We start from the raw sequence: 55,805 nt of genomic DNA on the forward strand, positions 1-55,805 counted from the left end.
ATAACATTACAAAACTCTCCCTACCCTTGCGGTACTTCTTCGTTTGAACTATCGTTAAAATTTCTTGTAAAAGCAAATCGTTTCTATTATTTTTTTTCATCTTAGCAATTTCCGGACGTATTTTTGCTCCAATCATTCATATTTCCGTTTCAAAAACCATTCTCTCCGGCATATCTTTAAACAAAGTTTTTTCTTTATAATTATTTTTTTCAAAAAGTTTTTCACAATAATTTAAAATATAGCCTTTTTTATTAAAGGCAGTAACAATATCAAATCTGTTTGACGCCATATCTTTTTCTCCTACCCATTTAAAATTAATTATACCACATTTTTCCATATTTTGTTAGTCGGCAAACTAAAAAACAATTTTAGATACTTATAAAAAACCGGCAGATGTGATATAATTGGAAAACTATGGAAAAATATAAAATTGCGCATTTTGGAACATTTGATGTATCGGAGTTAGATCCTGAAATAATAGCTATCTACAACAATGATTTAGAAGAATTAAAAAATTTATTGGGAAAAAAAATAAATAAAATTATCCGAATTAAAAATAAGTATGGAGAAGATTTTACAGCCCTCGAAATGGCATTGTACTTAAATAAATTTGAATGGAGAGTGTGAGTAAGTTTTTATACATATTAATTACGGAAGAAATAAAAATGGGAATAAGAGCAAATTATCAATTTTTAAGTGATGAAAACTTAAAAGAACTCAAATCTTTTAATGCAAAAGAAGATGAAATCTTTGAGAATGTAGAAGATTGGAATGAAGATGCAGAGATATTACTCGACATAGATAAGATGTGGGATGCGCTTCATTTTCTGCTTACCGGAGTAGATAGCGGCAAGCCGATAGAAAACGACCCTCTTAGTGAAGCGGTCGTTGGTGTATCTTCTCTTGATGATGTAGAAGAGTTTATAGCTTATACAGAAAAAACAAGAATTGCTGATATTGTTTCAGCTCTCGATAATTTTGATATAGAAAAAGCTTTAGAAAAATTCAGTATGCAAAAATGCAAAAAAGCGGATTTATATCCGAACATCTGGGACTATGAAGAAGAAGCTGATGAAATAAAAGAGGAATTAATCGACTGCTTTCAAAATATGAAAGAGTTTTATAAGCAAGTGCTCGAAGTTAACGGCAATGTATTGGTTACCATTTATTAACCGGATTTGAAGTTTCAAAGGGAAAAGGATGATTTTGAGCAAAACATAGAATTCTTTCTCTCGTCTCCTAGCTACCAAGACGGCAATTTAAAAAAATGTTCCTTCTTTCCCCCAAATCATATTTTCTATCTCTTTTTTCGTTATGTTTTCCAATTTTTTATAAACCGGAGCTCCTCTAATGCAAACTCCAAAAAAATAAAATATTCCGCAAGCCGGACATTGCAAATAAAAGCAGACAGTAAAATGAATCTCTTCATCTATAATTTTAAGCATATCTTTAAACTTACAGTCTCCTGCATAAATTTTCAGCTGTTCATTTTCAATCTTGCTTAACAGAAGTTCATAGATCGGCATAAAACTTTTATGAGGGTCTTCTTGTGCATTTTTAAAAGCTGTATCTATATCATCACAATTTTTACACATAGTTTTTTTTAACTTATCTCTCTGAAAGATATTTTTTTATTTCATCAGCGCTCAATTTTCTCACTTCCGTATGCGGATACTCTTTATAATGTTCTACAATAAAAACAGGCTTCATAGTTTTACAAGTTTTGTCCTTATTTTTATTCAGGTATAACTGTAAGTCTTTGAAGCTTGCAAATATTTTATATAGACGTCTATTGTTTTTATTTTCAATTTCATAAATGCCGCAGGGCTGTTTCACGGTATAATCGGCTGTACGTAAATAGAGCTTTGCAATTTCCAATGATTTAAAAGGAAAATTCCATCGCTGCAATCCGCGCTTAGAATCATGCTCAATACAAATACATCGCCCGCACGTTCCGCACATATATTGGGTATGCTTTTCCAAACAATCCGCCGGGTTTAAAAGCGGAGTTATCCTGTTTTTGTCGATATAACACTCTTTGCACATTTTATTCCTCGTATCGGATTAGAGTGTGCAAAGTATAAGCTCCCCGATATGAATTTTCCAGACACTCTTGCAAGGTGTCGAATTTTGGAATCATTGTGGTTCTGTCGTCATTCCTCGATACACCAATGGACTCAAGCCATGTTTCAATTTTATTTCTAATCGCCGTACTATCGTCACTCAAAACATCGCTTGATACAAGAAAGACCAAAAGCCAATAATGGTCGCCGCCGGCTTTTGCTTCAGCTGAGGCTATTTCGTAATAGTTTTTGTTAAACGGAAAAGAAGCAATATTTTGCTTGATGGTCTCAATAGCTTCGACAGCCTGTTTTTCACCACATTCAGTTGATGAATAATACCAGTTGTGAAAGAAAATCAAATTTATAACAAATCCTCCTCTTTTAGAATATTATATTTGTTTTAAGACGTTTTTTCTAGTGAGGATTTACTGATTCGTTCCATTAATTGGGTACAATTTATTGTCAATGAATCTTCACCATACCTCATAATATACAACTGCTATTCCAAAATTCGGTTCATATAGTTTGACATATTTTCTATAAAATCATCAAAGGCTGCCAAGTCAATGAGCTCTTCATGTTCCATATCATAGCTTGCAATTTTTTTTGTTTTAGGATTCCATACAATATAAATATGGGTGTAATCTCCGAGTGAACGGGAAAGTCTTAATAATTTCTGCCTGCCGAATTTAAAGGGGACGGTATCAATCAGTGTAAAGAACTCAATATATCCAAAATCAGAATTCTCTAAATCAAAGTGTATGTTTTCAGTCTGTAAAAATTCAATCAATGTCTTTGGTAGTTTATACGGTTTTAATTCATACAATTTATTTTGTTTTTGATGAAACTCGGAAGGTTCTAATGATTTAAAATATTCCGCCATTTCATCATCTCCTTTTTCTAAGGCTATGCTATATGGACGCATTCCGTCTTTTTCGGCAATTTTAACATCAGCCCCATGTTCCGTCAAAAATTTGCACATTTCTAAATCGACATATCTTGCAGCTACACAAAGCGGAGTAGGCATAAAAGGATAAACCATATCAGGTGCATTATAGTTAATATCTGCTCCATGCTTAATTAGAAATTCCAAAACTTTATAATTACGGTCGAACACGGCTTGACGCAAAACTTGTCCTCCGTATTTAGTTGCGGTATGTCCAAGCTCTTGTATAAGCGGAAAGTTATCAAAGCGGTTTCCATAATACGCTTCCAGAAAAGCATCCGAACCGGCATTGTTTATTGTATTTATCTTTGCGCCATGAGAAACGAGGAGCCTTATTAACTCATCACTGCAATACCTAACTGCCGACAAAAAACTAGGATGACCTTTTGCATTAAGATCTGCACCATTTTCCGTCAGCCATTTTACAGATTGAAATTTTTCCATCATAAGTGCAAAATCTAAAGGAGAGATATCTGTGTGTTTATTCAAGCTGATTGCTTTATCAATCTTCCATCCGTTTAATAGATTTTCTTCCAATGCAGAAATGTTTTCATTTAGCACATCATTTAAAATTTGCGGCAGCGATTCAAAGGTTCCGATATTTCCGATCTTTATCATACCTAACTCCCTGCTACCGATTTCCGGAAGCGTATTCGCCTGTATTAATATCTATAACTTCTCTTATCGGCTGTATAAGAGAATCTTCATATTGAACCTCCCATTTTATATCGGGATTCATTTTGCCGCCTGTAAGACCTGCGATTGTATTCCCGTCTTCTATCGGATTATCATTATCGTAAATGTAGGATAAAACATTATATGCATGGTTTACAATATCATTCGGATTTAAGCCGTGAAAATGATATTGAATATCCGGTAAAAAGAGTGTACTCATGCCGAGCGAGTCAATCAGCATGTCATTTGTTCCTTGAATATTAAAAAAACGAATATTCACCGCATAATGAATAAAGCGTGTTTCTTCGGGTAAGGTACAGTTTAGAATTTCTTCCCTAGTCAGCATTTTTTTAGATGTTTCAAAAACTACAGCCTTGCAGGACGGATAAATGTTTATTAATGCTTCAACATAATGCACCAGCATTTCCGCTCTTTCTTTATAACCTAAACCGGCAGCCAACATATCCGTTGCCAATACTTGATATTTACATGTCTTCAGAATTTCTTCGCCGTTCGGGCAATTCCATAATTGCGTTGCGGCAATATCATCCATAATCGGTTTTTCAATTTCAGAACAGTTCATAATGATAAGCTGAGGATGAGCATTCAACTTTTCTTTTTCAAAGTATACGGAATATTTTTTTGGAGCAAAGCCTGCCATATTACTGTCATAGCAAAAGCAATCCGTTTCGCCTAAATGCTTGGCCATAATTTTATGCATAAGCTTTTTTTCAGGCGCTTTACATTTTTCTTCCATAAGTAAATGAATCACAAAAACCATACCGGGAAGGTCGGCAATTTGACTCATATCCTGTTTAAGAATCTTGTCATTTTCGTTTAATTTTTTTCTTTCATAACTTGATGTCATACCTTTACCTCCAACAAAAATCTAATTTTGCTGATTTCACTAACTCATCATATCATTAAATTTTTATAAAGAAAACAAAAGCGGTTTTTTTCGAAACACAAAATCTATATTACTCTCTTAAGTTTTTTAGGATATATTCCATAGCGTTTTGAAAATAATCACTTTGGGACATAAAATCATCTCCACAATTTCTATTTTATGTTCTTGATAAAAAATAATTGCATTATCATCACATAGGCTAAGCGGAATTGATGTTTCAGCAATATAAAGACATTTTTTACTCATAATTTGTGTTTTGAATAATTATTTTCTCTATTCTCAGCTTTCCCATGCAATGTCAATTATTTTTGCACCTTCGTCGAATTTCACGCACAATATCTCGTCGCTTAAATCCGGATCAATCATAAAATCCATTGTGATGTGCGGAGTATTATCTATCCACAAACCCAGATTCGTTATGCTCATTTGATTTGCGAAATCGGTTATATCGCTTGGTAAGTCATCTAACTCCAACTCTTCGATATGAAAGTCAATATAGTGCCTGTCATTGTTTAAGTATTCGATAATAGCACGGCGGCCTTCCTTGATTTTCTTGTCTAAATCGACAAGAAATTGTGCGTAGCTATCCAGCAAAACATCCGGTACTTCTCCATTCTTACTATACCACAGCAAAACTTCAATTCCATTAATTTCTTTCTCCCAAATCACCGATACATCGTCATCGGTTTCAAGGTTTAAAATACCGAAATACTTATGTTGAATTTCTTTCATATTTTTTCCTCCATATATTAGTTACTAAAGACATATCGACAAACAAATGTCAATAATTAGTGTTTTCTTCTCGTTTATAAAAGTTGTATATAATCATACTACTTACAGATGTTTTTCTATTCTGTCAGTCTATCAATTTCTTCTTTATACTCCGCTTCCGATAGAAATAAATCCAGAAAGTCGGAGAAATGCCCCAAGTCTTCAATCTCTCTAAAATATACTTCATGATCCGTGGTATATACCTTTGGATTGCTAAAATCTTTATCGCTTAGACATATAAAGTAATAATTGGGATAAGAGTTGGAATCGCCAATGATTAAAAACTCTAATTCACTGCAAGGAATTACAGAGCTTACATATTCTTTATCTATACAATTGGAGTATTCGTCATAATCGGTTGTTCCTTTCGTGAAAGGAGTGAATTTCTCGGTTCGGTATTGTATTCTTGGGTATGGAATTTCCTCTTCCGGTATTATTCCCTCTGCTTTAATTCTATGGAGTAAATCATCTTCTAAGTAATCGCTAAAATCTTTCATAAGAAAGCTTTTAGGGAAGCTAATGCTCCTCATATTGCTCAGCAAGTTCTCTCCTTCGAAGGCACATTTGCCGCCCAATTTAGCAATTCTATCAGTTATTATTTTATTCATAAATTCTCCTTATAAGCTAATTTTTTGGCATATTAAATTTATAGGTATCTTCTTCATTATCACATTTTGTCAAGTTATCGTTTACCGCATTTTCATTCTTTTTGAATATGAAGGCATAGCCGTAGTTTTTACTTTCCCTCTCAGTCTTCTTTATTTTTTCCAAGCCTATAAGATCAAACTCATACCTGCCTGTGGGTATATCAAAACATAAACGATAATTATAAGGCTCAATAATTTCCTCAGGGCCGGTTTTAATATATTCCGTGCGCTCGGTAATATGCTTTTTAATATTTTCAAAATCATAGTTCAAATCATCGAAGCATGAAAAGCAAATTTTATTTAATTCTCCAACTTCCAAATAAAGTTTTTCAAATCTGCACACTTCTTTAAATCCTTCGGGTATGACAGCTTCTTCATTTATTGAAGCGAATATATGATATTCAAAAGCATTGATACGGTAAAAAGGAATCAGTTTAGCCTTTTCTACAAGTTCCTGAAAAAGATCGAAATTCTTCTGTAGGTAGCTTAAAAGCTTTTTCGCCTTGCATTTTTTTAAAGTTAAATATTCCGAAAGTAAATCGGTAGGAATAATCGCCATTCCATAACCGTCTGTTGTTAATTCTCCGATATAGTTCATTACATGTGTTCCTTTCTTTCTTTAATAAAATCAATCACATCCGACCATCCGCCGTTTATTGCCTCATATCCCCAGCGTTTATCCGTCAATGATTCAAGGTAGTCAATGTTTTTATGCAAAGTCTCGGACATTTCTTTTCTTCTATCTGCGGGAATTGAGTTTAAATATACATCGCGTATTTTGAATCTGACATTTTGAAGAAAATTGACCGTATCGACATAGACAGCCGAATCTTCAAAGATCGTATTTTCAGGAAAACATTTTATAACGTTTTCAAAGGCGGTTTTCATATCGGATAATTTTAATGCCGCCAGTGTGTCGGGTACATAGCGGATAAGCTGCGGATAATTGCAGATAAATTCCCACCAACCGTCGCCCTTCCAATTTCCTATGATGTTAACGGCAATATGAAAAAGAAATAAATCCTCATCGGTTTGATTTTTAATTTCTTCTACTCCTCCGATTTCCCATAGTTTATCCGATACTTCCGCAAAGAAGTCTTCCGTAAAATCTTTTTGATTTTTAATTAATTCTTTCAGTGTAAGCATTTTATCCTCCTTTTAACATAAGTTTACCTATTTAACCTCGATACAATTTGTTCATACATATTAACACCGCCATATTTTTACCTTAACGTTTTTTGCATTTAATTCCGTGCCGTTGTAATTCTTCTATTAATTTCATTGTTGTAAGTTCAATATCGTTTTCGTAATTTTGAATCTTAAATTTTTTATAATAGGAGCAGCTGTCAAACAGGAATGGGCGGCTTTTAGAACCGCCTTTTTTTATTATTCTCATAATTCCTAAAAAGTTCGTCTTCAGTTGAATTTTTGAAAAAGTAATTTCTTCTATAATATCAATATCATAACATGCCGGTATGATAGTAAGGACGGCCAGCCTATTGTCAAAAAAGGCAAAAACATCATAACGATTGTTTCTTTTAATTATAATTAAAAGAAACACTATGCCGATAACCAATACTATCACATTTAATATCATCATGTTATATATCATACATAAATTCCTCAAATAAAATAGAACTTTATCTTATCATTCTTAAAAGATATTCCGTTGTGTCTTCTTCGAATTTCTTTTCTCCCGTAAGATTAAAACCGTGTTTTTTATAAAAAGAAATACCCCTTGTATTTTTTTCCAGTACCCATAAATTATTTGCTCCCAATTCTTGAACAGCATATTCAATTAACTTATTGCCGAAACCTTCATTTTGAAAAAAAGAATCCACATAAATTTTGCAAATTTCCGTTTTATTTATTTGAATAAAACCGCGTATTAATCCGTCATCAAAAACATATAGGTTATTTTGTATTTCCGGTTTACTGAAGCAGTTTTCAATCAGGGATACTACTTGCAGCTCTCCGAAAGAAAATTTTTCATCTTTAAAAATCGGAAAATAATTTAGTCTGTTATTAAAAACATATATCTCTGCAATTCTGGATAAGTCTTGTATTTTTGCTTTTCTAATCATGTTTCTCCCCTATCACTTTTATATTTTGAAACATCAAAACCCATCTTCTTTAAATTAATGATTTGTTTTTGCCTGTGTTCCGCAGTGCCGCCGCCTATTAGAACATCGCTGTAAATTTCACTTTCGGGCCAATCATCATAATAATTGTTTAGGAACTGCGGGATTTTTTCGTACATGGGTTGAATGATTGAAATAAAGCCCTGTTTAAGACATTCAATATACGTTTTTTTATCAAGGAGTTCCGTATGGCCGTATCGGTCAAAGGCGTCAAGACGGCTAAGAGCTCCCTCGATATCCCAAGGTGTGAACACAACTAAATGCTTAGGGCAACTCCAGCGCTCAATATCCGTTTTATCGGGCGAGGGAAAAAGTTTTTCCCAAAAGCCTCTTTTCACGGCATAACTGCCGGTAGAAATATACAGCCGGTACGGCGTATTTTCAAATACTTTTTCAGATAATTCGCCGGTGATGGGCTCAAATATTCCGTATACATCGCAATTTAATAGACGGGCATAATAGGATTTTTCGCCTGCCTCTATTTTGTAAATTGCACCTATTTCATATCGTGCCATTTTATATCTCTTTTAAGTTCCGAATAGATTTCGCTGTCTAAAAATTCTTTTAAAGTATTTATTTCTTTTGCCATGTAAAAAGTCCTTTTAACAAATTATACCACTTTTAGCCGATTTCTTCTATTGTGTAAAAATGATTGTTTTTAGTTTTTTCAATGGATAGAAAAATACTGAAAAATCATGTATAATTGAAAAATGAAAAAAATAATATTATCTATCGTTTTGCTTATAGTGCAGTTATTTTTACAGTCCGCAGCGGTAAATGCTGAAGACAGTCAAATAACAGAAAAAAATAAAAACCGAAATTCGGGAGAAGATACTATGAATTTGATTTTACTATGTCATGAAGAAATTTGTGCCGAATCGGAAGGCCGCCTTATGAATTCCGAAACGGACGATTTAAGTCCCGAGGGAATAGAGGCGGCAAAACTGGCCGGCAAAAATTTAAAAGAGAACGGATACTCTTTTGATATGATATATACATCACATTTAAAACGTGCGCATACCGTTGCCGCTTATATACTAAAGGAAGTAGACAAAACACAAATACCGCAGCATGAATCTTCCGTATTGTATACAAAAATCGATAACAATACGGAAGAAAAAAATATTTTTGCTATCCCCGAACTGCGCCCCGTCATAGAAAAAATCAACTTTTATTTGAAACACGATATTTTACAGAATATAAAAGCGGGCAAAAATATTTTGGTAGTAACCGATAAAAATACCATAAGAGTTTTTCTAAAGTATTTACTGAATATGTCTGATGAAGAAATAATGCAAACATATATACCGGCGGATAATTCATTTTTATTTATAATGGATAAAAACTTGAATATAGAAACTGCGGGGTTTCCCATATGGCCGTTTCCGCCGGAAAAAATAGATTGGTTTTAGAAAAGGGAAAGACGTATGAATAAAAAGGGGAATACTATTGCATGAAAAATAATTCTTATATTCACAACTTAAAAATAGATGATGTTCCTTGGCACCGCCTTCCTACAACTTATGCAAGAGCAACTCTGTTTCCTCAATATTTTGAAGTATTGGAAACCATGCAGGAAACGGATAAGATAGAAGAAGCATTAAATGAAATTGCAATAAATATTGAACATCAAAGTACTCTATGGTATGCAACTCCATTTGCTCTTGTATTTCTTGCAAGGATTTTTATTAAAGCATTAAATCAAACAGAGATAAACATAAATGCAGATTATATAGTGAAAAGACTTCTCGAAATTTTTGCTGTAATAGCTGAATGCTGTTGCGATGGGGAAGTACTGGAGCATCCTGAACCCTTGCCTCTTTTTGAGGATATGTTAAAAGAAGAATATCTATGGTCTGAAATTTATAATGAAGAAGATGATTTACTTAGATATGAAGAAGAAAATGTTTTTCCCGGTAATCTATTTTATAGTTTTTATTATTATTCTTTTGAGGTATTAAAAACATATCGGGAGGAATTTGTTAAATTAGAAGATACAAAATTCGCAGAAATTGCAAAAATACTTTCTTCACGGCTTGAAGGGAAAAATTAATATCAAGGAGGGACATATAAATAAGGAAGACGTGATGAAATTGCATTGTATATCGATCGCAAACAAAACAAGGTATTTCAAAAATTTAACTGAACATCCTTTTGAAACGACATAAAATATAGGGAAATTAGTATGTGGAAAGAAAAACTTGAAATTATAAAAAAAGAAATGGAGCTATATCAGGAGAAAACAAATTCAGGCATACTTGATAAAGAAATACTTAAATTTCAAAGAGCTGTAAGAAAAGAATTCGGATATGAATTACCGCCTGATTATTTGAAGCTTCTTAAATATATTAATGGATTTGAGTACAATGGTTTTATATTGTATCAAGTAGATGAATATTTAACAGAGGTCACTTCTTTTAATCAACATGTCAGTGAATTTATCGATACAAATAAAATTTGGTACGAAATAGAAGAAAACAAAGAATATATATTTATTGGAGACAGTGATATCAGCTTTTGGGTTTATTCTTTACATGAAAAAATCTATTATGAATTAGACAAGCCTGTAACCGATAACATAATTAAAAAATTCAAAACCTTAGATGAACTGTTAGAGAAGTTTTTTTCCGATGTTTTACCGGAACACAGGATCGATATGTAATTCAAAAAACTTAAGCACAAGGATAAACAGGATGGAGAACAAAATAATAATTAACGATAAAATATTTATTTTCAATGAGCATCACGGCTGTTATGAAGGCTGCTGTAAAATTTGGGGCATTTAGCCTTTATGACAGTGGATGAAAAATATAATATCAAAAATGACAGTATAAACGGTTAAAATATAAATGAATAGAACTGAATTGAAAAATAAAATATAGGAAACCGGACATGAACGAAATTTATAAAATTAACGATTTATCGGAATTGGAAACTTTTTTAAATTCTCAAACCTCTATTGAAAAACTGCGCGAAAAACTTTTTGCAGAGTTTTTAAAATATGCGGATTATAAAAGCGTATCCGAGTGGAACAAGGCGGTGCGTCTTTGTGAATGTCTTGCGGTAATCGGCTGGGGAAATCACGAACCGGTGGAAGCGCTCAGAGGTGTATTTTTTAACGGTAATCCTCGCACTTTTTTTTGCAACAGATTCGGAGAACTGCGTTTTGTCGAAGCAATATGGTCAAAAAAAAAGACCGGATTTACTATGGAGCAGGGCAGAACTTCCTATTATCTCGGGCCTGAATGTAAAGACAAAAAACAGCCCGTGTATTGGGATTACCCCGTAACCGAAAAGATAGAAGACATAAAAATTGAAAGTCAACGCAATTGGATTCCCAAAAATCCTATTTGGATTGTGCGTACGATATCCAACTGTTATGAAAATTCAAAACCGGTTATAGAAAGTATTAAGGAAAAACTTCAGGACGAATTGAACAAAAAGATGCGCCCGGAAAAATACGGAAAAGCCGTGAATTGTATTTTCTTGAATTGTTCTTTCAGTTATTATGATAATGCTCATTGTAAAACAAATTATATTATCGATGAAACCGGCCGCAAATTATCAAATCAAGAAGCGGCGAAAGAATTACAAAAATTATACACAAAAAAAGAAATTTCCGAAAACGGATATTACTTGCGTCCTCGATTTCAATACGGCCCGTTTAAAACAGACACAGGCAAGATAAATGCAGACATACATTTTGAAAAAGAATTCAGTCAATTAACACATCAACAGCAAAAAGAAAAACTGGCAGAGTATTTTTTAGTTGCTCTTAAAACCATTGCAGAAAAACAAAAAAAGAAAATACCCGGTTATGATTTCAATTTAATGATTGCCGATTTTACCGAAATAATAAATAAGTGGAAAGCTTAAAAGGAGCGTCAGTAAAAAGAACAATGTCAAAGTTACAGGATAAAAAAGATTATAAGAAAGAAAATGACAGATATTATATTTGTGCATTGAAAGCCTTAAAACAATTATTTACCAAAACATCCTGCGCTTGGAAAAAATGGATTGAAACCGATATTGAAGAATACCTAAGCACAGGCAGTGTTCAACATCATCTTATGGCTTATGGAGGAATGGGCAGCATAAATGATATTTGGATTTGCAAGGTAAATAATCATACTATAAACGATGACGCTGAACCGTGGGCAAATGAGTTGATGGAATGCCTGAAATGCCTTTCTTACGGAATTGCACATATGATAAAGGAAGACAAAAAAATAAATATTGAAAAAATATTTGCGGAAAGCCGTACACGGAAAATATTAACAAGCATTCAATGTAAGTCTTGCGGGTTTTCGGAAATACGGAAAAGAGAAACGGATTCGTATCTGGCTTCACTTCTTTTACCCAAGATGCTGGAAGAGGCTGTTTTACAAAACAAAATGGAAGAATTAATTTCTGTCTGTCTTGTACCGGATATTCCGAACTTGAGTGAAGAAAGAGAGCGGATTATAAAACTTGCAGAACAAAGCGGAATCGGTTTTTCGGAATCTAAAAATTCTTCTTGCAAAAAATGCGGCAGCGATACAAGAATTAAATATTGGAAATTGGACGGCAATATTTTTAAACCGTATTAAGGTCATAAAAGAATGGTTCGATAAATATGGGCGTATGGAGGTGTAAATATGATACCGATTCAAGGTTTGGGGCTTCTGTATGTTATTGTAATTTATATAGGCGGAATGTCTTTAATATCGAAAGTGCCTTTTAAGCCTCATATTTTTGTTTGTAATAGCTCTTATGATATACGGAGAATTTTTTAAGGGCTAGGAAACGGCAAAATCTTATTTACGACGGAACAACTAAATTTTCCTCTCCCCATTTTTGCATAGACTTTAAAACTTTCATAAAACTCTTTCCCATCTCGGTTAGAGAGTATTCTACACGAGGCGGGATTTCTTTATAGTCATACCTTAAAAGAAAACCGTCGGCTTCAAGTTCGCGTAGCTGTTTCGTCAATGAAGACTCGTTAATTTCGCCGATACTGCGGCGCAGTTTACCGAAGCGGTTAATGTTTTCAATTCCGATATAGTAGAGAATTTCAATCTTCCACTTTCCGCCCAGTATTTTTTGAATTGCCGAAACCGTTTCACATCTTTTTATAGCTTTTTCAGTTTTCTTCATATTACGATAATTTTATCACTAAAACGACATAAAAACAAGTACGCTAAAAATAAGGGTACGACTTTGATAGCTATACCCTTCTGTCTGCTAAAATCGGGTTTTCTTTTAAAATATTTTTAAGTTTTGAGCCGGCAAGTAAGGGTTCATTAGAATTGAACAGCTGAACAAAATATCAATTTTTGAAGCTGTTCAATTCCGCCATTTTTAGAAAAAACGGCATAAAATGAATCGATGCTTCAGCAAACAGGTATCACACCTTACTCATTTACGCCATTTTTTATTTCTTTCAATGCGTTTTTTGTCATGCGGATAGCTCCTGCACTGTGAATACGGACAACAGGGTGCACATCATTTTCCGCAAACCATTGTAATTTTTCCAAGTAGGGTTTTACAGAGTGCGGTTTTCTTTTTCCCATTACCCGAAATATTTCCGGGGCTTCTATCCGTACTCTTGTTCCTGTATCTTGCATCAATTCACAAAACAAATCCAGTTTTTCACAAAACAGTTCCGGAGCATTGGTTGCAATATTTTCACAAGCCCAAACAAACGCAAGTCTGACATCTTCTACAGTATCTTTGCTCATTTTCATTATGTTATCCATATAGGGACGAACTATGTTCTTATCGGATCTGCCTATTCTTCCTAAGGCATTAACTGCCCGCTCCCGTAATTTCGGATGCTCATCATCTAAATAATGGGCAATTTTTTCAATGTATACTTCTATTTGCATAGGATACTGTAACCCCATTTCCCCAAGAAGCCATAAAATCTTTGCTTTTACTGCGACCGAATACTTTTCATTCAGTTTATTTGCAACATAATCAATACTTGCTTCCCAATTTTCCTTATTTTTTGTTATCTCTCTTAATTCCTTTAGGACTTCTTTATCATTTATGGTATCTGCCATTTTTTACCGTTCCTTATAAATTTGAGTTTTACAAAGAAATTCCAACGCTTTTTCTTCGCCCTCTTCTATTGCGAGCTCTACACTTTTAACTGCCCTATCTAATAATTCTTTTGATTTTTCTCTTAGCCTTTTACTTTCTTCAACAAGTTCACTGATTTGCTGTTGTTTATCCATATCAAGAATAGGAATTTTAACTTGTTCAATCTCCGATTTTTTCCAGTGATTGATAATGGAGCCTCCAGCGTCCCGCTCCGCCTGCATTTTTACAATGAATGAATTTAATACAAGCGTTAGATACTCCGGTATAATCTTTTTACTCTTTGTAGTCAGATGTAAAATAGCGGACGAAGTAATACAGTCTTCATCTTTATCGGTTTTGTATGCAATGCCTACGGTACCGTCTTTTGAAAGCAAGACAGTATCTTTCTTGGGTTTTATAGTATTCTTGAACAATGTAGATGACAAATATATTTTAGGGCTTATTATTCCGAATTTCGTGAAGTCCTGCACTCGAACAAAAGGTATTCCGCTTTCTTCGTAATTATCACTGCCCGGTTCAACAGATTTTTCTATTACTGCCAACTGAGCCAAACTTTCAAACGTACTTTTCCCGATTTCTTTAAACAGACTGTCATATTTTTTATCATAATATTCACTGTCCAGTCGCCCCGTTTTTCCAAAAGATTCACTTAAATTTTTGACAGTATAATTAACCGGTTTTAACTCATCAAAAAGTCCAAGTTCTTCATACAATCTGAATTCCGCAAGCCGAATAAAATAAACTGCTCTTTCTTCATAGTATTCTACCGTCTGTCTGTCTGTCTGTCTGTCTGTCTAAGAAATTGTGTGCCGCCTGTTCGTCTTTGTCAATAGCTATTTCAACAGATTTTGTAGAAATTTTCAGTAGTTCTTTTGCTTTTTTTGAGTATTCCATACTCTGTTTGATATAACCTGCTATTTCGTCTTGAACTTCTTTCTTTACCATCGGGATTGGCATGTTTTTTATAGTTGGTAAATCCGTATTTTGCCTGACACTCGCCTGAGCAATATTTCTATATAAATAATATTCTTTTGCAACATTTTGAATATATGCTCCTACAAAAAACGGATTAAATCTATCGTCATCTAATCTTGCCCGTATTGTAAATGAAGCAAACAAATAATTTTCTTGTTCTTTTGTTACGATGCCTACATCTCCGACTGTCCCCATTTGAGAAATGATAATATCATTTTCTTTAGTAAAAAACTTATCTTGTAAATTATCTGTATTTTCTATTTCATCTAATTCACCAACAACAAAACAGTTTTTTAAATTCATGCCTTTGATATAAGGTACACTATTATTATTTTTTACATACGGACTCGTTGGAACTGTTCCGTAATTTATTAAACTACAAATACTTTCTAATTTTTCAACGCCTATTTTATCTAATTTTTTCTCCATTACTTCATACTTAGGCTGATAATATTCACTGTCAAGCCTGCCTGTTTTAAGAAAGCTTTCTTTTAAACTTTTAATAGAAACTTTCTCATTTGACGGATTAAAGTTTTCAAGTCCAAGTTCACAAAGGAGCAAATTTTCCGCTTGGGAGTAAAGTTTTTTTTCTTGCTGTAATTTTTGGTATGCAAGTTGTACCATAGTTTCAATTTTTTGCTGAAATTTCAAAGGAATTCTAGGAATAGGAAAAGTTCTGACTTTCTCCAATGATAAACCTTGTTGAACCATTCCTGTTTGATTTCTTATCATCCAATCATACCCAAATTTAGAATTTAAATATGCAATTAAAAATTCAGGTTTAAAATCATTTGTCTCTAATTTAATTCTTGCAATATCTTGGTCTATATTTGCAGGCAAAATTTCTTGAACAACAAGAGCACAACAACCAACGGTACCTCTTGTGCTCAAAATAATATCTTTATCCTGTAATGATGAGCGTTTATTTTTATCATCTACCCATTTTGCCAAAGGCTCGGCACCTTCTAAATTTGCAAACCAAGTTTTAGCATTTTTTGCAGTGAGCATATGAATATTTGAATTTTCATCTATTTCATGGTATCCATGTTGTCCATCAGTTATAAAGGACAGTTCTCCCAATTTAAAGATTCTGTATTTATGTAAAATTATATCATCAATCAAATATTCTTTCTTAAAATACTCACTATCAAATCTAAAACTTTTATTTTCATTTTTTACTTCACTCAATAATACTTCACTCACTTCCAGCCCGTTCAATAGCTTTTCGTACTTTTCGCTATCAAACGGGCTATTTAGAAAAAACTTAAATCCTCCTTTTTGGCAAATTCTATAAAGGCTTCCGCGATGCCGTCTTCCGTTACTCCGTCATGATTAAATAAATCGTGTTTTACAACTAAATGTCCGTGTGTATCAAGAAGCGGTAAGCTCATCTCATCTTTTACAAATATTTTATCGCCTGAATTATCCTTGCTCGGCTCCTGCATCGTTGCAAAAAATATCGGATAATCTTCCTTTTTGGGGCATAGTTCATCGTCCCACTTTTGCACAAAGAGCACGCTGGTTTTTGTTCCGGTGTGCGGCTTAAACACATTACCGTGAAGCCCGACAACTGCAAGTATTCTGCAATGCTCGGTGATAAAATCTCGAATGTATTTATCCGATGAATTATTAAATCTGCCTTGCGGAAGGACAATCGCCATTCTTCCGCCGGGCTTTAAAAAATTAAGATTCCGCTCAATGAATAGAATATCCCTGCCTACTTTTAACTGATATTTACCTTTTGCATTTTTCCCCAGTTCATATTTAGAAATAATTCTTGATTCCTTAATTTCTCCGGCAAAGGGAGGATTTGCCATTAAAATATCAAAAGAAAAAGAGTAATTGCTGTTTTTTTCCGAACGTAATTTTTTTAATTTTTTCCACCCTGCACCGTAAGTATCAATCCACTCTTCGGTCTTTGTTGTGTCTTCCCACCGCTCATAATCTAATGTATTAAGATGGAGTACATTTGTTTGTCCGTCTCCGGCAATAAGATTAAGCGTTCTTGCAACTCTGACCGCTTTTTCGTCAAAATCTATTGCAAATACTTTTTCATTTACATAATCGGTACATTCAGCCGGTTTTTCTTCACTTGTAAACAAGTGGCTTTGCTCTATTCCTTTTTCTTTTAATATTTCTTTCCATACATAAAAAATGGTATGAACGGGAAAGCCGCAACTTCCGCTTGCCGGATCAATCATTGTTTCCGTTTGCTTTGGATTGAGCATTTTTACACACATATCAATCACATAACGAGGAGTAAAATACTGCCCTTTTTCTCCTTTTGACGACTTACTCATCAAATATTCAAAAGCGTCATCTACCACATCAAGATTGGAATTAAAGAGCTTCACGTCTTGTAAAGAAGATACACAAACGGAAAGATGCGACGGGGTAAGCGTAATTTTGGAATCTTCGCTAAACACTCCGTCCCATTTTGCTTTTGCTTTATCGAATAGGTTTTGTATTTTATTTTTGAGTTCACTTTCCGTATCTCCATAGTTTCTGAATTCTAAATGTCGTGTGGTATTTCTTCCGCTTTCCATTTCATCATAGAGTTTTGTAAAAATGAGTTTAAATACTTCTTCAAACACATCGACACCGGCATTGGCTAAGACTTCATCTTCCATTTCCAAGATGAGGTCTTTTAAACTTTTCTTTTCGGTAACAAGTTTATCTTTTTTTATTAAGTCTTCTATTGTCCACCGTTCACTTAAAATGTCGGAGAGTTTTTCATTAAATGTTGGGATATTGGGAATGTCCTCAAAAAAATTAGGGTCTTTTCTGTGATAAAATGAAATTTGCCCGCCGTTTGTCCACACTCCAATGGGAGCACCTGTTGCATTACAATAACTCTTTAGCTGCTCTTTGCCGTCTTTTAATTTCGGTTTTTTCAGTTCGACAATGATATACGGAGTTGTTACCGCATTTTTATCAAATATGACAATATCCGCCCGTTTCTTTTCTCTTCCGAAAGAAACGTTATATTCAAGCTCCATCTTATCTTTGGGATAGCTATAGATATGTATGAGTTTATAAATGTATAACTGACGGACAAGCTCCTCATCAGTTAGCCGTATTTCCTTATCTCTAATTTGGCAGTGAACATACAGGACATCTTCGCCTTTTTTGTTCGGCTTACGGATTATCATTTTTTCTACTGCTTCTATCTCGGTATCTGAAAATTGTTCCAGCTTATAATTTGAATCCGAAATAATTTTTGATAGTATGTTGCTCATTTTTCTTTTTCCTCCAAAAAACTCTAAAAATTATATCATCATATTTTATATCAATCAAGAAAGTTTATTCACGAAGCTGATAAACTACCGGACATTTTTTCACTATTTGAAATAAAAAACACTAAGCAATATAAAAACAAGTACGCTAAAAAATAATAGTACTTGTTTTATCGCAGACTATATCATAAATTTAAATATATATTTGTAGTTTTAATAAATCATTCACCAATTTTTATGGAGGAAGTTATGCATTTTACGGGAACTATTTGGAGGCCGCCTTATGAGGCTTCATCGTCTTTATTACAGGTTACAGCCGGCTGCACACATCATAAGTGCAAGTTCTGCTCTCTTTATTCGGACTTACCCTTTACATTCCGTCTTTCGCCGGATTATGAAATAGAAGCCGATTTGAAGGAACTCAGTATTTACTATCCGCAGGGTAAACGGATCTTTTTGACCGGTGCAAATCCTTTTGCCCTATCGGTAGAAAAATTAAAAACTCTTGCAGAAAAGATTCATAGGTACCTACCCATGATTAAAACGATAGGTTGTTTTTCGCGGGTAACGGATATAAGCCCGAAAAGTTTAGATGAGCTTAGAGAGCTTAAAAAATTAGGTTATGATGAAATTATTATCGGAACCGAAACCGGTGATGATAAAACGCTTTTATTTATGCGCAAGGGCTACGAAGCTCAAGATATAGTGTATGAATTGAATAAATTAGACGAAGCGGGAATACGCTATCATATTTCATATTTGAACGGACTTTCGGGAGAAGGAAACGGAAGGCGGGCTGCCCTTAATACAGCTGCAATTTATAATCGAATAAATCCGGTAAGTATCAGTATCGTTGCTCTTACCGTATTCCCCGAATCGGAACTGTATACCGAAATACAAAATGGGTTTTTTATCGAAACTTCTGAAATAGAAAAATTAAAAGAGCAAAAAACATTAATTGAAAATCTGAATATTAAAACGATGATTTATGCAAATACCGTTTCAAATACCGCTCCTATTTCCGGAAAACTTCCTCAAGACAAGGGCAAGATGTTGAAACATTTACAGAATGCGATAGATACCATTGATGAAAATACGCTGCGCTACTACCGGAACGGAATAGTGCATTTATGAGCAGTCAACGTATCGGCAGCAAGCGGAATCGGTTTATGCGCAATAAATCAATCAACTGATGTTAATACAAAAGTTTACATGCGGCGTGCAGTAAGTTTTTAGTTGCTTCATTGGTAACTTCAGAATTTAATTTAGTCAAATCAGAAGTGCCGATAACGATTATTGTAAATGCGTCCACAAACAAAAGAAAGTCTTCAAGCGTTTTTGACGTTGCAAGTTTTTCCATCATAAATTTTCCGTTTTCCTTTGTTTGTTCATTCCTATTATCAAGTAAGCCGTATTTTTTTTGCAGCTTATTATACTCGGCTTGAGAAAGTAATCGGTAAAGATTGAAGTGCGAAATAGTATCAAGCAAATATTGTTCCATAGCTTCAAAGGGTATGCCCTTCGGGTATTTTTCCGCCAGCAATAAAAACCGATTAAAAGCTTCCTCTTTTCTTTTTTTGATGAGCCAAATGATAAAGTCATCCTTACTTTTGAAAAAATGATAAAACGTTCCGGTTCCGATACCGATGGCTGCGGCAATATCGGAAACTTTTAATTTTTTGTATCCATGAGTTTTGAGTAAAATATATCCTTGTTCATAAAATTTCCGTATTAAAATTTCCCGTTCTTCTTTTGTAAAATTAGCAGGCATTTTCCCCCCATAAAAACTTTTTGCAGTGTCCATTATAGCAATTATTTTAAAAAAAATCAATCAATGAATAAAAAGTCGTAAAAATTCATTGACTTATTATTTAAAATATGCTATATATGGATTCAATGAATTTATATTATATAATATTCATTGGAAAAAGAAATAAAAACCGTTTTTAAATTTTAAAAGGAGATAGTTATGATTGAATTAAAACAGGTAACAAAGCGGTATAAAAAATTCCTTGCGCTTACGGATTTTTCATATCGGTTTTTAAATGGAAGTGCTTACGGCATATTAGGAGTTAACGGGGCAGGTAAAAGCACCTTGATTAACTGTATTACAAAAAATATTTCATTTCAGGGAGATTTGAAATTTGTAGATTTGAGTATTTGGGATATCGGATATGTTCCGCAAGAATTGGCGATATATCCCGAGCTTTCCGTGTTGGATAATTTGCTCTTTTTTGCTTCAACTTACAAAATGGATAAAAAATATGCTAAAGAGAGAAGTCTGGAATTAATCGAAAAAGCCGGTTTGAAAGAAAAAATTTCTACCATGGCAAAGGACTTATCCGGCGGGATGAAAAGAAAATTAAATCTTATCACAGCCTTAGTTCATGGTCCGAAACTGTTGATTTGTGATGAGGTTTGTGTCGGAATTGATCCGATTTCAAGAAGTGAAATTTTAGAATATCTTAAAGAACTGAAAAATGAAGGTTTAAATATCATTTATACTTCACATTATTTGGACGAAATTGAATTTTTATGTAATAAAATAATATTTTTGGATAAAGGAAAATTAATTCTTGAAGGAGATACAAAGGAGCTTATTGATAAAATGTCGGAAGTAAGCCGCGAAAAATCCAATCTTTCGGATTTGTTTATGCAAGTTTTAAGGGGCGGTGAATATGCTTAAAAAAGAGATAAAGGGAATCGTTAAAAATCCCGTTTATTACATTGTCATGGCATTGCCTTTTATCATTACATTCATTATGAGTGAAGGAACAAAAAATTATTTATTGCAGCGTCCCGAGTTTACTCACAAGATAAATGTTGCGAAAGAAATCGTTCCATATAGCGGACAGATTTTAGATGCAAAAATACAGTTTGCCGTGAGTGAGTTGAACTTTATGCTTTTAATGGCATCAATTTTAATCGGACTGAGTGTGTTTGAAGAAAGAAGACTTCATATTTGGGATAGGATTGTAGATAAGCGAAAATTTGTTTCGGTTAAATTTTTTGCTCACTATGTATTCTCGGTAGTGATGATTGTTTTCAATCTGATTTTATTTGCTGTAATTTTTGATATGCAAACACCTTTAAAGTCAATTTTAATTCTTTTGAGTATGCCGACAGTCAGTATGCTTTTCGGAATTTTGATAGGCTTAATTGTTCAAAATAGAGCAATGCTTTCCAATACGATTTTAATGATAGTTATGTTTATGGGATTTTTCGGAGGAGCTTTGAGTTTAACGTCCGTATTGTCAAATACAAAATTTATGAATGTTTTGATGTACATATCTCCGTTGACATTAGCTAACAAGTTAATTTACAAAAATTTGATACATGTAAATCCGGGAAGGGAGCCGGTTATTTGGATTGCTTTCATTCTCGGATTTGCAGGATTATGTATTGCTTTTATAGAAAGGAGAATGAAAAATGGTACCGTCATTTAATTTTACTTTCAAAGTTTTACGAAATACAAAAGGCTTCATTGTTTCTATGATAATTATGCCTATATTTATGATATTGATTGTAAGTATTACTTTGGCATATTCAAATGTTCCGACAGTTGCATATATCGGAGAAAAAGCGCCGAATGTAACGAATATAAAAATGATGAGGATAGACGAAAGAGAAAAAGACTATTTTTTAGGAATATCACAAGGAACTTTGGTTATACGGACGAATAGTAACGGAGAAGTTGAAAAATATTACAGCAGCATAAAAAATAATCCGTTAATACCTTTAATCGAAAATGCGGATAAAAATGCTGAAGTCTTTACGGAAAGACCGAGCATAAACTATTCAATCGGAACGATGCTGTTTAAATTACTGACAGCGGCAGGTTTGTTGGCGACCGTTTTAATCCAGGAAAAAGGAAACGGAATACTATTAAGGGTAAAAAATTCCAAGATAAAATTAAGCACCTATATTTTGGGAAAAAGCTTTGCAATTATGTTTGTATATGAAATTGCAATACTTGCAATTTTAACGTTTTACCAATTTGCAAACTATGATTTCGGAAAATCCAATGTAATTGATTTGGGAATTATATTCACCGTAGCACTTTTCATTTCAACGGGAATATATATTTTTGTTGCAGGATTGATTAAAAACGAGGGGCTTATATGGGGAATATCATCGGGAATTATTTTTCCGCTTGGAATTTGTTCTGGCATTCTATTTCCGATTGAATATATGCCGCAGTGGATGAAAGCCATCGCACATATATCACCGCTTTATTATTTACAAATATCAGTTATAAACGGGAAAATTGAGGTATCGCCGATTTGTTTTATGTTATCGGCATCCTGTGTATTGGCAATACTTGGAATAAAACAATTAGCAAGGAAAGAATAAAATTACTTGAAAAGGGAAGATGATAGGATTTCTTTTTATTTTTATTTTTATTTCTTACGCCTTAATTCGGACATAAAAAAAGGAAGTATCGGCTGTTTGCTTGTACTTCCTTTTAGCGGTTTTATTTAATTGTGTTAGTTGGGCAAACCGGGAGTTGATTATTTCTTTTTCTTTGATTTTGGTGCAGGTAACTCATCATACATTACATTGACTAAGCCGGCTAAAAATTCTTTGTTATCTACATCATCTACTAAAAGCATTTTCTTTGCACCTTCATACGGTAATTCATATTCTGCATTCGGCATATATGCTATTGCGGATTTAACAGGTTTTACCAAAAATCGATCATCATAAATTCCGCCTACGATTTTTCCATGATAATAAATTATATACTCACCCATCATTGTACGATAAGTAATATCTTTCAATCCTGATAACTGCTCTAAAATGAAATTTAAATATTCCTTACTTGACGGCATACTCTTTCCCTATTTATCCTCAAAATTTCAGCAATCCATTTTCATCAAATTGATACTTTTCCATTATATCACTTTTCCTGTATTTGGTCAGTTAGTCAAGCTGCGATACACTGTAGTAAAATCCGGTATATATGACTATAATCATCCGGTTTTCGCTGCCTCAGTTATTACCCTGCTCTCATCTTTCGCCCTTGTATTATATGCGTCTATCGGGTACCATAAAACCGATTTTATGGTATAATAAGTCGTATAAAATTGTTGCTACCGTAATATCAAGATTGACAAAAAGCGGGGAAAAACACGGATGAAAGTACGCTTATTATTTTATGCGGGGATTATTTTTGCATATCTTATAAGCATAGTCATTGCCTATTTTGTATCTGCCGTATTACCTACAACTGCACATGATACTGCCGGAGCCGGTATGGAAACGGGTTTTCGCTTTTTTCTTTTTGCATTGTGTGCAGTAATTGCAGTTTGTGCAGTCAGTTTTATTGTTTCAAGAAATGTCTTTTCGTCTTTTAAACCTGCCGCCGTAATCAATGGGTTTATTTTCGGTTTTATCTTTTTACTTATTACCGGTTTTATTATGCGCGGATAAAATTATAAGAGGTGTTATGAATAAAAGTAATAAAAAAGCAGCAATTTTAATTTTATGTTTCAGTTTTATTCTATTCGGAAATGTGCTTTATGCAGAGGATAAAAACATGTCTTTATCGGAAACGATGATAATCGGAAAAGAAGAATACGCGCTTCCTTGCGCCTTGGATACATTTTTAAAAAACGGGTGGAAAATCAGCGAAAAAAGATTTTACATGCACCCGCTCCATAATAAGGATTGGTATGAAGTAAGATACACTCTTTCATGCAAAGAAAACGGAGCCAAATTAATTCCGTGGGGAACGGCAATCCGGACATTGGAAAAGAACGGTTCCTTTTTGGAAGTGGAAATTGAAAACAGAAGCAAAAAAATTGCGGCAGTAGAGGATTCAACCGTTCAGGCGATTTTGGTTTTGCGTACATATATAAAAGAAGATGTAAAATTAAAAAACGGTCTGAGCTTGCAAAATTTCAAAATGGAAGAATTATGGAAAAACGGAGAGCAGCAAAAATACCCTTTTTCGGAAGGTTGGCAGCTTTCCCAAACGGATTATATAAAAGAGTCGGGCTTTTTTGAAGAAGAATTTTATAAAATAACGGAACACAAAAAACAATCCGTTACATTTTATTATGATAAAAAGATGAGTTTATTGGGATTGGAACTCCGTAATGAGGTTGACGGAAATAAGCTAAGATAAAAACTTTTAAAGCACTTACACCCATGATCATTAAAGGAGAATCATTATGGAAAAACTAAGCACACAGGAAAAATTTTCCTCTCAATTTCTTGAAGAGGAAAAAGAAATTTTAGTACTTATCGAAACAAAAACCGGAGGAGCATTTAAATACGATGATATGTGGGCTCCCTCAAATCGTCCGCTCGCTTTTATCGACCTTGCGGATAATTCACTTTATTCCGAGTCCATTCGCTTAGAGTGGCTTGTAAAAGATAGGGATTGGAAATATTATTTTAAGCCGCAAACGGCCTTCCGAGTGAAGGTGCGTCCGCAAAAACCGGACTCTTCTTCGAAACATAAACATCTTTTTATGCTCGTGGAAGTCTTAGAAGAGGACGTGAAAGATAAAAGATTCGACGCAATCCTCAAAGAATACAATACCGCAGTAATCTACGAAGATGATGATTTTTATTTTGAGTTGGATAAAGAATACGGCTGGTTTGAAGGCTCAATACAGTATCAAGATGAAGATATCGACCTTACAGTGGAAACGGAAGATTTGGCAGAATTAAAAAATATTTTGAGTGCGTATAAAACAGCAACAAAAAATTTCGATGAATGGCTTGATAGAATTAAAAAGTTCGCAGCTACGGAACTTGTCGAGCTGGCAAATGATTGGCAGGAAGAGGACAGTCCGGAAATAACCGAAAAAGGCTTCTTCGACAGGATTTCGCTTTCCAGCATTGTACTCGAACCGGAAAATAATTTCATGGTGTATTTGCACGATGATGATATATTTTTCGGACATATTATCTGTGTCTATGGTAACCTCGATGGTACATTAGACAGCGCACATATAGAAGGATAAGGAGCTATGATAACAGTCAGGCAGAATTAGCCTCATTATTTATCTATTTTACAACATACACTTGAAAAAAATTTTTATAGAAGAATTATTATGTATATAAAACCTGAAAATCGGCGCAAAAAATCGAATGCAAAAATAAAGGAAATGGGCATCGCCTGTATGGAAGTGCTGCCCTTACGGGAATCATCAAAAGAGGTAAGGCTTAAAAGCTTTGAGGAAATCTGCAACAGGGCCATCGCATGTCTTTTGTCGACTCAATTGGCTGAAGACATTCATAACGGGCAAGAATATAAAAAATCGAAAGAACTCTTTTTACGCTTGCTTGAAAAATACGAAGTATCGAACTGCCTTTTAGAAAAAGAAAAACGGCTTTTTAACGGAACGTACAGCGAACAGGATGCTATCGATATCTGTTGGACTTACGAAGCCTATTGGTCGCTTGTGTGGGCTTTGGGCCTGGTCGAGGATATTTCGTACCCGAATACCATCTGCGATGTGGTACGAGCGATAAAACTGGTCGGCGACACCGACGGGAAAGAGGCGTTCAAAGCACAATGCAGACTGCGCGGGATAGAAGAAATACTGGATATGCTCGACCTTCACTACCGTTATCATTGGGCGACGGAGGAAAAGCGGCTCCGCCCCGAAACGGAAATCAAAGACTTAGACCCTGAAATTGTCATGGAACGAAGACGCGGACTAGAATGGCTTATTTCCAGCGGAACCGATTGGTTTGATATTTCGATGGACACATAGCCCTTTTTACCGCCGGTTTTTGCTGCCGCCGTGCGCAGCAGGAGAAAAATAACGAAAAATAAAGAGGAGACATTAATGCAAAAAGTTTTTATTATTGCGGCCGCTGTAGTAGTCTTCATTGCCTGCGCCGTTCTTTTATATCATGTAAAATGGGTGTACTCGTACCGCAATGCCGAAAAATACCTTGAACGCAAATACGGCATCAAGTTTAAAACTTCGTACTCATTTTTGAATTACGGTATCTCGTATGCAGTCGGCGAAAATATACTCTACCCTCTCTTTTCAAGAATGATGTATCACATTTACGCAGCGCCTGAAGACCGCCCGGAATTACGGTTCACCTGTTATTTGGACAATGAAAAAAAACCGTATTCCGACAACTATCTTACCGTAAAAATCACCTATCCGCTTTTAGTAAAAACGCAAAAAGCCTTATCGCAATTTGCGGATAATTGTATCGTTGAAATCGCCATCCCCTCAACCGTAACCCAAGATACCGGTGATTTTCCTTCCGGCACAAAAATATATATTGCCGTAAACAAAAACAAAGTACCGGCGGCTTTTGAACATACTGTGGATAATCTTATAAAACAAAATTTTTTCGGTAATAAATATTCCGTATATCTATACGCTATCGATGAAGAAGATTACCGCTCAATCGCCGCGTGTTGCGCAGCACAGTTGGAATACCTGTCGTTTTTTGTTCATGCGCCGGTTGAGAAGGCGGGCACGCTGCAGATACTGCCGTGAAGAGTTTACACATCAAAAATCAAATATAAGGAGTGTCATAAATGAAAACAATAAACGAAAATCTAACGGTAGAAGTTATTAAAGAAATGGGAGAGGAGATCGACCTTTATCGGCTTACCGATCCGATGTGGTACACCGTAAATATTTACGGAACGCACGAAGAGTATTTAAAATCGGCTAAAGATTTTACTTTGGAGCAGCGTTACTTATTAGCCCTGCAGTGGTATACGGTGGAAACCGATAACGGCGGTCATCATCAGTTTTTTTTCAACTCCACAGGTATTGTGTGGCAAGACGCCTTGGAAGGTCTTAAGCTTTTTGGCATTGATGATTTATATAAGAACTTCTTGGAAGTGATAGAATTTTTCGGCGGCTCAATTTCTTTTGATAGGAAGCAGCGCTGGGATATGCTTTCAGAAGCGGAAAAAAAAGATGAAGAAGCTCTTAATGATTTTTTGGATAAGCATGATAGGTTCTATTATAATCAAGATGAATTTGACGATAAACTGATAACCTACATTAAAAACAACCCCGAAAAATTTGTCTTCATCGGCAGTTATGAAACAGATGAGGATTAGAACATGGAAACAAATAATATAATAAACGGGCTAAAACATTTATCTGAAGGACTATTCCTACCCGAAGAATGGATTGATTGGTGGAAACAAAATGAAAAATTTGCAAAACAATTTTTGTCGCCGCGGTGGTATTTAAAGATAAAACCTAAGATGCCACAAGGTTTAATGGGTGCCGCACTAATATCTCAAAATGCGGCTCGTGAATACTTAAAATCTATAAATCAATCTTATAACGAAAATTCACAAATCAATTATATGGAAGGATGGAAAAAACAAATAGATGATATCTCCTTGAGCTATGACAAAGTTGATATTATTGATTTTGACTTGAAATTTACCAAATTGAAGCAAAGTTACCCTAACTTGTTTGCCGTAATAAAAAAACACTTACTGAAAAATGATGTTGTAGAAAATAATTTAACCGAAGAGAAACTAAGCTCATCATTCTTTTGTAAATTATTACATAGTGATGTGATTACATTTTTTTATTGTATTTCGCAATTAAAAATGGAAGGTGTTTTTATTGGTTTTAATATGTTAGAATTTCGGGAGGAATATATTAAAATTGGTGAATTATGGTTGAATAGTGATGGGGATGAGTTATATATCAAGCCTAATGAAGCTTCTGTATATTTGCATGATATAGAGAAAAATCAAATACATATTATAAATAAATCATTTAATTCATTTATTGAAAATGATTTGAGTCATTTTATCTGTGAAAATATTTAGTCTGTTACTCTGTTTTGAGGTGATTACCCTTTCTGCTGCCAAGGTCAATACTTTGACAGTGAGACTGAATTAGCGTATAATAAATAAACAATAAATATTATGAAACTAATAGAAGCTCTAACAAAATTTAGTAATGTGTTCGGCAGAAATAAAACCGATCTGGGAAATTTTTCCGTCATTGATGATGCCGTGAAAAATACCGAATGCACAGATGAGTTGGAACAGTTTTACTCTTTAACGTCTTTCGATAATGTGTTAATAATCGGAGGAGAATTCTTTCTTACCATTCAACCTAAGATAAAACTTGATAGAGCTCAAGAGGGCTGGTACATAATTCTTAACAAAGAAGGACAGCGGCAAAACGATGATACAAAGTGGAATAAAGATTGGGTCGTCTTTGCAAATAGAAATGATGATGCTGTTTACTTTGACAAGAAAAATGGAGGAGTGTATGGTTCTATCGATAAAAGACAGTTCTTTCATTTAAGCTCTTCACTTGCCGATTTCTTTTTTCTTTTATCTGAATGTATGAAACTGGAAGAAGAAAAATATAAATGTAACACAAGCGATGATGAGGAAGATCCCTTAGAAAATTTTATTGATGATACGGAAGGTATTCTCTCGCAATGCTTAAGCACAAAGCAAGTTGAAGATTTTATATCGTTCTTTTTTGGTTAGTTCAGTGGCAGCAATGAAGAGGGGGCGGAAAAGTTAATGCAATATTATCCGAAAGAAGCAGAATTTAAAAAATACGCTCATAAATATCTTCTAAAAGATTACATAAAAGTAATGCCTTTAAAGTGAGTTTTTGAAATGAAGCTAAATTGAAATAGGTTGATGTTATGAATAGTTTTTCAATTTTTTTTAAATCGGGCGGCGGAGATAAAATATCCTGCGTGAACAAGTATTGGCAGAAAATCACAAAAATATTCGACAAAATGTCTGAATATTCATATTCTACGGATATTGATAAGTTCCACATTGAAATGAGAGTAGATGGAGATTTTCTGAGATTCGGAGATCCTGAAGGCTGCAGTAATTTACGTCTATTTAAAAAAAAAGCGTATGATTGCAAACACTATTTCATTCGGCGAGAATATTTACACTGATGAAAATGTTTTATCCGAATTTTTAATTAAAAATCTGATATTAGCGTTTGAGCAAATGATAGTACGGCTAAAAAAAGAAAAGTTAAATATTGACGGAGAAGCTATGCTGGCAGATTTAAATAAATACATTTCCGGTTTCCATAACGAAAAAGCGAGGGGAGATATTGGGTTATAGTCATGAATTTAGAACAGTACTACTCCGGCGATGATGTTTGGGATAATTTCGTGGAAATAGCAAAAAAAAAGTTGGCTCTGCAGGGTTTAATACAGACAAATCTATTTTAGATAAACTAAAAAGAAAACTAAAAGATAATGATGATATAGCTTATGTTGCTTACTATCTATTCTACAATGATAGCATTAATTGGATAGAAAAAAGAATCCCTGCTTTAGATAATCTAATGCCGATAGAGTGTCTCGCATCTAAAGAATTAACTAATAGATTACGAGAGGTTCTATTAAGAACTCCCCTCTGATTAATGGGAAAATTTATTTTTAAATAAACTTATCAAAAATCAAATACTACGATATAATTAAAAAAAGGTCTTGATATGATAAATGAAATTTATAAGAGGATTGGACAACGAATTTCGGATTCGATTAAAGAAAAATGGGTTAATGCTGTTTTGCAGATTGAATATATAGGGGCGGTAAAATGCTTTTTGCAATATAAAAAACCGGACGGCACAGCCGGCAACATAGCCTTAGTTGACAGTTTTAAAAATATGAGAGACATAAAAGATTTGCACAAAATAATGACAGAAGGCGGAAAAGCTAAATGGAATAAAGCTGTTTTTTATTTAAACGCTGACGGTTCATTCAATATGGAATTTGAATGGGATCAAAAATTGCAAGATGAGATAGAAAGATTATCTTAAAAGACTTGCAATAGTCTGTTTGCAGCACAGTTTGGAAGAATTATGGCAAAAATAAAAGATATATTTTCATATTCTTCGCGCTGGGATAGCATCGGGCTTAGCTGTGCAGGATGTAAATATTTTCAAGGACCGACCCAATGGCCTGATACAGATAAGCAAAGCAGATGTGAGCTGCACAATATTTCATTAGCCGTGCAAATAGGCAAAAGCGGCTATATGACAGGCGAATGGTTTTGTTCTTCGTTTGAAGGACGAGCAGATGAGCGGGCATATAAAGAGTTTTTATCGTTAAAACCAAACCTTAAAAAAGATGTCCTATACGGCGGCTACGGCAAGGATGGAAATCTGAAAGAAGTAGATCTGAATAAACTGAAAATTAAAACATCGATGGTAGAAAATATCAACGCTATATTACATCATATAAAATCGTAAGGAAAAAAATAAATGAAGACAACACTTTTCCCGAATTGGACATTGGATGAAACAGATAACACGGGGGCAATTTCGGAATACTTTCATAATGAAAAAATGCCTTTCACTGAAGAGATTATGATTAATTGCCTGAAAATAAAGCGTAATAAATACGAAATCTATTGGGCTGTTTTGGCTCTGCGTATGATAGGAACACAGAAATCAATTCAATATTTAAAAGAAGTTACCACTTATAAAAATTTAGATGTTCAGGGTGCAAGTATTTTAACGATTGCTCACTTAGCTGAGGGTTCTGAAAATGAATTTTTAGCGAGCCTCTTGTTAAATCAGGATTTCAAAGCAAAGTGGTATGCAGTTGTTGCCTTTAATCACAAACCCGACGGCAAAGCTGTTCCTTATGCAGCTGAGTACGGTTTTAAAACAATCAAAAGCTCAAAAAATAAACCTGAAGCGGGTTCTTTAATAGTTGAGTATCTTGCAAGATTTGCACCGGAAAATGAACAGGCAAAAAAGATATTCGCAAGGATAAACAAAGATTTTGAAAATTTATCTTCTCAAGAAAAGGACGTATTCACAACAAATTTTCCGCATATTTTTAACGGCTTAATATGAATAAGATTGTAACTACAACAGTAATGGTAACTTTTACTCTTTTGATTTTTGCTGTAGACATGCTGTTGCTTACACGTTTCTTTACGCTGATAAAACAAAGAAGATACAATGATTCGGTCCCTCTTTGGGGCGGACTTCCGGATTTATTTCCCAAAATTGGGAATAAATATCTCAAAACTTTTTTGAACTACATCACGCTGAATATTGCGGTGTATATCATCGGGTACTATTTTCCAAGCAGATGGCCTGGTGCCAAAGCTCTTAGATTTTCTTTTGATGTTGTTATCGAAGGGTATAGATTTTTAACAGCATTTATAATAACAAACCTTTTTTTAGCTATTAGCCGGCTCACAAGAAAAATTAAAATTCGAGAAAATAAAGTTTCATCAAAGATTTACTACATTGAACTTATTATCATTCCCATCATTGTTATTCTTTCCCTTTATTTTTTTAACACTGTTTTTAAAGTGCTTACAAGGTATTATTTTGAATTATCTATGGAGTAAAGTATGGAACAAAAATTGATAAAACGGCTGCAAATATTTTTCGATAGACACCCTTCACTAAGGGGAAAGCCTGCCGATATTGAGCAAATTACCGCTGCCGAACAAGAACTTAATATAAAGCTCGATGAGGACTATAAGGAATTTATAAAACTTTTCGGAGGAGCTTATGCGGGTTTGGCGATACACGCTTTTGAAAATGGAGAATCCATAGGCAAAGAAACAATTATTGAATTAACCCGTTATGCCAGGAAATTATTTAATGATATAAAACTGTTCCCTGAAATAAATACAAGTCTTGTGATTGCAGATGACGGTTCGGGGAATCCGATAGCGATTGAAGCTGACGGAAGCGTTGTTTTATTTGATCTCGACATAGAAAAAAAGCGGGTTATTGCCTGTTCATTTGAGCATCTCATTGAACAAAATTTTGAAGAGTGGTAAAAAATGATAAAATAAAAACGAGGTGGGAAAATATGGGAATAGGAATAACGCCTGAAATGGCGGTCTTAGCAACTCCTTTTTTATTGGGATTGTTTTTACTGGTAACAATAGGTGCAAAGAAATTTGCAACAAAAGAAAACCCTAACGGACTGATGACAAAAAAAGGCAGGATTGCCTCTGCAATAGTTTTGTCCGTTTCGATTGCCGTTTCCGCACTGTGGTGGTATTTAGTTTACGGCAAGGGCAGCGGCGGTGCTGAGGTTAAAGGCGCCTTAATCACGATAGGTATAACCGAAGTGAGCCTTTGGGCATGCGTATTGATTATTGCTGCAGTGTTTAAACTTAAAAATAAAAGAAAATGATATCGAGCAATATATGGAATTTTTTTTGAGTGCTGCAATCGGCGGAGAAATTACGGCTGAGGTTGACGGAGCAAAAATCATTCATTCATTGATAATAAAGATGAGAAAATCTTTAAAAGAACATTTTGAAAAATCTTCTTTTGAAGGTCTTAATAAGATAAAAATCAGTGTGTATATCGGCGGAGATGTTTCCTCTTATTGTGAAAAAACCGGCATTAGCGTAAACCGGTATTTCCGTACAAAAAAAGAATATACGGCAGAGTTTTGTATCGACAAAAATTATTGGAATTTAGAACCCCTTCTTCCGATAAAAAAGAAATTTATTTTGATTATGGAAAATTTATTGATAAACTCAGGTGAACTGATCGAAAAAAAACTTAAAGCAGACGGCTGCAATTTTGACTGCAAACTATTTAAAGAAATTATGATTAAAAGTTTAGCGGAGATATAAAAAGAATATGATAAAATATTCAAAAGAAGCATTAGATGAAGCATTACTGCAAGCTCAAAGCAACGATATTAGTATGAGAACAAAAGGAATAAGGTTTTTAAGACAAGCCTCTTGTTTGGAAGTCGGCACGAAAAATACATATCCGATAAGGGATTGGTTTTCAGAAGCTGCTAATTATACAAAGCTGTTTGAAATAATACAATCAGAAAAAGATCCGAAGCTGTTATGGGAATATCTATTTTTGATAAAAATGTATTGTGAGCGTTATATTGATTCGGCTCATTTAGTAAAAAATTCTGAAACCTTTATTGCAAAAAAAGAAAACATGGAATTCAAAATAAAAGCTTGCAAACTCGGAGAATTATTTTTGGTACACCAAGATGCTTCAGTAAGGCAGGCTGCAACAAGTTTGCTTTGGTACTTAAAGAAAACTTCCGAAGTTTGGCCGATAATCATAGAGCTTATGCAGAAAAAACACGATTATATAACACTTTCTCATATCGGCATAATGATTTGCAATTGCTTTTCACTTTTGAATGACGATAGAACTATTACGGATTATTTAGGAAATATCGTAGCAAAGAAAAATCTTATTTCGCTAAAAGATGCGGCAGCTTTAAAGGATGCCGTATCACTTGCATTGGAAAAAGCTCCGGCAGCCGCAAAAAAAGCCGGCTTTAATTCCGTTTCTGAAACACTTGACAATATAATTGCAGAGCTTACAAAAATCAATAAAAAATGATAGAATAGACATAAGATGCTTATTTTAGCAGGAGATAAATATGAACGGAGAATTATACCTAAAAAAAGGATTGCTTCAACTAAACAAGAAATTGTATGATGAAGCCTTGGAAACTTTGAATAAGGTTATCGAAATGGATGATGATCTTGCCAGTGTGGTATCTGCAAAATGTATTTTGGGTGAATATTATTTTATTCATCAAAACTATGAAAAAGCAAAAGAATTTTTATCATGGATTTGCGATATGCAGGATGAACTTGAAGAAGAGTTTGACGATTTACTTTCAGAAGAAATTGACACTGCCTATGTGTTGATGGAGTTAATTGAAAAATATAATCTGTAATATGAAAAATAATTCTTATATTCACAACTTAAAAATAGATGATGTTCCTTGGAATCGTCTTCCTACAACTTATGCAAGAGCAACTCTGTTTCCTCAATATTTTGAAGTATTGGATAATATGCAGGAATCGGATAAAATAGAAAAAGCATTAGATGAAGCATTACTGCAAGCTCAAAGCAACGATATCAATATGAGAACAAAAGGAATAAGGTTTTTAAGACAAGCCTCTTGTTTGGAAACCGGCACGAAAAATACATATCCGATAAGGGATTGGTTTTCAGAAGCCGTTAATTATACAAAGCTGTTTGAAATAATACAATCAGAAAAAGATCCGAAGCTGTTATGGGAATATTTATTTTTGATAAAAATATATTGTGAGCGTTATATTGATTCGGCTCATTCAGTAAAAAATTCTGAAACCTTTATCTCAAAAAAAGAAAACATGGAATTCAAAATAAAGGCCTGCAAACTCGGAGAATTATTTTTAGTGCATCAGGATGCTTCAGTAAGGCAGGCTGCAACAAGTTTGCTTTGGTACTTAAAGAAAACTTCCGAAGTTTAGCCGGTAATTATAGAACTTATGCAGAAAAAACGGGATTATATAACGCTTTCTCATATCGGAATAATGATTCGCAGTTGTTATTCACTTTTAAATAATGATGAAATTATTACGGATTATTTAGGAAATATCGTAGCAAAGAAAAATCTTATTTCGCTAAAAGATGCGGCAGCTTTAAAGGAAGCCGCAGCGCTTGCATTGGAAAAAGCCCCGGCAGCCGCAAAAAAAGCCGGCTTTAATTCCGTTTCTGAAGCACTTGACAATATAATTATAGAGCTTACAAAAACCGCTAAAAAATGATAGAATATAAACCGTAAAAAAGGCGGTCAAATCTTTTTTGGAGGCGGGCTATGCATACGGGCATTGATTTTTGGAAGAATTACATGGATAGGTGGTTCGGAAATGAGTTAATAGCCGAGTGGAATAAAAACGTAAAAATCGAAGAGATACAATCAATTAACGGCCCGATACATATTGAAGTGTATAAAACCGATAACATCAATAATCCTACTCTGGTGTTTTCGCACGGTATTGCAGGGTATGCCCGTCTGTTACTCCCCTTTTTGATGCCCTTATATAAATTAGGATATAACATCATTGCGCCGGACTTAGAGGGGTACGGCTATAATAAACGTGTAAAAGGGAACTTTACCTGGAACGAACATTTAGTAAATCTAAAAGATACGGTTGAATATGCGAGAAAAAACTTTACCGGGAAAGTATTTCTCGGAGGAGCCAGTATGGGCGGCCCCTTAGCTTATGCTTGCGATGCAAGATATAATCTCGCCGACGGGTTAATATGCTGGTGTCTATGGGATTTTTCCGATAAAGAATTTATGTGCAAAGAAACGAATACGAAAAAAATGACCTTTGTTCTATTGCCGATATGTAAGCTCTTATCAAAACTCATCGGAAAAATCAGGCTGAAGACATATGCTTTTATATCGTATGATACATTAACCGATGACAAAGCATTTAATGATTTAGTCAAAATCGATCCGCACGCCGGAACATTGATAAGCTTTAGAGGAATTGTCAGTTTATTAACGCAATCAAAACCGGACATTCTTCATAATGCGTATAATAAGCCTGTGTTATTATGCCAACCGAACGAAGATAAAATGACACCGGTGTATTACATGAAAAAAACATTTGACAACATTAAATGTAAAGATAAAAAATATGTTGATTTTCCCGGTCCGCATTTTCCCGTAAAAAAGGAAACATACCGGAAATGGGCAAAAGAGGTAGATGCTTTTATAAAAGAAATACAGCGGACATGAGGATGCAACCTAATCCTCTATTCGGTACAAAAGCAGGTTAAGAGGATTACTCAGCATAAAAATCCGGCCTTGTCCGCCGCAGCATTCCATTGAGGAGCATTACATTATGCAAAAAAACTATCACGCTTTTTTATCATATACAAACTCGGTTATCGTAAAAAAGGATAATCCGTATCCCCATTTTAAAACCTACGCCTTTTCTTCCGAAATAGGAAGAGGTTCTCTGGCACTGTATGATGTCGGCTCCTATGCTCATATTTGCATTGCAGACCATCTGTACTACCGCGATTTTAAGTATACGTTACGAACGGAGGAAGGCATTTATTTTCAGCAATACGATTCCATCGCTTCCGACACAACATATCCTTCAGGCAGAGTGTATGCCGGAATGCAATATCTTGAGCACTACACAAAGGCCGAAACGGTTCAGTATGTTATCAAAAAAGAAACACCTGCGCGCGTTATCGGAGTCCACTTAACGCCTGAATATTACGGCGCCTATTTAAAAGATAGCTTCGGCATTACCCAAGAAGCATTTTGCGCAAAAATCGCACTTCTTCCCAAAGAAAACTATATACCGGAAATTTCTTTTATCCTAAATCAAATACAGAAATTTTCGGGAACTGCAGCAAGTGCAAAACTTTTTTTTAAAAGCAAAACGGACGAAATCGCCGCCCTCCTTTTACAAAAAACCGAAACCCTGCAAGAGGCGAAACACACCGTTACCGCTTCGGACCATGCGGCAATTATGCAAACGGCTGAATACATACGGAACAACGTACACAAAAAACTTCCGCTTGAAACGCTCGCAAAAATGTCGTACATGGGCCCCTCAAAATTTAAGTATGTGTTCAAAGCCGTTACCGGTTTTTCCCTCACCGATTACATTTTTAATAAAAAGATGGAAGCCGCCTGCGATATGCTTCTTAACACACACCTGTATGCTGCAAATATCGCCCAACGCCTCGGCTACCGCAACACCGGCTATTTTTCCGCCCGCTTTAAAGAATACTCCGGAATGCCCCCCAATGAGTATAGGAAGAAAAGGTAGCTTACTCTTCTTCGCTGTAATACACCTTGTAAAACTTACCTTTTTTATCCGTACCTTGTTCAATGTTTTGGCGGTTACCTGAAACAACGATTTGTATTTTTTTATCGAGTTGAATAACCTACCTGCCAAGGATGGCGAAGCTTTCCAACATCAGCGATGTTTGAGGCGAAGCCGCAAACTCGCCGTTAATTATTGTACAGGGAGGTACAATAATTGACATTTTTTCAGAGCTGCTCCGGAAACCTGAAATTGATTGTCTACTGAAATACCGCTTTCATCTTCGCTATGTTTTTTATACTGCCGGAATTTTTCAATTTTCTCCGGCTCACTCATAACTTCGTTGGTAAAATCGTCGATATCGAAATCGTCTTTTTCTTAAAAAAATCTAAAGATTTATTTAAAAGGTCAATTTGGTCGGCTTTTGAAACCTCAAATTCTTTAGGTAATTCTTGTGTAATAAAGTTTTTTGCTAAGGTCATAAGGTTTTGTGTATTGGTATACGCATTTTTCCGGCGGCGGACATGCAAAAAATCATCAATCCAATAACGGGTTTCAACTCCTTTTCCGACATTATCTACTACCGCAACCACATAACCTGTTTCCCGTTCCTTGTTAAAAATAAGACAGCCCTTATCCAGTTTTTTAATATTGATGCCTTTTTCGCTTTGTAATAAGCATTATTCAGTATTTTGTACAAATATATCCCTTCAAAAGGGACTATTTTAAATATATTTTAATTAAAATGGAACGTTATCTGATTCGACATACTTTTCTATTTCTTGACATGTTATAGAATCTAACCAAGTTTTTGCAGTTTCGGGAATAAAGGTTATTCGTTCTGCTATATCTTTATTTAATTTTTCTATTCTATTTTTTTCTGATTTTTCATCTTTCATGGGCGAAATAGAAATAATCTGCTTTTTTTTATCTTTTTTTAGCGATTGAGCAATAATACCATTAATATGCTCATCATTAAAGCTATACCCAATACAAAATATCGCTTTTGTATTATTCTCCAATGTCTTTTTTCTAAATACATTAACCAAAAATAAAAAAGGATCTAAATACTGTAACTTATAAGCAGTTCCAAAAATTATCGCAGTTTCTTCAGGTAAAATTTTTCCAGATTCTTCCACTTCCCCTGTATTCGTTTTTTTCCAATCAATAGAACCATGTAATTTATACAACCTGATTGGTTCTTTAATATTTACTTCAGCATCTAAATTTTCCCAATTCCATAAATGATCTGATCCAAAACCCCGTTGAACATTTGATTTACCGATAGCATTTTCAAGACATAAATCATAATTTAATGAAAAAATAGAAATAGGATAATTATACTCTTGTTGCAATCTGTAGAAATTTTTGTAATAATCATGGTCTTCTGTATGTTCACATTTTGTCCAATCAGTACAAAGTTTTTCAAGTATATGAGATTTAAGTTTTTTTATACTATCGAATTTATTACCGCAAACTTCATTTAATCGTGGAATCCATGAACCAATAAAAGGATATAAGGGATGTTCATAACTTTTCAGTAATTCGTCCATTGTATTTACAAGTGTTTCTATATTAACTACATTTGATGAGAAGTTTCCTGTTATTCCTGCTGCATTAATTATTCCACTTTTTATACAATAGTATAAATCCTTATACTGTTTCCAATTTTCATTAGTTAATACTAAATCTTCAACATATTCAATCATTTTTGAAGAAATGGGTATTTTTGCATCGTAACTAGCTCCAGCCCCCAATAAAAAAATAAAACTATCAGATTGCAACATATATGCCTCTTATAAAAACCAAGGAGTTAGGTTTTCAATATTTATTTGCTCTAAATTATATTTGTCAAAAGCTGAAATAAAGTGACTAATTAACTCAGCATATAACAAAGAGATAGGTATTGACTTTGCATTAAACCCTCTCCAGTTTGCTCCGGATAAATTTATAGCATCTTGTAAATAATTATTAATTTTTTCTGAATTTATATCACTTGGATAATCAACACTGATTTTTATAGGAGCACCTATCCTATGACGAATGGTATATTGACCATACTGTTGACCTTCAAACCAAATAAGATATTTTGAATATGACAAACTGACTTCTGAACTTTCAAGAGGAACTAAACTATTAAAGGATTTATCAAAGCATAAATAATTATGATTATCATCAAATCGTAAAATGGCTAATGTTATATCTCTTTGATGTTTGATTTCATCAAGTGTTTTTTTAATTGTTTTTATATCTTTGTTGCTCATTCTGAAGGATGTATGAATAACAAAAGTATTATATTCATTTGTATAATTATTAACTATGTCTTTTAATGATTTTGATAAGTTATCAGCATAATCATCTTTATTGTTCGTATTTGCCAATATTTTTATTCCTTTGAATAATCCAGTTGTATCTGTTAAAATCGAATATGAGAAAAATTTTTGAATATTAGAATTTTGATCTCTTTGGTATGTCTGACCGATCCCTATAATCAAGCAATTTGAAGTTTTAGGGGTTACCACCCACGGACTTCCGCCAAGTTTTGAAAATATCTGAATTGCTAAACTGGATATAGCCCATTTTAATATATTATCATTAGTAATTTTATTAATACTAATAAATTGACTTGGCATTTTATTTGTTAGAAAAAGGTGTTTTAATTTGTAATATAATTCTTTTTGTTCTTCTGATGCATTTTCTTTAGACCACGGTACTATCAAAATAGGTACTATGAAATTAAGCGGATGTTCTTCTTTTATTTTTTTTATGATTTCTTTTATAGATTCGACAGAGTAATTTTCAACCGATTTTCCGGTAACTGTATTTTCATTTAATGGAAAATGAAACATTTTTTCCATTCCTGAAAATGTAGAGAATGTCTTACCTTCCAATGCAAAATATAATTTATGAGCATAATTTTTTTCATTACTTATGTAGATAAAACAAATTTTAGGAGATGGTTGTATTATATCAATAGGTATATATGGCCCGAATTTTTTAATTCCTTGAAACTGAGAATTTTCTATCTGTGAATTTCTAAATTGATATTGTTTTGTTTGTAAAGTATTAGATACAATAGTTTCGAAAGTATTTTCAACTAAAATATCATTAAAAGAAAATATTGAAGAAAAATTTTTCTTGATAAAATTATTTATTTTTTGATACTTATCAATATAATAGTTTTTATTTTCGTTACCGTTAATATCTAAAGATAGACTTTTTATTTGAACTTCTTTAGAAAATCCAACTCCTTTATTTTTAATAAACCTGTAATTTAAAATAAATCCAAACTTTTTTTTAGAATTTAAATAAGTTGGTGCTACTGTAATTACTTCCTGCCCTAATTCATCATCCCTACATAATTCTATATCAACATGATAATTAAATTTTTCAAAAGCATAAAATCTAATATTATGCTTTCTACAATTATCTTGAAGTAGATTGAATAAATACCATTTCGTCAATTCTGTATTATCAAATGAAACATATTCTTTCTTTTCAAAATCTGTATATTCATTATACGAGACTCCAAATATTTCATTATTTATTCTTGTAAAGTATAAAGATGAGTTTTTCTCATATTGTTTATAACTTTTAGAATATAGATGAAATCTAAAATCTGAATTTTTAAGAGTTAAAATATTTATCTGTAAGTCTTTTTCCATTATGTCCCCCCCTACAACTATTTCTCTAATATCATTTTTTTCTTATCAGCACAAGCGGATAGTACCGATTTTGCTGTGGTGATGGCGGCTTCGTAGGTTTCGATTTTCTGTAGTGCAATACGCTGCTCTTCAATAGGAGCTGCTTGCACAGTAAGAAGCCGTAAAACGCAGCAATGATCGGTCGGATAAAACGGTGTATTTGTTTCACCGGAACAATCAACTCGAATTCCGCAATTATGTTTTTCAAAATGCTTTGTAAAACTTGAATCCGATTGAGAAAACCCGAGAGCTTTTAATACGTTCCGAAGATTAGATTTTGTTATCATGCTTCTATATGTTTAATCCTTATAAAATATCTAACTTCTACATTATAGCCGTTTTACACAAAAAATAAAGAGGGGATAAAATGAAATCGGATAAAAAAGGACAGGGGACTGTTATTCCAAGCAATAGCGATGTTTTGTCAATTTCAGCAGCGGCATGGACACCCCGGTTCTCGGCAGAATCGAGTTTACTTCGTAAACTCGCAGTCCGGGAATTGACAGGAGCGTTAATTTTCGGACAGTTCCCACAATTCCCTATACCGCCCGTCTTCTCCTATAAGGCTGTCATGTGTGCCGCGCCGGACGATAGAGCCGTTTTCGAGGACGAGGATTTGATCGGCATGGCGGAGTGCTGCAAGATTGTGGGCAATCATAATGACGGTTTTGTCTTTGAGCAGCTCCTGTAAGGCAGCGTGTATTTTCGCTTCGTTTTCGGAATCGACATTGGCGGTTACTTCGTCCAAAAGCACAATCGGGGCGTTTTTAAGGAGGGCGCGGGCAATCGAAATGCGCTGTTTTTCTCCGCCTGAAAGCCGCAAGCCCGCTTCGCCGATAACCGTATCGTAGCCCTTTTCGCTTTGCATAATAAAATCGGTACAGCCCGCACGCTCTGCCGCCTGATACACTTCTTCCAAAGGAGCGTCTTCCCGCCCGAGCCGGATATTATTCAAAATTGTGTCGTTGAACAAAAACACATCCTGAAACACAAATGAAATATTGTGTAAAAGGTTTTCGTAATCAAGCTCCTTAATATCGATGCCGCCGATTGTTATCCTCCCGCTCTTTATCTCCCAAAAGCGGGCAAGCACATTCATAATCGTCGTCTTGCCGCTGCCCGAAAGCCCTGTCAAAGCGATCATCGTTTTTTCGGGAACGGAAAAATTGATGTTGTGCAGCACCTCTTTTTCGGCGTAGGCAAAAGACACCTCATCAAATTGAATATCGAAGGCGTGCGGCTTTTCAGGATTAAGACGCTGCGTTCCCGAAAGCTCCTCCATTTCAGGCACCGCTTTAATGGTATTCATGCGGTCGATTGACTGTTGAGTCATTTTAGCAAAGATACTGAAAATCCCCATTCCTTCAATGCCGCTAAATAAACTGAAAGAAGCGGTCATCAGTAAAAAGATTTGTGCAAAAGAAAGTTCACTCTTTAAAAAAAGCAGGGCGGAAGAAAAAATTATTCCCGCCGTAACAAGACGCAGGCAAAATTGAAAAAGAGATAAGACGGGGATATGGGCAAGTTCGGTGCGGACGGAAAAGTCCCGCAAGTTTTTTACCGCTTCAGCCGTTTTTGAAAAACGCTTTTCCGCCATGTTGTATATTTTAAGCACATGCAGGGCATTGATAAATTCGATAATATCGGCGGTAACTTTTCCGATAAATTCCTGCCGGTTTATTTTCAACGTATCCTGCAATGTTGATAATTTTTTGTACATGAACCACACCGGAATAAACAAAAAAACGGTGAGCAAAAAGATGCGGTAATCGAAGACGAGTAAGACAGCAAAACCGATAATACAAAGCGGAATGCCGGCGGCGATTTTTTCGATAACGGTGATACCTTCAATTTCCAAAAAAGCCGCATCGGAGGTAACAACCGAAACCAAGTCGCCTGAGTTTTTTTCGTTCAGAAAGCCGAGCGGAACCTTGCGTAACCGCTCGCCTAAGTTTTTGCGTTCGCGGCACAGTGCCTTATAGCCTGCCCCGCTGCGGAAACGGAGCGTAACATATCGCAGCACAATTCTGATACAAACCGCAGCCGCCATCAAAGCGATGTAGCGGTACATCATGCGGGTATCAAGGACACTTGAGGCTGCGGGATTAAAAAGCGGTATGCCGTTTACGATTTTAAAAGCGGTAATAAAAGGCACTATAATAAAAAAGCCGTCGATAAAACTCAACACCGCCGAAAAAACAATTTCCTTTTTTTGATTTTGCATAAGAGCCAAAAATGCCCATACCGTTTTTAACATAGCTTTCCTCCCCACAGTCTTTTATATACTTCCGAGTTTTCCAAGAGTTCGGTGTGGGTGCCTTGAGCGTGTACCCTGCCTTTTTCCATGACGATAATCGAATCGCTTTCTTTGACGGTGGAAAGGTTATGATCGATGGTGATGACGGTTTTGTTTTTACACAGCTCCCGTAACGAAAGTTGAAGCTGTCTGCGATTTTCAGCGTCGGTGTGGCTCACCGCTTCGTCCAAAATCAGTACGGGTGCATTCCGCAAGACGGCGCGGGCAATGATAATGCGCTGACGCTGCCCGCCTGAAAGTTTTGTTCCCTCGTTTCCCGCAAAAGAGTTCCAACCGTTTTCAAGCTTTTCGATAAACTCCGTGCATTGCGCAAGGCGGGCGGCTTCTTTTACTTCCTTGTCGGAGGCGGCGGGGTTTCCCACGCGGATATTTTCCAAAATACTCATATTGAATAAAAAGGTGTCCTGCGTAACATAGTTGACGTGTTCCATTAATTGCGCAAGCGGTATATTCTTGTAATCGACACCGCCGATGGTAATGGAGCCGCTTGAAACGTCCCAAAAGCGGGCAATTAAATTGGCAATCGTGGACTTCCCCGAACCGGAATGCCCGACAATCGCCGTCTTTTTCCCTTCTTTAATGGTAAGCGACACGTTGTGCAGCACGTTAGGCACACTGCGTTTATCCGCTTTGCAGTCATTATCGGCAGCCGTCATTTCATCATAAGAAAAACACACGGTATCAAAGACAATTTCATTATGAGCAATCTCCGGACAGGCGGCGGCTTCTTCCAATTCGGGGGCGGACAGTACTTCTTCAATCATTTTTTTGCCGTTTTTTATGTGATAGAAATTATCCATAAACTCGGTAAACTTTAAAAGAGAAGAGCCTAAGCCCTCCGCAATGATAACGGCAAAAAGATAGAGCGGAGCGTCAATCGAACCGGAAGTAAAAAGCAGCCCGCCGACTGAAAGCACGCTCACCGTAATCGACGACAAAAGCACAAAGGCGGGGGAACTTACAAAATGCATTTTGTTGTACAGCCTTAAAGTCGAAACTTCGTAACGGTCGATGGAATCTTCAAACCGAGAATATGCCTTTGCTTCGGTACCGAATATTTTAATTTCCTTATTGCCGCGGATATATTCGATAACCCTGCCGTTCATGTTTTCGAGGGCGGCATAATAGGTGTTTACAAAATCGTTCATAATGCCGACATACATCGGAAGATACAAAAGCAGGGTTACGGCAGCCGGTACCAGCACGGCAAGGGCAAGCCGCCAATCAGATGCAAAGAGGAGCGCGGTAATGCTCACGGGAATAAGTACGTTTGATGTCGTTTCAGGCAAGGCATGAGCCAGGGGAAACTCAAGGCGCTCGATACCGTCAATGAGCAGACTGTGAAAATACCCCGCCCCCTTGTTCCGCGTAAAGCCGAGCGGCATGCGTATCATCTTTTCGGTAATTGCAAGTCTGATTTTTTCCAAAACGGAAAAAGCGGTTTTATGTGAAACCGCCGTCGATATGCTGTGCAGCACCGGCTGAGCGGCAAAAGCGGCAATGATTACCGCTGCATACCCCGACACTTCGGCGATAGAAGTTTCGCCCTTTGCCAAGCGCATGAGGAGGCGGTGCACCGTGATATACGGAATCATACCGCAGCCTACCCCCAGTACCGCAAGTACCACCGACACCGCATACGCCGGCACATTCGGCACGATAAAATCTTTAAACCTTGTTTTTTGACCCTGTTTCATTGGAAGATTTTACAATAGAGCTTCAGTTTTGTCTTAAAAAGCGATAAAAGATTGGCTTAAAGTGACAGGTTTTAGCCGGAAAAAGCAGCCGATAAAAAAATACCGCGGGGCAGCTTGACGATAGCATAAAATATATGCTCAAATAATATTGAATCTATTGCAAATTTTACTTATTTTATAAGCAGCACAAAAAAGTGCGTAATGAATAAAAATCAATTAGGAAAAGAAGCGGATTATGAGTACATTAAGAGTTTCGATTTTCGTTTTATTGGCAGCCTTACTTTTTAGCTGCAACAATCCTGTAATACCGGTACAGCCTTCTACAGGCAACACTGCCGAAAATAAGCCCGGCCCCAAAGAACCGCAAGAAACTCCTCAGCCGCAGGGTAAAGAAGATACGGTACCCGATACGGTGAACCCCATAAAGCCCAATGATGTAAGGCAAGGGATTTCGCACCTTGTTATTGTATCCGCCCCGCTTTTTACGGACTCCCCTATTTTAAAAACATACAGAGAGCATAAAATAAAGCAAGGCCATGAAGTAACTCTTATAGCTGCCGAGGGAAAGAGTGCGGAAGCAATCCGGCAAGAATTAAAAACCTTTTACAAAACGCTTAACGGAAAGATGATGGCGGTATTACTGGTAGGAGACCATATTTCATCCCATACCTCCGGTACTGCGGGATATGTGCCGGCATTTGAAAGCACTGTGTATAAAAAGAAGCACCCCACCGATTACTATTACGGTGAATACGACGGAAACTACGGCAGCTATGACGGCAAAACAGGTGAGTATAACGACGCATGGCTTCAAGAAGCTCCGGTCGGGAGGTTTTGCGTATCGACTCTCGAAGAGCTTCAAGCATGTATAGATAAAACAATGTACATGGAAGAAAAAATAAGGGAAGGAGAAGCGTCGGTTACACGTGTTATCCGCACTTCCGATAATGTAAACGGAGTTCAAACAGGAACTATCGGAAACTACTTATCTTCCTATCCCGAATTAACGGTAGAGCCGGTATCGATTCATTTCCCGAATCGGGTAAGCGCACGCATTAACGAAGGGGCCGGTTTTGTTGTGTACACGGGACACGGTTTAAGGGACAGCTGGCTGGGTAAGTTTACAACCGCTCATGCAGGCAATTTAACCAATAAAGTCTATCCTATCGTTATTGCTTCTACCTGCCTTTCAGGTTCATATCAATACTATTCACTCGGCGAAGCTTTTATGAATAAAGATAGCGGCGGAGCCGTTGCCTATATCGGAGCTTCGGCGGAATCCTATGCCGACTATAACATAGTAATGACGTGCGGAAATAAAGACAGCTTCAATACGGAGAAGCCGGGAATAGTAGGCTCTCTTTATTACAGTGCAGACACGGATAAAGCATATCGCTCACGTACCATCGGGAAAGCCTTACAGGCAGGGCACCGTGCAATGTACCGTTTCGGTCACGGCTCCGCTTCCAACAGTGTCGGCGATAAAACAAAATATTCCGTAGAAATCTACAATCTTTTAGGCGACCCCACCTATATGCCCTATACACAAACACCGAAAGCACTCACATTTACGTTTGAAAATGATAAGGGCATTGAAGCGGGACGCAATTTTGTAGTGCAAACCGCCCCCGAAGCGCAAATCGCCGTTACACGAAAAACAGCGGAGGGAATAAAAATCATCGCGGCAGGTTATGCAAACGAAGACGGTAAAGCGGTGCTGCCCATTCCCGATACCGTTGAGGCAGGCGATGCCGATTTATATGCAATAGCTTCGAATTATATCGGCAGTTCGCAAAAAATAAAAATACGGGAAAATTCGGGAATAAAAGGCAGCATTGCGGCACTAAAGCGCATTAGCGTCGGTAATAAGTCTATTGATGTAACCGAGGATAAAAGTGCATATTCGGTATCGGTCGCCTATGAAGAAAATCCTGTAAAAGTGTCGGCGGAAACAATCGATCCTGCCGCACGTGTTAGCGGTGAAGGAACATATCATCTTAATGCCGGCTTAAATACGCTTAAAATCACGGTAACGGCGGAAGACGGTGTTACCGTAAACCGGTATACCCTTACAATGGAGCGTAAAGAAACAACCAAAAGTAAGGACGCAAGTTTGAAATCGGTAAGGGTAACCGTTAATGGGGAAGAAAAGGTACTGGAGCCTTCAGCCGAATCTTCATACCTTTACGACATTCAAATTGCCCCGGATGTAAAGCGTATACACGTAAAAGCCGTTCCTACAAGCAGTACGGCTTCATGCAAAATCGAAGGTGATGATGTAGATATTCCTATCGTTGAAGGGTATCCGTATTACTATCCGATATCCGTCTACGTTACTCCCGAATTCAGCGAAGCGGGTACAAAAACATATACGATACGGGTGTATAAAACGGATGCAAGATGAGAAAACGGAAAGGTATATTGACGCTATGTGAGCCGCACGCTTGCACCCGTACACGGATGTATGCTAAAGCTTTAGGTAACCAGTTTTACGCAAAGCGTAAAACTGGAGTTAAAGAGCGGACAGGATGTCCCCTTTGCAACCCGTATTCCCCATAGCTTTTACAACCTGCACACGGATGTGCAGAAAAGCTTTAGGTAACAAGTTTTGCGAAGCAAAACTTAAGTTAAAAAGGGAACAGGACGTTCCCTTTTTAAACATTATATCCGATTTCTCCTAAAAAAACAACTTTTCGGGAAAGTTTTTGTAATTTGTTTTAAGGGAGGGAAAAATGCCGAAAGGACGAATTTTGTACTTTGCTACAGTTCGGCTATTTCCGCTTCCGAAAGCCCGGTAACCTGTATTATTTTTTGACTGGAATCTCCGAGCTGCTTTAATATGCGTGCCGTTTCAAGCGCTTTTTGCCGGGCGCCTTCCTCTAAAGCTATTTCACGTTCTTCTTCTCTTTGAACCGCTATATCGGTTGCGTAATCGTATTCCGCCAATAACATATTCATTACCTCCCGCGATTTGCGTTCCAAGTACTCTTTAAGTATATCATTATTTATACATTCCTGTACAGCTTTTTCAAAGCCTTTTTCCCTGTCAAGCTTGAGGTGTTTTCGCACTGTGTCTACAAATAAACTGTACTGGGCAAGCGGTTTGCACTGCTCAAGAATTGTATGTGCTTTATCCTGATTGATATTCACCACTTCGACAATGAGTTCAAGGTTCGGTTGTGAGCCGGCCGTCATAAAAGCGTCGGAAAGTTTTAGCGTTTTATATTCCGGAAAATCTTCTTCACCGTTGTAAAAGACATAGAACTCGGGAGTAGGAATTTTAACCAAACGGCGCAAATACTTATCGCGCGGATTTTGTATCTGCTCATACAAGCGTACTACATACTCCAAAAAACGGAACGGCATATTCAAGTTGACGGTCGATTGATGTTCCGCAAGTACAATGATTTTATTATCTACAAGGAAAGACACATCGTTGTAAAAGTTCATATACAGGATTTGCTCCAGTCTGATGTGACGCAGCTCACAGTCAAGCGGCAGCTGTGTTCCGTGCAATGCGTTGTATAAACTGATAAAGTTTGCTTTTGCCGACTTGTCCGCCCCGAAAAAGTCGGCAAACACCGAGTCCTTATAGGTTCGTTTGGGCTTAGCCTTTGTCATACTTCACCTCCACCTATATATATAGGTGGAGAATGACAAAAAAAACAGACTTTTTACGGAAAAAAGCGGAATAATTTTACTAAAATTGAAGCGGGAACAGAGGGAAGCTGTTCTTCTATGAAGCGGATTATTTCTTCTTTTGATGTGTGTTCGGTAAGCCTGAAAGCGGCTTCAACATTTTCTCCGATAGATACGGGACCGTAAGCGGCGCCCCCGGCGGCAAACACCTTTCCCGCGGCAAGGCCCCCGAATGCGCCCATGCCCAAGGCACAGCCGCCGAAAGCGATACCGCCTATCGAAAGACCGCCCAAGCTGACGCCTCCTACAGCCACACCGCCGAGGGCAAGCAGCAATCCGATTGAAAGGCCGCCGAAGGAAAAGAGTCCCAATGAAATGCCTCCCAGCGCGACAAGGCCGAATGCAATATTCCCGATTGCAATAATCCCGCGGGCACATTGGGCGCCGTCTCCCGTGTGTATGTGCACAAGGGGAAGGTTTCCTATTTTAATTTTACTGACGTACTCGTATTCGTTTTTCAGGTAGACAGTAGAGCCGCTTCCGACCTTTAAGGTTTTTCCGCCGCTTACAATATTGATTGTGCCGGATACCGCCTCAGCGGCGGAAGACGATTCCGTGCCGGCTTTCGCACCCTCCGTAAAAAAATACGCTTTACCGTCTCCGCCACGGCGGCCGCCCCGGCGCTCAGGATAAAAAGCCTTGTTTTTTCCCTTAAAAGAAGGACGTACCAAGGCGTCAAGACTTATGCCGAATTCGTCGGCAATCGCGATAAGTTTGGGAATGTCGGGCATATTGATTCCGGCTTCCCATTTACTTACCGCTTGACGCGACACATCCAAGATTTCGGCAAGCTCTTCTTGCGAAAGAGCCCGTTGTTTGCGTAATTGTATAAGATTTTGTGCAAAGTTCATGTTCACCTCGTCTTTTAATCTTATACGCTTTTACGCTTTTGCACTACCAACTTAGCGGAGCAAATGCGCAACTTGGGGTTGCATAAGTGTAGATAAATACGGTAAAAAACTAAAATTCCTCAGGCTTATTAAAATGTCCGCCGTGTATTATTTGTGCAAGATTATATACGGAATTAAAAAGCTCCGGCTGTACGACAATCCCTTTCTCTACTTCAAAACTGCCGGTTTCGCGCAAAAACATATTTCTACGGGTATCGGTAATTGCACGCACAGCCGAAGTAAACGGAACAAAGGCTGAAGATACAACCGTTTGAAAGGATTGACAAAAACGGTCAATATATTCTTTTTCCGCAGCGGAAACATCATAGACTTCATTGCTTTTTTCATTGGCTGAGTATCCGTTGATACAAAGGCGGCAGTCATTTTTATTCATTACGATTTCATTGCTATCGCGGAAAAAACTTTCTGCAGAAAAATCGAAAAAACAGGGACGAACAGGTCGCACAATAAGGTCTGAAGCATTATACAAATGTAAAGCCGAAACATCGTATCCGGATTGCAAATCCATAAAAACAAAATCGTATTGACCGTTTAATTCGGCAAGCATGCCGGTTAAATGCTGTAACGGCAAATTACGTAATTCAACCGAATTGAACGGCGCAGGAATTATATCAACATGAAATTTATCGGTCAACAAAATATAATCGTCAAGTTTGTTATCCGGTTTGCTTAAGGCAAGACCGATATTTTTATAACCGACTGCTTGTTCTGTTTCAGCATTAAGATAATAAAAACTTACGGATTTATTCATCGTTATATCTATAACCAAAACACGAAAACCCGCGGCACTCAAACAATTTGCCGTCATAATAAGCAAAGAACTTTTACCCGTGCCGCCGTTCATACTTGCAAAACCGATACGTTTCATAATTCTTCCTGTATTTTTATCTCCCGCTGTAATATTCTACAACAGGATTATAAAAGCATCAAGCTTTCCAGTGCATATCCTTGTCCAAAGGATAGATCGGGCGGGGAAGTTCCTTATATTCCAAGCGCGAAAACACTTCGTTTGTACTGCCGTCGGTAAGGACGAGCATGGAGCGCTTTGCAATCGCCCTGATTTCCGGTTCAAGGTAGCCGAGTTTTACGACAATCGCCTTGCATTGTTCAGGCTCGACGCCCAAAGCCCGCATCATTTCCGGGTCGTAACAGCCGACGTGTTTACTTGTAACGATAACGTCTATTCCCTGCACATCGATAAGCGCCATATCGCTGTTTTGCGCGCCGGGCCATGCTTTACACAGCTTTTTTACGCGCGCCTTTACCGCTATCGGCGAGCTTTTTACCGTATCGAAGGCGGCGCCCAGCGTTCCTTCAACGATGCTGCCCTCGCCCGCTTTAAAGGCTGCTTCAACAAGGGCGGGGTCGTAAAAGGCTTGATAACACAAAGGCGGGTTAAGCGACGAAAGATAAGAATCGGCCATAATTTCTTTGAGGAAATTCGTTACGTCTTGGGAAGAGCCTGCCGTCGGGTTATCGCCGCTGTCGGAAAGCACTACAGGGTACACGCCTTCTTCTATGCTCAATTTCGTGTGCTTGAGGGCGTCGGCGATTTCGCGGGTTTCGTTGTAAAAACCGAATTCGCTTCTCGTATCCCAAAAAAGCTGCGCAAGCTCTTTTGCCTTTTTGCGCGCAAGCTCTCTGTCGCCGTCGGCTACAACCATAGCCGTTACCCCGTTGTCGGCCGTATCCGCCCAAGGGAAGCCGAGTAAATACGAAGCGGCCATAATGCCCCTTTCTTTTTCAACCTCGCGCAACACCGCTATAAGTTTTTTCATCGGCTCGACGCTTGTTTCGGACTGCTCGCCCGCAATTAAAAAGGGGATTTTTACCGCTTCCAAAACGGGTTTTGCTCCCTTTTCGAGGGTATCGATTGTCATACGGGCGGCATGAACGCCGGTTTCGTAGGTGTCGGTATGGGGCGCGCACTTATAACCTACATAGCCGTCGACATAGCGCAGCATTCTGTCCGAAATGGTCGCGTGCATATCGAGCGAAGATAAAATCGGAATATCGGGGCAGATTTTGCGTATATCTTCGAGTAAATCGCCTTCGGCCTCCCCTATACCGCGCACGCGCATGGAGCCGTGAAGCGAAAGACAGAGGGCGTCCAAGGGAAGCGCGTCTTTTACCGCCTGCAAAAACTCGGCTTTAAGTTTAAGATAATAGTCTTTGTCCCACTCGCCGTTCGGGACGGCGCGCGCAATCAGTGCGGGAAGCACTTCGTAGCCGGCTTCTTTAAGCGTTGCAATCGCTCCGCATACCGAACTTTGTCCCTTCGATTCAATCAATTCTTTTCCGCGGATAACCCAAATATCGTTTTCGCCGGTGGTAATCGGATTAAAGGTGTCCGATTCATGGTGCATTCCTCCGACAAGTACACGCTTTTTCATATAAAAACCTCCGATAAAAAGTCAAGCAATCGGCTCAAAGTTTTATGCTTTGCCGAGCCTACTCTTTTAAGGCGCCCTCGCCGAATCCTTTAATCAGCTGGGCATGAAACACAATATAAAATAAAATCATCGGCAATACACCGATAACCAACGAAGCGTACTGCAAACCGTAGTCGATGTTCAATCTGCCGGCAAACTGCGTAATCGCAACGGGAAGGCTCTTTAAGCCGACCTTTGTCGTAAACACAAAGACAAATAAAAACTCGTTCCAGTGTCTTAAAAAAGACAGAATAACCATGGTTGCAATCACGGGAACCGACAGGGGCATTATCATCATCCAAAATACATAGCGGTACTTTGCCCCGTCTATTTCGGCCGATTCGATAAGAGCGTTCGGGATTCCCCTCACATACGATATTGCAATCATAACCGACAGGGGCAAATCAAAGGCGATATAGGGAATAATAACGCCCAAGCGGGTATTGATAATTCCCAATTTTGCTTCAAGCTGAAACAGCGGAATGATTACCGCATGAACGCTTATCATTAAGCCCAAGGCAAAGGCCGAAGTAAAAAACTTTGCCGACTTAAACGGAAATTTGGTAAGCGCAAAGGCGGCCGCCATAGCTAAAAGCATGGTCGAAACGGTGGCGCTTATCGTATAAATAAAGCTGTTTACCAAGGCAATACCCAAATGCCCCTTTGCCCAGGATTCCGTATAGTTTGCAATGGTCGGTGCTTTGGGAAGGCCCAAGGGGTGAACCATAATTTCGGCATTAAGCTTAAATGAAGAATAAAAAAGCCATATTAACGGAAAAAGAGTTAAAACGGCAAAAAGCAGCATAAGAATATACGCGCTTAAGCGCCAAGCGTATGTACTTTGTCTAAGTGAAGTTGTTTTCATGTGCACACCGCCTTAATAGTCAAACCGTTTTGTTACCGCACGGCTTATAACTAAGGCAATAACGGTAAACACAATAATAATTACGGCAAGAGCGCTGCCGTAGCCGTAGTTTTGGAATACAAAGGTTGTATTATACATATATACGGCAATAACTTCCGTAAAATGAGCCGGCCCTCCGCCGGTCATTGAGTAAATCAAATCGAAACTTTTAAAACTGCCCGAAACGGCAAGAATCGTATTTATAAAAATAACGTGAGCGAGCATGGGAGCAATGAGGCGCATAAAAACGGTACCCTCTTTTGCGCCTTCAAGCTGAGCGGCTTCAATAACGCTGTAGGGTATGCGCTGCAAATTGGCTAAAAAGATAACCATATATAAACTCGTATGCTGCCATAACAGTACGAATAAAATAGGCACTATTGCAAAATACTGATGTTCGAATATCGTCATAATATAATCGGGATTTCCCGTTATATGCCTGACAATAGCCGGCACAATACCCACCGGAGAAAATATACGGTTCCACAACTGGGCGACGATAACCGATGAAATTGTTATGGGTAAAAAGATTAACACTTCAAACATATCGGCGCTTTTAACCATTTTGCGGTACAGCATATAGGCAAGTAACAGGCCCAAAGGAATTTGGCCGAACACCGAAATCAACACAATTGCAATATTATTGCGCAGTCCTATATAAAAAACAGGGTCGGTAAACATACGGATATAGTTGCCCAATCCGATAAATTCCATTTTCCCGTAGCCCTTCCATTTTGTAAAACTGAGATAAAAACTGAATAATACCGGAAAAATAATAATACCGATATATATGATAAAGGCGGGCAGTAAAAAAGAAAAATAACTTGCCCGTTTTTGCCCTATATAGGTCATTTGTCAACCGCCTGAATGTGATAAGGGGCTGCCTAAAAAGCAGGTTACTCTTTAGACAACCCCAATCGATTATTTTTTTCTGTTGCTGTCGTTTGCGGCAACCCATGCTTCGTATTCGTTTGCAAGCTGTGCCGGCGTTTTTTTGCCGATCATAACCGCTTGAATACCGGGGTTAAGCAAACCGTTTACGCCTTCGCCGTCCATCTTCGCATCGATAACATAACCCATCGTTTGGTTGTTGATAAGGTCGATGTATTGCTTGCTCAACGGGTCGATATTGAATTTTGCAAGGTCGAGCTTGTAGGTGGTAACGGTTCCGTGACGGGTAAGAATTTCGCATGCTTCTTTTCCGGAAACAAAGGAGATAAACTTCCATGCGGCATCGGCTTTTGCACCCTTCAGTTTTGCATTCATACCGAAGTTTTCACCGAGCGTTGCGGCACTTGAGCCCTTGGTAACTTCTCCGGCAACGGCGGGGAATGCGATAACCTGATACTGTTCAAAGTCTTCGGGTTTTGCCGATTTTTTGAGGGCGGAAATGCGCCAGCCGGCGTCCAACAAGTACACCGCTTTTCCTGCAACGAATTCGCCCCATGAAGCGGTACCTTCAAGCTGGTTTACTCCCGGAGGGAAGAGTTTTGCATCGGTCATCGTTTTAATAACGGTGATGGCGTCTACAAACTGCTTGTCGGAGAATTTAGCCGTACCGGCCATAGCTTTGTCGAACCATGCTTTGCCGGCCATACGGTCGGTAAGCATAGACAGCAATAAGGACTGTGCCTGCCACTGGCCCTTGTTTGCAAAGGCAAGCGGCGTTAAGCCTGCGGCACGGATAACCGGAACCTGTGCAATCATTTCATCGAGGGTTTTGGGCGTGGTTAAGCCGAGTTGTTTTTGCAGTTTGGGGTTTACATAAACGGCGGTACATACGGCCATGTTGGTGGAAATAATATAGATTTCACCGTTCGGGCCTTGCGGCTCCCAAATAGCGGGGTTGTAATTCTTTTTCAAATCGTCGGTAAGATAGGGACGCAAATCTTTTACCATGCCGCGGTCCAAAACGTAACCGGAGCGGGCGCCTGCATAGGTGGTAAATACGTCGGGAATATCGCCCGAAGCGGCCATTATCTGAAACTTGTCGTGAAAAGCTTCACCGTTTACATATTCAAACTCAAGCTTGATATTGGGATACTTTTTTTGGAAAGCTTCAACCGTTACGGGCCAATATGCGGATTGGGGGTTTGCAAGATCCATCTGCATGTATACCGAAAGGGTTACGGGTGCATTGGGGTCAGCGCTTTCTTCCTTTGTGCCGCCGCCGAAGGCAAGGGCGACAGCCAGACAGCATGCTGTCAAAACAGCAATACTCTTTTTCATTTTAATCCTCCTAAAATGAGTGAACTATAGCGTACCGATTTGTACGTTTTCGTTTTACAGTATAACACCGCTTTAATTTTCGTACCAGCGTCATTATTTGAAAAGCATACGTCAAAAATTGAAAAAAAGGGCGTTTTTTAAAACACATATGCAGCCCGTCATGACTTATATAAAAATGCCTCTGGCACTTTGCTTTTTTTCGCGTTACACTGTTGACATGCACAGTCGGTAATGTACAGCAAAACCGACCACAGGAGAAGCGACGACTATGAGAACCGAACACGATTTACTCGGAGAGCGCGAAGTTCCGGATGAAGCCTATTACGGCATTCAAACCCTGCGCGCCGTTGAAAACTTTTCGATAACGGGTATAAAACTGAATTTATATCCGCAGCTGATTTACGCCCTTGCCCGGGTAAAGGCGGCGGCCGCCCGCGCAAACTTCGACCTGGGTATTTTGGATAAGGCGCGCTGTGAGGCTATAGAAAAAGCCTGTGCAGAAGTTGCCGAAGGTAAATTCAATAAGGAATTTGTTGTGGATATGATTCAAGGCGGGGCGGGAACGTCGACAAACATGAACGCAAACGAAGTGATTGCAAACCGTGCCTTGGAACTGTTGGGGCATAAAAAGGGCGAATACACATACTGCCACCCGAACAACCACGTGAACCTGTCCCAATCGACAAACGACGCCTACCCCACCGCGGTTAAAATCGCCCTTTATTCGGGAAACAAACCTTTAATAGAAGAACTGCAAAGACTCATCGCTTCTATGCGCAAAAAGGCGGCCGAGTTTTCTTCGGTTTTAAAGATGGGACGCACCCAGTTACAGGACGCCGTTCCGATGACACTCGGACAAACCTTCGAAGCTTACGCGGTAACCCTCACGGAAGAAGTCGAGCGCTTAA

68 protein-coding genes and 1 pseudogene (2 of these 69 running past the window's edge) are annotated in these 55,805 nt (G+C 37.1%); 35 read left to right on the forward strand and 34 right to left on the reverse strand.

Annotated features, from left to right (window positions below; genetic code table 11):
• Positions 1-100 carry the beginning of a hypothetical protein gene (locus H0R92_RS02235; protein ID WP_432960732.1) on the reverse strand. 215 nt of this gene lie to the left of the window's left edge, so 100 of the gene's 315 nt are visible here — the first part of the coding sequence; it begins with the start codon at positions 98-100; its stop codon lies off the left edge, out of view.
• A 36-nt stretch (positions 101-136) separates the two neighbouring features.
• A complete protein-coding gene (locus H0R92_RS02240; protein ID WP_432960734.1) occupies positions 137-289 on the reverse strand; it encodes a hypothetical protein in 153 nt (50 codons plus the stop codon).
• Between the two features lie 125 nt (positions 290-414).
• On the opposite strand from H0R92_RS02240, the gene H0R92_RS02245 reads away from it, so the two are divergent.
• Positions 415-627 carry a hypothetical protein gene (locus H0R92_RS02245; RefSeq protein ID WP_432960736.1) on the forward strand — a complete coding sequence of 71 codons (213 nt, stop codon included), beginning with the start codon at positions 415-417 and terminating at the stop codon, positions 625-627.
• Positions 624-1,172: a YfbM family protein gene (locus H0R92_RS02250; protein ID WP_432960738.1), complete on the forward strand. Its 549-nt coding sequence runs from the start codon at positions 624-626 to the stop codon at positions 1,170-1,172. The genes H0R92_RS02245 and H0R92_RS02250 overlap by 4 nt, the downstream gene beginning before the upstream one ends.
• An 87-nt stretch (positions 1,173-1,259) precedes the next feature.
• Here H0R92_RS02250 and H0R92_RS02255 read toward each other — a convergent pair whose 3' ends face one another.
• The 12 genes from H0R92_RS02255 to H0R92_RS02310 all read right to left on the reverse strand — a co-directional run bounded on the left by H0R92_RS02255 (position 1,260) and on the right by H0R92_RS02310 (position 8,665).
• Positions 1,260-1,595 (reverse strand): hypothetical protein, encoded by a 336-nt coding sequence (locus tag H0R92_RS02255; protein ID WP_432960740.1) that lies wholly within the window; start codon positions 1,593-1,595, stop codon positions 1,260-1,262.
• 13 nt (positions 1,596-1,608) lie between these two features.
• A complete protein-coding gene (locus tag H0R92_RS02260; protein ID WP_432960742.1) occupies positions 1,609-2,046 on the reverse strand; it encodes a hypothetical protein in 438 nt (145 codons plus the stop codon).
• Position 2,047: 1 nt separating this feature from the next.
• Positions 2,048-2,422 (reverse strand): hypothetical protein, encoded by a 375-nt coding sequence (locus tag H0R92_RS02265; RefSeq protein ID WP_432960744.1) that lies wholly within the window; start codon positions 2,420-2,422, stop codon positions 2,048-2,050.
• A gap of 140 nt (positions 2,423-2,562) precedes the next feature.
• A complete protein-coding gene (locus tag H0R92_RS02270; RefSeq protein WP_432960746.1) occupies positions 2,563-3,627 on the reverse strand; it encodes an ankyrin repeat domain-containing protein in 1,065 nt (354 codons plus the stop codon).
• Between the two features lie 13 nt (positions 3,628-3,640).
• Positions 3,641-4,552, reverse strand: a complete 912-nt coding sequence (locus tag H0R92_RS02275) for a DUF4261 domain-containing protein (protein ID WP_432960748.1) — start codon at positions 4,550-4,552, stop codon at positions 3,641-3,643.
• Positions 4,553-4,870: 318 nt separating this feature from the next.
• On the reverse strand, positions 4,871-5,323 hold the full coding sequence (locus tag H0R92_RS02280) for a DUF2004 domain-containing protein (RefSeq protein ID WP_432960750.1): 453 nt from the start codon (positions 5,321-5,323) through the stop codon (positions 4,871-4,873).
• Positions 5,324-5,439: 116 nt separating this feature from the next.
• Positions 5,440-5,970 (reverse strand): hypothetical protein, encoded by a 531-nt coding sequence (locus tag H0R92_RS02285; RefSeq protein ID WP_432960752.1) that lies wholly within the window; start codon positions 5,968-5,970, stop codon positions 5,440-5,442.
• A 16-nt stretch (positions 5,971-5,986) separates the two neighbouring features.
• Complete coding sequence (locus H0R92_RS02290; RefSeq protein WP_432960754.1) at positions 5,987-6,607, reverse strand: hypothetical protein; 621 nt, start codon at positions 6,605-6,607, stop codon at positions 5,987-5,989.
• Entirely contained in the window at positions 6,607-7,155 is a 549-nt protein-coding gene (locus H0R92_RS02295) for a hypothetical protein (protein ID WP_432960756.1), read from the reverse strand. Before H0R92_RS02295 ends, H0R92_RS02290 begins: the two co-directional genes overlap by 1 nt.
• A gap of 82 nt (positions 7,156-7,237) precedes the next feature.
• On the reverse strand, positions 7,238-7,621 hold the full coding sequence (locus H0R92_RS02300) for a hypothetical protein (protein WP_432960758.1): 384 nt from the start codon (positions 7,619-7,621) through the stop codon (positions 7,238-7,240).
• A 28-nt stretch (positions 7,622-7,649) separates the two neighbouring features.
• The gene (locus H0R92_RS02305; protein WP_432960760.1) at positions 7,650-8,093 is read right to left on the reverse strand and encodes a GNAT family N-acetyltransferase; all 444 of its coding nucleotides are present in this window, start codon (positions 8,091-8,093) and stop codon (positions 7,650-7,652) included.
• Entirely contained in the window at positions 8,090-8,665 is a 576-nt protein-coding gene (locus tag H0R92_RS02310) for a hypothetical protein (RefSeq protein WP_432960762.1), read from the reverse strand. The genes H0R92_RS02305 and H0R92_RS02310 overlap by 4 nt, the downstream gene beginning before the upstream one ends.
• 195 nt (positions 8,666-8,860) lie before the next feature.
• On the opposite strand from H0R92_RS02310, the gene H0R92_RS02315 reads away from it, so the two are divergent.
• The 5 genes from H0R92_RS02315 (at position 8,861) to H0R92_RS02335 (ending at position 12,739) form a co-directional block, all read left to right on the forward strand.
• Positions 8,861-9,562, forward strand: a complete 702-nt coding sequence (locus H0R92_RS02315) for a histidine phosphatase family protein (RefSeq protein WP_432960764.1) — start codon at positions 8,861-8,863, stop codon at positions 9,560-9,562.
• A 41-nt stretch (positions 9,563-9,603) separates the two neighbouring features.
• Complete coding sequence (locus H0R92_RS02320) at positions 9,604-10,203, forward strand: hypothetical protein (RefSeq protein WP_432960766.1); 600 nt, start codon at positions 9,604-9,606, stop codon at positions 10,201-10,203.
• Positions 10,204-10,335: 132 nt separating this feature from the next.
• On the forward strand, positions 10,336-10,812 hold the full coding sequence (locus H0R92_RS02325; RefSeq protein ID WP_432960768.1) for a YrhA family protein: 477 nt from the start codon (positions 10,336-10,338) through the stop codon (positions 10,810-10,812).
• Positions 10,813-11,042: 230 nt separating this feature from the next.
• Complete coding sequence (locus H0R92_RS02330; protein WP_432960770.1) at positions 11,043-12,026, forward strand: hypothetical protein; 984 nt, start codon at positions 11,043-11,045, stop codon at positions 12,024-12,026.
• Between the two features lie 23 nt (positions 12,027-12,049).
• Complete coding sequence (locus tag H0R92_RS02335) at positions 12,050-12,739, forward strand: DUF6966 domain-containing protein (RefSeq protein WP_432960772.1); 690 nt, start codon at positions 12,050-12,052, stop codon at positions 12,737-12,739.
• Positions 12,740-12,950: 211 nt separating this feature from the next.
• Here the strand turns inward: H0R92_RS02335 and H0R92_RS02340 are convergent, their stop codons facing one another.
• The 5 genes from H0R92_RS02340 to H0R92_RS02360 all read right to left on the reverse strand — a co-directional run bounded on the left by H0R92_RS02340 (position 12,951) and on the right by H0R92_RS02360 (position 18,448).
• Positions 12,951-13,286 (reverse strand): winged helix-turn-helix transcriptional regulator, encoded by a 336-nt coding sequence (locus H0R92_RS02340; protein ID WP_432960774.1) that lies wholly within the window; start codon positions 13,284-13,286, stop codon positions 12,951-12,953.
• 257 nt (positions 13,287-13,543) lie between these two features.
• Positions 13,544-14,194, reverse strand: a complete 651-nt coding sequence (locus tag H0R92_RS02345; RefSeq protein WP_432960776.1) for a HEAT repeat domain-containing protein — start codon at positions 14,192-14,194, stop codon at positions 13,544-13,546.
• A 3-nt stretch (positions 14,195-14,197) separates the two neighbouring features.
• Positions 14,198-14,947, reverse strand: coding sequence for a restriction endonuclease subunit S (locus H0R92_RS02350; protein WP_432960778.1), 750 nt, complete (start codon positions 14,945-14,947; stop codon positions 14,198-14,200).
• Between the two features lie 40 nt (positions 14,948-14,987).
• Positions 14,988-16,427, reverse strand: a complete 1,440-nt coding sequence (locus H0R92_RS02355; RefSeq protein ID WP_432960780.1) for a restriction endonuclease subunit S — start codon at positions 16,425-16,427, stop codon at positions 14,988-14,990.
• A 35-nt stretch (positions 16,428-16,462) separates the two neighbouring features.
• Positions 16,463-18,448, reverse strand: coding sequence for an N-6 DNA methylase (locus H0R92_RS02360; protein ID WP_432960782.1), 1,986 nt, complete (start codon positions 18,446-18,448; stop codon positions 16,463-16,465).
• Between the two features lie 246 nt (positions 18,449-18,694).
• On the opposite strand from H0R92_RS02360, the gene H0R92_RS02365 reads away from it, so the two are divergent.
• Positions 18,695-19,579 (forward strand): radical SAM protein, encoded by an 885-nt coding sequence (locus H0R92_RS02365; RefSeq protein WP_432960784.1) that lies wholly within the window; start codon positions 18,695-18,697, stop codon positions 19,577-19,579.
• Between the two features lie 61 nt (positions 19,580-19,640).
• On the opposite strand, the gene H0R92_RS02370 is transcribed toward H0R92_RS02365, so the two are convergent.
• Positions 19,641-20,249, reverse strand: coding sequence for a TetR/AcrR family transcriptional regulator (locus H0R92_RS02370; RefSeq protein WP_432960786.1), 609 nt, complete (start codon positions 20,247-20,249; stop codon positions 19,641-19,643).
• Positions 20,250-20,414: 165 nt separating this feature from the next.
• Here H0R92_RS02370 and H0R92_RS02375 point away from each other — a divergent pair, with 165 nt between their 5' ends.
• From H0R92_RS02375 to H0R92_RS02385, 3 genes are all read left to right on the forward strand, one after another.
• The gene (locus tag H0R92_RS02375; RefSeq protein ID WP_432960788.1) at positions 20,415-21,131 is read left to right on the forward strand and encodes an ABC transporter ATP-binding protein; all 717 of its coding nucleotides are present in this window, start codon (positions 20,415-20,417) and stop codon (positions 21,129-21,131) included.
• Positions 21,124-21,891 (forward strand): hypothetical protein, encoded by a 768-nt coding sequence (locus tag H0R92_RS02380; protein ID WP_432960790.1) that lies wholly within the window; start codon positions 21,124-21,126, stop codon positions 21,889-21,891. Before H0R92_RS02375 ends, H0R92_RS02380 begins: the two co-directional genes overlap by 8 nt.
• Positions 21,892-21,958: 67 nt before the next feature.
• Positions 21,959-22,798 carry an ABC transporter permease gene (locus tag H0R92_RS02385; protein ID WP_432960792.1) on the forward strand — a complete coding sequence of 280 codons (840 nt, stop codon included), beginning with the start codon at positions 21,959-21,961 and terminating at the stop codon, positions 22,796-22,798.
• A gap of 158 nt (positions 22,799-22,956) precedes the next feature.
• Here the strand turns inward: H0R92_RS02385 and H0R92_RS02390 are convergent, their stop codons facing one another.
• A complete protein-coding gene (locus H0R92_RS02390) occupies positions 22,957-23,277 on the reverse strand; it encodes a TfoX/Sxy family protein (RefSeq protein ID WP_432960794.1) in 321 nt (106 codons plus the stop codon).
• A 304-nt stretch (positions 23,278-23,581) separates the two neighbouring features.
• Between H0R92_RS02390 and H0R92_RS02395 the strand changes: the two genes are divergently transcribed.
• From H0R92_RS02395 to H0R92_RS02500, 22 genes are all read left to right on the forward strand, one after another.
• Positions 23,582-23,878: a hypothetical protein gene (locus H0R92_RS02395; protein WP_432960796.1), complete on the forward strand. Its 297-nt coding sequence runs from the start codon at positions 23,582-23,584 to the stop codon at positions 23,876-23,878.
• Between the two features lie 16 nt (positions 23,879-23,894).
• Positions 23,895-24,575 carry a hypothetical protein gene (locus H0R92_RS02400; RefSeq protein ID WP_432960798.1) on the forward strand — a complete coding sequence of 227 codons (681 nt, stop codon included), beginning with the start codon at positions 23,895-23,897 and terminating at the stop codon, positions 24,573-24,575.
• A gap of 46 nt (positions 24,576-24,621) precedes the next feature.
• The gene (locus H0R92_RS02405; RefSeq protein ID WP_432960800.1) at positions 24,622-25,422 is read left to right on the forward strand and encodes a DUF2262 domain-containing protein; all 801 of its coding nucleotides are present in this window, start codon (positions 24,622-24,624) and stop codon (positions 25,420-25,422) included.
• A gap of 90 nt (positions 25,423-25,512) precedes the next feature.
• A complete protein-coding gene (locus H0R92_RS02410) occupies positions 25,513-26,178 on the forward strand; it encodes a DUF4272 domain-containing protein (protein ID WP_432960802.1) in 666 nt (221 codons plus the stop codon).
• 75 nt (positions 26,179-26,253) lie between these two features.
• Positions 26,254-26,928, forward strand: a complete 675-nt coding sequence (locus H0R92_RS02415; protein WP_432960804.1) for a hypothetical protein — start codon at positions 26,254-26,256, stop codon at positions 26,926-26,928.
• 41 nt (positions 26,929-26,969) lie between these two features.
• Positions 26,970-27,506: a DMP19 family protein gene (locus H0R92_RS02420; RefSeq protein ID WP_432960806.1), complete on the forward strand. Its 537-nt coding sequence runs from the start codon at positions 26,970-26,972 to the stop codon at positions 27,504-27,506.
• Positions 27,507-27,509: 3 nt separating this feature from the next.
• Positions 27,510-28,238, forward strand: a complete 729-nt coding sequence (locus H0R92_RS02425) for a hypothetical protein (RefSeq protein ID WP_124752745.1) — start codon at positions 27,510-27,512, stop codon at positions 28,236-28,238.
• Between the two features lie 99 nt (positions 28,239-28,337).
• Entirely contained in the window at positions 28,338-28,916 is a 579-nt protein-coding gene (locus tag H0R92_RS02430; protein ID WP_432960808.1) for a hypothetical protein, read from the forward strand.
• Between the two features lie 387 nt (positions 28,917-29,303).
• Positions 29,304-29,522 (forward strand): hypothetical protein, encoded by a 219-nt coding sequence (locus H0R92_RS02435; RefSeq protein WP_432960810.1) that lies wholly within the window; start codon positions 29,304-29,306, stop codon positions 29,520-29,522.
• A gap of 376 nt (positions 29,523-29,898) precedes the next feature.
• Positions 29,899-30,225: a hypothetical protein gene (locus H0R92_RS02440; RefSeq protein ID WP_432960812.1), complete on the forward strand. Its 327-nt coding sequence runs from the start codon at positions 29,899-29,901 to the stop codon at positions 30,223-30,225.
• Between the two features lie 42 nt (positions 30,226-30,267).
• Positions 30,268-30,657 (forward strand): hypothetical protein, encoded by a 390-nt coding sequence (locus H0R92_RS02445; RefSeq protein ID WP_432960814.1) that lies wholly within the window; start codon positions 30,268-30,270, stop codon positions 30,655-30,657.
• A gap of 12 nt (positions 30,658-30,669) precedes the next feature.
• Positions 30,670-31,269: a hypothetical protein gene (locus tag H0R92_RS02450; RefSeq protein ID WP_432960816.1), complete on the forward strand. Its 600-nt coding sequence runs from the start codon at positions 30,670-30,672 to the stop codon at positions 31,267-31,269.
• Positions 31,266-31,775 carry a hypothetical protein gene (locus H0R92_RS02455; RefSeq protein ID WP_432960818.1) on the forward strand — a complete coding sequence of 170 codons (510 nt, stop codon included), beginning with the start codon at positions 31,266-31,268 and terminating at the stop codon, positions 31,773-31,775. The genes H0R92_RS02450 and H0R92_RS02455 overlap by 4 nt, the downstream gene beginning before the upstream one ends.
• A gap of 3 nt (positions 31,776-31,778) precedes the next feature.
• Entirely contained in the window at positions 31,779-32,216 is a 438-nt protein-coding gene (locus H0R92_RS02460) for an SMI1/KNR4 family protein (RefSeq protein ID WP_253685719.1), read from the forward strand.
• A gap of 32 nt (positions 32,217-32,248) precedes the next feature.
• Positions 32,249-32,578, forward strand: coding sequence for a hypothetical protein (locus H0R92_RS02465; protein WP_432960820.1), 330 nt, complete (start codon positions 32,249-32,251; stop codon positions 32,576-32,578).
• A 13-nt stretch (positions 32,579-32,591) separates the two neighbouring features.
• On the forward strand, positions 32,592-33,029 hold the full coding sequence (locus H0R92_RS02470; RefSeq protein ID WP_432960822.1) for an Imm12 family immunity protein: 438 nt from the start codon (positions 32,592-32,594) through the stop codon (positions 33,027-33,029).
• A 7-nt stretch (positions 33,030-33,036) separates the two neighbouring features.
• Entirely contained in the window at positions 33,037-33,771 is a 735-nt protein-coding gene (locus H0R92_RS02475) for a hypothetical protein (RefSeq protein WP_432960824.1), read from the forward strand.
• Positions 33,772-33,811: 40 nt separating this feature from the next.
• A complete protein-coding gene (locus tag H0R92_RS02480; protein ID WP_253685711.1) occupies positions 33,812-34,114 on the forward strand; it encodes a hypothetical protein in 303 nt (100 codons plus the stop codon).
• A gap of 1 nt (position 34,115) precedes the next feature.
• Positions 34,116-34,676: a hypothetical protein gene (locus H0R92_RS02485; protein ID WP_432960826.1), complete on the forward strand. Its 561-nt coding sequence runs from the start codon at positions 34,116-34,118 to the stop codon at positions 34,674-34,676.
• Between the two features lie 18 nt (positions 34,677-34,694).
• A complete protein-coding gene (locus H0R92_RS02490) occupies positions 34,695-34,973 on the forward strand; it encodes a hypothetical protein (RefSeq protein ID WP_432960828.1) in 279 nt (92 codons plus the stop codon).
• Between the two features lie 50 nt (positions 34,974-35,023).
• The gene (locus H0R92_RS02495; protein ID WP_432960830.1) at positions 35,024-35,956 is read left to right on the forward strand and encodes an alpha/beta hydrolase; all 933 of its coding nucleotides are present in this window, start codon (positions 35,024-35,026) and stop codon (positions 35,954-35,956) included.
• A gap of 106 nt (positions 35,957-36,062) precedes the next feature.
• Positions 36,063-37,007: a helix-turn-helix domain-containing protein gene (locus H0R92_RS02500; protein WP_432960832.1), complete on the forward strand. Its 945-nt coding sequence runs from the start codon at positions 36,063-36,065 to the stop codon at positions 37,005-37,007.
• A 329-nt stretch (positions 37,008-37,336) separates the two neighbouring features.
• Here H0R92_RS02500 and H0R92_RS02505 read toward each other — a convergent pair.
• The 6 genes and pseudogenes from H0R92_RS02505 to H0R92_RS02530 form a co-directional block, all read right to left on the reverse strand.
• Positions 37,337-37,666, reverse strand: a pseudogene (locus H0R92_RS02505) (nucleoid-associated protein); the annotation flags it as partial.
• A gap of 78 nt (positions 37,667-37,744) precedes the next feature.
• Complete coding sequence (locus H0R92_RS02510) at positions 37,745-38,791, reverse strand: SIR2 family protein (RefSeq protein ID WP_432960834.1); 1,047 nt, start codon at positions 38,789-38,791, stop codon at positions 37,745-37,747.
• 9 nt (positions 38,792-38,800) lie between these two features.
• The gene (locus H0R92_RS02515) at positions 38,801-40,669 is read right to left on the reverse strand and encodes a Piwi domain-containing protein (protein ID WP_432960836.1); all 1,869 of its coding nucleotides are present in this window, start codon (positions 40,667-40,669) and stop codon (positions 38,801-38,803) included.
• A gap of 17 nt (positions 40,670-40,686) precedes the next feature.
• Entirely contained in the window at positions 40,687-40,995 is a 309-nt protein-coding gene (locus H0R92_RS02520; RefSeq protein WP_432960838.1) for a hypothetical protein, read from the reverse strand.
• Positions 40,996-41,219: 224 nt separating this feature from the next.
• Complete coding sequence (locus H0R92_RS02525) at positions 41,220-42,965, reverse strand: ABC transporter ATP-binding protein (RefSeq protein WP_432960843.1); 1,746 nt, start codon at positions 42,963-42,965, stop codon at positions 41,220-41,222.
• Complete coding sequence (locus tag H0R92_RS02530) at positions 42,959-44,722, reverse strand: ABC transporter ATP-binding protein (RefSeq protein ID WP_432960845.1); 1,764 nt, start codon at positions 44,720-44,722, stop codon at positions 42,959-42,961. The genes H0R92_RS02525 and H0R92_RS02530 overlap by 7 nt, the downstream gene beginning before the upstream one ends.
• Positions 44,723-44,957: 235 nt before the next feature.
• Between H0R92_RS02530 and H0R92_RS02535 the strand changes: the two genes are divergently transcribed.
• Positions 44,958-47,126, forward strand: a complete 2,169-nt coding sequence (locus H0R92_RS02535; protein ID WP_432960847.1) for a C25 family cysteine peptidase — start codon at positions 44,958-44,960, stop codon at positions 47,124-47,126.
• A 356-nt stretch (positions 47,127-47,482) separates the two neighbouring features.
• Here H0R92_RS02535 and H0R92_RS02540 read toward each other — a convergent pair whose 3' ends face one another.
• The 7 genes from H0R92_RS02540 to H0R92_RS02570 form a co-directional block, all read right to left on the reverse strand.
• On the reverse strand, positions 47,483-48,343 hold the full coding sequence (locus H0R92_RS02540; RefSeq protein WP_432960849.1) for an Rpn family recombination-promoting nuclease/putative transposase: 861 nt from the start codon (positions 48,341-48,343) through the stop codon (positions 47,483-47,485).
• A gap of 53 nt (positions 48,344-48,396) precedes the next feature.
• The gene (locus tag H0R92_RS02545; protein ID WP_432960851.1) at positions 48,397-49,272 is read right to left on the reverse strand and encodes a helix-turn-helix domain-containing protein; all 876 of its coding nucleotides are present in this window, start codon (positions 49,270-49,272) and stop codon (positions 48,397-48,399) included.
• A 109-nt stretch (positions 49,273-49,381) separates the two neighbouring features.
• Positions 49,382-50,200 carry a ParA family protein gene (locus H0R92_RS02550; protein ID WP_432960853.1) on the reverse strand — a complete coding sequence of 273 codons (819 nt, stop codon included), beginning with the start codon at positions 50,198-50,200 and terminating at the stop codon, positions 49,382-49,384.
• Between the two features lie 58 nt (positions 50,201-50,258).
• Positions 50,259-51,725, reverse strand: a complete 1,467-nt coding sequence (locus H0R92_RS02555) for a M81 family metallopeptidase (protein ID WP_432960855.1) — start codon at positions 51,723-51,725, stop codon at positions 50,259-50,261.
• A 58-nt stretch (positions 51,726-51,783) separates the two neighbouring features.
• The gene (locus H0R92_RS02560; protein ID WP_432960857.1) at positions 51,784-52,629 is read right to left on the reverse strand and encodes a carbohydrate ABC transporter permease; all 846 of its coding nucleotides are present in this window, start codon (positions 52,627-52,629) and stop codon (positions 51,784-51,786) included.
• A gap of 12 nt (positions 52,630-52,641) precedes the next feature.
• The gene (locus tag H0R92_RS02565; RefSeq protein ID WP_432960859.1) at positions 52,642-53,520 is read right to left on the reverse strand and encodes a carbohydrate ABC transporter permease; all 879 of its coding nucleotides are present in this window, start codon (positions 53,518-53,520) and stop codon (positions 52,642-52,644) included.
• 69 nt (positions 53,521-53,589) lie between these two features.
• A complete protein-coding gene (locus tag H0R92_RS02570) occupies positions 53,590-54,897 on the reverse strand; it encodes an ABC transporter substrate-binding protein (protein WP_432960861.1) in 1,308 nt (435 codons plus the stop codon).
• A gap of 268 nt (positions 54,898-55,165) precedes the next feature.
• Between H0R92_RS02570 and aspA the strand changes: the two genes are divergently transcribed.
• Positions 55,166-55,805, forward strand: the start of a protein-coding gene (gene aspA, locus H0R92_RS02575; RefSeq protein ID WP_432960863.1) for an aspartate ammonia-lyase. The gene runs 758 nt beyond the window's last position; 640 of the gene's 1,398 nt are visible here — the first part of the coding sequence; the start codon lies at positions 55,166-55,168; the stop codon falls past the right edge of the window.

Origin of the sequence: Treponema sp. OMZ 840, from assembly GCF_050937815.1 — a bacterium.
Lineage (GTDB): Bacteria > Spirochaetota > Spirochaetia > Treponematales > Treponemataceae > Treponema_C.

What these genes read in the sequence shown, in the direction of transcription:
- H0R92_RS02290 (WP_432960754.1), bottom strand. Translation starts at nt 6,607, where the DNA reads ATGAACTATATCGGAGAATTAACAACAGACGGTTATGGAATGGCGATT.
- H0R92_RS02545 (WP_432960851.1), bottom strand. Translation starts at nt 49,272, where the DNA reads ATGAACTTTGCACAAAATCTTATACAATTACGCAAACAACGGGCTCTT.
- H0R92_RS02490 (WP_432960828.1), top strand. Translation starts at nt 34,695, where the DNA reads ATGCAGAAAAAACGGGATTATATAACGCTTTCTCATATCGGAATAATG.
- H0R92_RS02530 (WP_432960845.1), bottom strand. Translation starts at nt 44,722, where the DNA reads ATGAAACAGGGTCAAAAAACAAGGTTTAAAGATTTTATCGTGCCGAAT.
- H0R92_RS02520 (WP_432960838.1), bottom strand. Translation starts at nt 40,995, where the DNA reads ATGATAACAAAATCTAATCTTCGGAACGTATTAAAAGCTCTCGGGTTT.
- H0R92_RS02310 (WP_432960762.1), bottom strand. Translation starts at nt 8,665, where the DNA reads ATGGCACGATATGAAATAGGTGCAATTTACAAAATAGAGGCAGGCGAA.
- H0R92_RS02440 (WP_432960812.1), top strand. Translation starts at nt 29,899, where the DNA reads ATGATAAATGAAATTTATAAGAGGATTGGACAACGAATTTCGGATTCG.
- H0R92_RS02410 (WP_432960802.1), top strand. Translation starts at nt 25,513, where the DNA reads ATGTATATAAAACCTGAAAATCGGCGCAAAAAATCGAATGCAAAAATA.
- H0R92_RS02465 (WP_432960820.1), top strand. Translation starts at nt 32,249, where the DNA reads ATGGGAATAGGAATAACGCCTGAAATGGCGGTCTTAGCAACTCCTTTT.
- H0R92_RS02360 (WP_432960782.1), bottom strand. Translation starts at nt 18,448, where the DNA reads ATGAGCAACATACTATCAAAAATTATTTCGGATTCAAATTATAAGCTG.
- H0R92_RS02335 (WP_432960772.1), top strand. Translation starts at nt 12,050, where the DNA reads ATGTCAAAGTTACAGGATAAAAAAGATTATAAGAAAGAAAATGACAGA.
- H0R92_RS02510 (WP_432960834.1), bottom strand. Translation starts at nt 38,791, where the DNA reads ATGTTGCAATCTGATAGTTTTATTTTTTTATTGGGGGCTGGAGCTAGT.
- H0R92_RS02340 (WP_432960774.1), bottom strand. Translation starts at nt 13,286, where the DNA reads ATGAAGAAAACTGAAAAAGCTATAAAAAGATGTGAAACGGTTTCGGCA.
- H0R92_RS02315 (WP_432960764.1), top strand. Translation starts at nt 8,861, where the DNA reads ATGAAAAAAATAATATTATCTATCGTTTTGCTTATAGTGCAGTTATTT.
- H0R92_RS02460 (WP_253685719.1), top strand. Translation starts at nt 31,779, where the DNA reads ATGGAACAAAAATTGATAAAACGGCTGCAAATATTTTTCGATAGACAC.
- H0R92_RS02380 (WP_432960790.1), top strand. Translation starts at nt 21,124, where the DNA reads ATGCTTAAAAAAGAGATAAAGGGAATCGTTAAAAATCCCGTTTATTAC.
- H0R92_RS02365 (WP_432960784.1), top strand. Translation starts at nt 18,695, where the DNA reads ATGCATTTTACGGGAACTATTTGGAGGCCGCCTTATGAGGCTTCATCG.
- H0R92_RS02255 (WP_432960740.1), bottom strand. Translation starts at nt 1,595, where the DNA reads ATGTGTAAAAATTGTGATGATATAGATACAGCTTTTAAAAATGCACAA.
- H0R92_RS02330 (WP_432960770.1), top strand. Translation starts at nt 11,043, where the DNA reads ATGAACGAAATTTATAAAATTAACGATTTATCGGAATTGGAAACTTTT.
- H0R92_RS02245 (WP_432960736.1), top strand. Translation starts at nt 415, where the DNA reads ATGGAAAAATATAAAATTGCGCATTTTGGAACATTTGATGTATCGGAG.
- H0R92_RS02565 (WP_432960859.1), bottom strand. Translation starts at nt 53,520, where the DNA reads ATGACCTATATAGGGCAAAAACGGGCAAGTTATTTTTCTTTTTTACTG.
- H0R92_RS02450 (WP_432960816.1), top strand. Translation starts at nt 30,670, where the DNA reads ATGAAGACAACACTTTTCCCGAATTGGACATTGGATGAAACAGATAAC.
- H0R92_RS02295 (WP_432960756.1), bottom strand. Translation starts at nt 7,155, where the DNA reads ATGCTTACACTGAAAGAATTAATTAAAAATCAAAAAGATTTTACGGAA.
- H0R92_RS02270 (WP_432960746.1), bottom strand. Translation starts at nt 3,627, where the DNA reads ATGATAAAGATCGGAAATATCGGAACCTTTGAATCGCTGCCGCAAATT.
- H0R92_RS02455 (WP_432960818.1), top strand. Translation starts at nt 31,266, where the DNA reads ATGAATAAGATTGTAACTACAACAGTAATGGTAACTTTTACTCTTTTG.
- H0R92_RS02535 (WP_432960847.1), top strand. Translation starts at nt 44,958, where the DNA reads ATGAGTACATTAAGAGTTTCGATTTTCGTTTTATTGGCAGCCTTACTT.
- H0R92_RS02550 (WP_432960853.1), bottom strand. Translation starts at nt 50,200, where the DNA reads ATGAAACGTATCGGTTTTGCAAGTATGAACGGCGGCACGGGTAAAAGT.
- H0R92_RS02405 (WP_432960800.1), top strand. Translation starts at nt 24,622, where the DNA reads ATGGAAAAACTAAGCACACAGGAAAAATTTTCCTCTCAATTTCTTGAA.
- H0R92_RS02415 (WP_432960804.1), top strand. Translation starts at nt 26,254, where the DNA reads ATGCAAAAAGTTTTTATTATTGCGGCCGCTGTAGTAGTCTTCATTGCC.
- H0R92_RS02300 (WP_432960758.1), bottom strand. Translation starts at nt 7,621, where the DNA reads ATGATATATAACATGATGATATTAAATGTGATAGTATTGGTTATCGGC.
- H0R92_RS02445 (WP_432960814.1), top strand. Translation starts at nt 30,268, where the DNA reads ATGGCAAAAATAAAAGATATATTTTCATATTCTTCGCGCTGGGATAGC.
- H0R92_RS02325 (WP_432960768.1), top strand. Translation starts at nt 10,336, where the DNA reads ATGTGGAAAGAAAAACTTGAAATTATAAAAAAAGAAATGGAGCTATAT.
- H0R92_RS02525 (WP_432960843.1), bottom strand. Translation starts at nt 42,965, where the DNA reads ATGTTAAAAACGGTATGGGCATTTTTGGCTCTTATGCAAAATCAAAAA.
- H0R92_RS02560 (WP_432960857.1), bottom strand. Translation starts at nt 52,629, where the DNA reads ATGAAAACAACTTCACTTAGACAAAGTACATACGCTTGGCGCTTAAGC.
- H0R92_RS02425 (WP_124752745.1), top strand. Translation starts at nt 27,510, where the DNA reads ATGGAAACAAATAATATAATAAACGGGCTAAAACATTTATCTGAAGGA.
- H0R92_RS02495 (WP_432960830.1), top strand. Translation starts at nt 35,024, where the DNA reads ATGCATACGGGCATTGATTTTTGGAAGAATTACATGGATAGGTGGTTC.
- H0R92_RS02570 (WP_432960861.1), bottom strand. Translation starts at nt 54,897, where the DNA reads ATGAAAAAGAGTATTGCTGTTTTGACAGCATGCTGTCTGGCTGTCGCC.
- H0R92_RS02435 (WP_432960810.1), top strand. Translation starts at nt 29,304, where the DNA reads ATGATTGCAAACACTATTTCATTCGGCGAGAATATTTACACTGATGAA.
- H0R92_RS02240 (WP_432960734.1), bottom strand. Translation starts at nt 289, where the DNA reads ATGGCGTCAAACAGATTTGATATTGTTACTGCCTTTAATAAAAAAGGC.
- H0R92_RS02420 (WP_432960806.1), top strand. Translation starts at nt 26,970, where the DNA reads ATGAAAACAATAAACGAAAATCTAACGGTAGAAGTTATTAAAGAAATG.
- H0R92_RS02430 (WP_432960808.1), top strand. Translation starts at nt 28,338, where the DNA reads ATGAAACTAATAGAAGCTCTAACAAAATTTAGTAATGTGTTCGGCAGA.
- H0R92_RS02500 (WP_432960832.1), top strand. Translation starts at nt 36,063, where the DNA reads ATGCAAAAAAACTATCACGCTTTTTTATCATATACAAACTCGGTTATC.
- H0R92_RS02370 (WP_432960786.1), bottom strand. Translation starts at nt 20,249, where the DNA reads ATGGACACTGCAAAAAGTTTTTATGGGGGGAAAATGCCTGCTAATTTT.
- H0R92_RS02515 (WP_432960836.1), bottom strand. Translation starts at nt 40,669, where the DNA reads ATGGAAAAAGACTTACAGATAAATATTTTAACTCTTAAAAATTCAGAT.
- H0R92_RS02475 (WP_432960824.1), top strand. Translation starts at nt 33,037, where the DNA reads ATGATAAAATATTCAAAAGAAGCATTAGATGAAGCATTACTGCAAGCT.
- H0R92_RS02555 (WP_432960855.1), bottom strand. Translation starts at nt 51,725, where the DNA reads ATGAAAAAGCGTGTACTTGTCGGAGGAATGCACCATGAATCGGACACC.
- H0R92_RS02540 (WP_432960849.1), bottom strand. Translation starts at nt 48,343, where the DNA reads ATGACAAAGGCTAAGCCCAAACGAACCTATAAGGACTCGGTGTTTGCC.
- H0R92_RS02375 (WP_432960788.1), top strand. Translation starts at nt 20,415, where the DNA reads ATGATTGAATTAAAACAGGTAACAAAGCGGTATAAAAAATTCCTTGCG.
- H0R92_RS02390 (WP_432960794.1), bottom strand. Translation starts at nt 23,277, where the DNA reads ATGCCGTCAAGTAAGGAATATTTAAATTTCATTTTAGAGCAGTTATCA.
- H0R92_RS02385 (WP_432960792.1), top strand. Translation starts at nt 21,959, where the DNA reads ATGATATTGATTGTAAGTATTACTTTGGCATATTCAAATGTTCCGACA.
- H0R92_RS02470 (WP_432960822.1), top strand. Translation starts at nt 32,592, where the DNA reads ATGGAATTTTTTTTGAGTGCTGCAATCGGCGGAGAAATTACGGCTGAG.
- H0R92_RS02395 (WP_432960796.1), top strand. Translation starts at nt 23,582, where the DNA reads ATGAAAGTACGCTTATTATTTTATGCGGGGATTATTTTTGCATATCTT.
- H0R92_RS02400 (WP_432960798.1), top strand. Translation starts at nt 23,895, where the DNA reads ATGAATAAAAGTAATAAAAAAGCAGCAATTTTAATTTTATGTTTCAGT.
- H0R92_RS02480 (WP_253685711.1), top strand. Translation starts at nt 33,812, where the DNA reads ATGAACGGAGAATTATACCTAAAAAAAGGATTGCTTCAACTAAACAAG.
- H0R92_RS02285 (WP_432960752.1), bottom strand. Translation starts at nt 5,970, where the DNA reads ATGAATAAAATAATAACTGATAGAATTGCTAAATTGGGCGGCAAATGT.
- H0R92_RS02485 (WP_432960826.1), top strand. Translation starts at nt 34,116, where the DNA reads ATGAAAAATAATTCTTATATTCACAACTTAAAAATAGATGATGTTCCT.
- H0R92_RS02260 (WP_432960742.1), bottom strand. Translation starts at nt 2,046, where the DNA reads ATGTGCAAAGAGTGTTATATCGACAAAAACAGGATAACTCCGCTTTTA.
- H0R92_RS02345 (WP_432960776.1), bottom strand. Translation starts at nt 14,194, where the DNA reads ATGGCAGATACCATAAATGATAAAGAAGTCCTAAAGGAATTAAGAGAG.
- H0R92_RS02305 (WP_432960760.1), bottom strand. Translation starts at nt 8,093, where the DNA reads ATGATTAGAAAAGCAAAAATACAAGACTTATCCAGAATTGCAGAGATA.
- H0R92_RS02280 (WP_432960750.1), bottom strand. Translation starts at nt 5,323, where the DNA reads ATGAAAGAAATTCAACATAAGTATTTCGGTATTTTAAACCTTGAAACC.
- H0R92_RS02320 (WP_432960766.1), top strand. Translation starts at nt 9,604, where the DNA reads ATGAAAAATAATTCTTATATTCACAACTTAAAAATAGATGATGTTCCT.
- H0R92_RS02275 (WP_432960748.1), bottom strand. Translation starts at nt 4,552, where the DNA reads ATGACATCAAGTTATGAAAGAAAAAAATTAAACGAAAATGACAAGATT.